Origin of the sequence: Halococcus sp. AFM35 (assembly GCF_051195015.1) — an archaeon.
GTDB lineage: Archaea > Halobacteriota > Halobacteria > Halobacteriales > Halococcaceae > Halococcus.
On the sequence record NZ_JBNTJU010000008.1, the window covers coordinates 1 to 51,378 of the forward strand.

Genomic DNA, 51,378 nt, shown 5'->3' on the forward strand with positions numbered 1-51,378 from the left:
TATCATAATAAAACGAGTACATAACCTTTCTCAGCTTAGACAGAATTGTCTGAATCAAACGATCTTGCCAAGTCGAGATTAATGAAAATCTGTTCAATAACCTGTCACCGGACGAACTCATCCTCACGTGTGGAACCGAAGGAGTGCATCGGCATCGACCGAATCGGCGAACGAGCGCGAGTAGAGGGCTGCGATTGTCTCACGGATGGTTTCGAGTTGGTCGGCTTTGTCCCCGGTGCAGTTCGTGCCGCAGAGAGCATAGACGTCGCCGTTGTCGTACAGTTCGTATTTGAGCCGGCCGTGGCAGTGTGGACAGCGGAGTTCGGCGTGTGCGTGCATCCACTCGACGTCGAACCCCTTCCCATCGAGTCGTCGCTGAAGTGCATACCAGACGTGAACGTCCCAGTTCGCCCGTCCCTCTGCCGCTCGTTTCAGTCGGCGGAGTTCGAGGGCTGCCTTCCGATAGAGCCTATCGTTTGCTTCTGTGTGTCGTTGATGACAGCGACGGAAGTGGTTGAACAGCGCCGCCTTCGAAGAAGTGACTGCCCCATTGGTGAGTTCACCCAGTGGCTCTGACTCCGCGATGAACTCGTCCGGAAGCGCAACGTGTCGAGGATAGCCTTGCCCGTCGTACTCCGTCTGTTCTGAGAGCGGTGCGCCCGTTTTCGGACAGAACGCATCTTCTTCGATCATTGTGTTTCGTCGAATGGCGGCTTCACGTTATACTCACTGTGGGAGTGGGGGTTTCGATGGTCGATGAAAACGGTTCCAACGACATCAACAGCAACCAATACTCACGTGGCTGACGATGTCTGTCACACTTGGCAAGGGTTGGTTCACTCTCTTGCCTTCGTATCTCGATATAGACGAAACCGACCCTCTAAGCGGACAGCCAGCAATCAGCGACCCGAGGTTGACTGCCAGCACTAAACTACTGGTATGATACACCACGGAGTGGAAAAAGCTCAGGATCATTCGCGTTTCCGCAACGCGTTACCCGAGCTGGCGACCACGCATTTTGCATAATCGTCGCAAGGCAAAAAACTCTTTCACAAGTTAGAATAGAACAGTATATATCGAAACAAACCAGAAATGTTCTATAATAGGTGTTTCTGTATAATAGTTGAATTCATTCCTCGTCAAAAGAGAGTTCCATCGAATCGTTGGCTTGTTCAGTGTCGGTACTATCGTGGTTGCTTTCGACGTTCTCCTCGGAAAGCAGGGCTTTCGCGGCTTCGAGTGCTTCGAGACGCTCACCAATCTCCGCGAGAAGGGATGCACGGCGCTCATCGAGTTTGGTCTGCTGGTAGCCATTGGCGGGTGAGTCCTGTTCGAGGAGTTCGACGTATTCGGTGAATAGTTCTCGTTCCGGGAGTTCCTCCGGCGCGGTATCGGGAGACACCATGAATTCATAGAAACAGATACCGGCAGATACTTTATACTATCCGCTGCGCCTCGCGCGAGGCAGGGTTCTCGTGCCGAAAGGATCAAGCAAGAACGCGGCGGTACAGAAGTCTTCCCAGACCCTCTATTGCTTGATCTCGGCTACGCGCATGGTTTAGTTTCCGGTCCCAGCATGCATCGAGGAACATCACAAAATCGCCTCCAGTGTATACGAACCACTCACTCCAATATCGGCCGAATCAGGCTATGAGACTAATTCTGCACCAGCGCCGTTACTATCAGCAACAGTCTTTAGCCTGCTGCTCGGTCGCAGTGATGACGAACAGAATTCAGGAGTTAGTCGGCCCGCTCCGACGACAAGATTTCCCCGCGCTTCTTCGGACGGTTCGTGATGACCTGGGAGTTGTCGTCCGACACCTGCTCAATCGACAGGATCGAGTGCTCCCGGAGCACGCCTTAGAGACAGCACCCACACCAACGCAGATCGAGGAGATTGTCGGTGAGTTGTTTCCCGAAGTCCCCCCCCCCCCTGATGAACGGCTCACCTACTATCTTGCACGGCATTTCTGACAGCCGCCGGGAGCACACAAAACAGAGTGTGAATTCTTGCTATTCATTGTAGCTTCGGCTAAAAATCGGAATCATGGTTTGCGGTTGTGCCGTGCGACCAGCGTTGCGATGGCGAAGATGATGAAGAGGATTCCGCCACCCAGGAGAAACAGATTGGACAGTATCCAGTCGAGGATTCCCGACTCCCCACCGGATGCTTCAGAGTCAGCAGTGGCGTTCGTCGCCTGTCGGGTGGACGGAGACTCAGAGACGGTTGTAGTTGGTGTTGCCGCCTCGGTTGTCGTCGCGGTCTGCGTCGGTGTGGGCGTAGCTGTAGGGTTCGGTGTCTGAGTCCGTGTCGGCGTTGTGGTCGGACTCGGTGTTGACGTAGCAGTCGGGATTGGTGTCGGGGATGCTGTCGCGGTTGGACTCGGCGTCCGTGTGGCTATTGCTGTGGGCGTTGGCCTGTCGCCCGTACCCGGGGACGGACTTGAGGGCTGGTAGTTCGCCGGGTCGATCTTCCGCCCGTTCAGGAAGACGTCGGCGGGTCCGCCGGAAACCTCCAGGACGGTGAGTCGGCCGCTGAAGGTGAAGTTATCCACACCACCCTGTGCGGAGGAACCAACTGCGGTGGCCGTACGGACCTGATCGGGCTGGTCGGCGTTCGTGAGATCCGCCCCAGAACCCGGTTGGATACGCCCACTCACGGTAATGTTGTACCTGACTCGTTGATCGCCGGTACTCCGGATGGTGAGTGTGTTCGGCAGCGGTTGTTGTTGCTGAAGCTGGCCGCTCTCGTTCGAAGCAACGGCCGGAACGGCCGGAACGGCGGCACCCACTGTAGCGCTGCTTACGACCAGGCAGAGAACGAGTACGCTCACATGCGCCACTTTCGACCACGAGCGGCGGCTTCGTCGGTGTTGTCCTTGATTAGTCATACTGTCTCTGGTAACCTTGCGGTAGTCAGGTCTGTGCCCGGCACACCAAATATACTGTTGGTCGAGCGGAGTCCACCGTCAAGTTACGCCACTCGCCGTGTAGCCTCTCAACCCCTTGAAATCCGAGTCACTATTGGAGTGGTTCCGTCTCGTGGATTGAGGGTCGGCGACAGCCGAGGCGTCCGCCTGAGAGAGTTTCTCAGTGACAACGAGGTCAGCAGCGTAGAGCATGGAATGAACGAGCGTCTGACAGCACTGCCGCTCACGAACGGGCGGTCACAAGGGACGGCCGAGCCTCGGTGAGATGGATCGAGTCCGTAGCACTGCTTGGCAACGGTCAGGAACTGGTTCGCATCCACTCGCGGTACGTACGTGTGGTTCTCGCCGTCGATGGTGTAGTCGCGGTACCTGTTCGCAATCTAAATTTCTGATTCGGTCGTGCATGAGAAATTCACCTAGCCGACCTCTGACGCATTGAGGCCGTCGTCTTGGACTGCTCTGCTGGCGCTATCCAAATCCTCAAAGCGACCGGCGTGGAACGGAATCCATGAACGTGAGCGTCGTCGGTAGCGGCTACGTGGGAACGACCGTGGCGGCCTGTCTCGCCGACCTCGGCCACGAGGTAACTGCCATCGACATCGACACGGACATCGTCGACACCGTCAACGCGGGCGAGACGCCGATTCACGAACCCGGGCTCGCCGAACTGGTCGAGGCCCACGCCGGCGACCGCCTCCGCGCGACAACTGACCACGCCGCCCTCCGCGAGACGGACATCACGTTTCTCGCGCTCCAGACACCCGCCCGTGAGGACGGTAGCATCGACCTCGGCGCACTTGAAGCCGGCACGCGCGACGTGGGCGAAGCCCTCGATGAGAAGGAGGACTACCACCTCGTCGTCGTCAAGAGCACGGTGATTCCGGGAACTATCGAAGAGCGGCTCGAACCGCTGCTCGAAGAGGTTGCGGGAAAGACGGCGGGCGAGGGCTTCGACGTCGCGGTCAACCCCGAGTTCCAGAGTCAGGGGTCGGCGGTCGCCGATTTCATGGACCCCGACAAGCTCGTCTTCGGGACGAACGCCGATGCGGACGATGCGAGCGGGCAGCGAGGCGGTGAAACCGCCTCGAACGGGACGGCTTCGCCGTTTCCCAGCCAGCAAGCGGGCGACGATGCGCTCGAACGCCTCCGCGAACTCTACGAACCGTTGGTCGCCGCAAACGACGGGGTTCCCATCGTCGAGACCGGTCGCCGGGAGGCGATGATGGTGAAGTACGCCAACAACGTCTTCCTCGCGGGGAAGATCAGCCTCATCAACGAACTCGGCAACCTCTGCAAGGAGTTCGGCGTGGACTCCTACGAGGTGAGCGAGGCCATCGGTCTCGACGAGCGCATCAGTGGGAAGTTCCTCCGCTCGGGCGTCGGCTGGGGCGGCTCGTGTTTCCCGAAGGACACCGACGCACTGCGGGCAGCGGGCCGTGAAGCGGGCTATACGCCCGAGCTGCTGGATAGTGTGGTCGCAGTCAACGACGGCCAACCCCGGCGGATGCTCGATTTGCTCGAACGGCATATCGACATCGAGGGTCGGCGTATCGCCGTGCTCGGGCTGGCGTTCAAGCCCGGCACCGACGACATCCGCGGGTCGCGCGCGACGCTCGTCATCGAGGAGCTGCTCGAAGGCGGTGCAAATGTGGCTGCCTACGACCCGGTTGCCGCGGCGGCGATGGCCGGGAAATTTCCCGATGTCGAGTACGCCGATTCGGCCGCGGACGCACTCAGAGACGCCCACGGCGCGCTCGTCGTCACCGACTGGGACGAGTTCGCGGCGCTCGACGGGGCGTTCGACGCGATGGATGAGCAGGTCGTGGTCGATGGCCGGCGCATCGTCGAACCGCGCGAGGGGATGACCTACGAGGGGCTGACGTGGTGACCGACGGCGCTATTCCCATCGGACACTGAGTCGGGCCATGCGCCAGTTCGTCGTCCTCGGTCATGAAGTGCCGCTATCGCCCGACTTCTCGTTGGACGACCTCACGGGCGCGGGGCGGGTGGACGTGCTCTGTCGCTGTGTCAACTCCGCGTTCTGTCTCTCGCATGCGATTCGCGAGGACGTGCACGTCTGGCTCGTCCTACAGGACGAGTTCACGGTTCGCTTCGAGGGGAGCGAACTCAAAAACCTCAATCCCGACGAGCGCTCGACGGCCGCGCTGATTCGCGGCGCACTGGAGGAAAAGGAGGGAGCCATCGGCCACATGGCAGCCGAAAGCTCGCCCGGCGTGTCGATTTCGCGGCACGGCTTGGCGGGTGTTCTCGACGAACTGGATGGTACGGTGCTCGCACTCCACGAGGAGGGTGAGCCAATCGGCGAGACTGAGCCGCCCGCCGAACCGGCGTTCGTGCTCTCGGACCACCGGGATTTCACCGCTCACGAGGCGGAGCTGCTCGCCGAACGAGCCGACCGGCGGGTGCGTCTCGGTCCCGAACGACTCCACGCCGACCACGCCATCACGGTCGCGCACAACTGGCTCGACACTGATGGGTTCGCCCGCTACTGACGGTTGCCGTGACTGAAGGATATGTATGGCCCGGGTGAGTCGAAGCGGTATGCACTATCTGGGCTGGGCGCTCATCGCGCTCGTCGGCTACAGCATCTTCACCCCGCTGGCGTCGCTCGCGATGAACAACGCACCGTCGAGCGTGGTCGCAACGGTCGCCAACGGCATTCTCCTGCTGTCAGCGGTCAGCCTCGCTCTCTACGAGAACGAGTCGGTGACGACGTATTTCACCGGCCGAACCGCCCTGTACATGGTCGGTGCGGGCGTGTTCCTCGCGGTCGGCATCCTCGCGTACTACCGCGCGCTCGCGGCCGGTCCGGTGAGCGTCGTCACGCCCGTCTACGCGATGTTCCTCGTCGGAAGTACGGTTTTGAGCGTACTCTTTCTCGACGATTCGCTGACGCTCCAGAAGGGCGCAGGCATCGCGCTCGCGGTCGTCGCGGTCTATCTCACCGTGACCGGGTAGAACGGAAAGGTTAACACGCGCGTGACCGTGGGTCCGAGTGCGGGCCGGTGGGGTAGCTTGGTATCCTTCGGCCTTCGGGTGGCCGTAACCGCGATTCGAATTCGCGCCGGCCCATGCTACCACCTTTTGCTGCACTCACTCGCTTCGCTCGTTCGCTGGCAAAATGTGGATCAAAAGCCTGCGTCACCCCCTCGCTCCGCTCAGAGGTTCCTTGGCCCGCTCGCTCACTGCGTTCGCTCGCGGATGCTACACTTGTGGGTGAGTCGAGGTGCACCATTCATTGTTGTTCGGTGAATCGCCTTTCTCAAGAATGCCGCAGGACTCACAGCAGGCTCTGTTCGCGCAGTTCGCTCGATTCTGTGTGAATCAGTCAATGGATTATGAGGACTGGGAAGCGATAACAGCAGAGTTCGGAGTTCTCAAAACTGCAGAGTCAACAAGTAACTTCATGAGTAGCTGGGCCTTTAGAAACGAGAAACGGCTCAGAACAACGCGAAAGTTCATCCGTAGAGTTTATGAAGAAGACGAGGACCTTGCGTTTGGAATAATGCACCGAGTGTACTCTTCAGTTGGTGGCGCTGATGCAGAGGAACTCCAAGAATATCCAGCACTACGAGCACTAGAACATGATTCGGATAAGATAACCCATCCACAGGTTCCTACTCACTCCGGACCGTTTCTCGACATCGACAACGTTCCGGGAACGTTCTATCCAAGTCTCGTAGAGAACATAAACAATTGCTATCAGTTTGGGATAGACGATGCTATACTTATACTAACAAGAAATCTGATTGAAAATATCTTGATCGATGTGCTACGGAAAAAATATGGCACGGATGGAATTGAGATATACTACGATCTGGATTCGTCACAATTTCGTAGTTTCTATGAACTCATAGAGGAATTCAAGAAGGTGCAATCCGATTTCGAGCACTATTCTAGCGAGATTGACGACAATTTCATTAGAGAACTGAACTCGATTAGAAAACCATCGAACGCAGAAGCACATTCGATTGAAACGGACGTATCCGATGATGAAATGGAGGACTACCAATCAACCTCGATCTACCTTGTAAAAGTGCTCTTCCATATCCGAGATTCACTGTGAGTGGTTCTTCTACCATTCACGAAATTGGAAGCAGCGATTTTTCCGGCTCACAATGTACACAAGAGTTTTGCAAGCCACTTTCCAACTAACACGCACAGATGAGCAGCGACAAGCGCCGCGTCCAGTTCCGCGCCTCCGAAAAGCTCATCGAGCGCGCGGACGCGCTGGCGACGGTCCTCGGGACCGACCGCACCGATGTGCTGACCGACGCGCTGCAGGAGTACCTCCGGGACGCCGCCCACGACGACCGACTCACACAGGAAATCGCGGGTGCGTACTACGACGACGACATCGAATTTGAGGAGTTGAAGGCGCTCGTCGGTCCCGAGGAGGCGGCGAACTTCCGGGTACTGAAGCGCCAACTCGACGAATCACTCACCGACGAACTGGCCGAGTTGTAGATGACGAGCGTCGTTGCCGACACATCAGCGTTGGTCAGTCTCGGTGTCGTTGCCGAGCGCGACCCGTCGCCGCTCGATTGCCTGCTTTCGGAGTACACCATTCTCACCGCGACCGAAGTACGGGACGAGCTTCGGGAGGTCGCATCGTACACCGACGAACACGGGCGCGCAGCAGGGGCAGTGCTCGACAGACTGGAGCGAATCAATGTTCGACAGGTCGACCTCGATGCTGACTTTCCGCTCGACGATGGCGAGAACGCCGCTGTGACGCTCGCAAACGACCGTGATGCCGCGATGTTCCTCTGCGACGAGTTCAATCAAATCGGTCTCGTCCATGCGTCGCTGGTCGATACCCGGCTGGTGACGACACCGAAGCTCCTGGCGGTGTTTGTCCGCAACGGAGCACTGACCAAAGCGGATGCGACAGCGGCGCTGGACGAGATGAGTGACGTTCGGAGCTGGGCCGACAATAGTTACGTCCGGCGCGCACGAGCGGCGTTTCGATAGCTGCAACCCCCTGTGTTTTGTTCATCGCCGCCCAATGGCGATACATGGCAGACGACCTGCTCATCTACGGCTCGTACGGCTACACGGGCGCGCTCATCACCGAAATCGCCGCCGGGGCGGGATTGGACCCGACGCTTGCGGGCCGGCGGGCCGAACCGGTCGAGCGACAGGCGACCGACCGCGGTCTCGACCATCGCGTGTTCAGCCTCGACCATCCGGCAGTCGTCGAGCAACACATCGGCGAGTTCGACGCCATGTTGAACTGTGCCGGACCGTTTTCGGCCACGGCCGACCCGCTGGTGACCGCCTGCATCGAGAGCAGCACGGATTATCTCGACATCACCGGTGAAATCACTGCCTTCGAGAGCACCGCCGAGCGCGACAGGGACGCCGAGAAGGCCGACGTGACGCTGTTGCCGGGCGTGGGCTTCGACGTGGTGCCCACCGACTGCCTTGCGGCGCATCTCCGTACAAAAGTGTCCGATGCCGAGCGACTCAGCCTCGCCATCGATGGGTTGGGGACCTTCTCGCCGGGTACCCTGAAGTCGGTCATCGAGGGACTCTCACAGGGCGGCGCGGCACGCATCGACGGCGCAATCGAGAGCGTGCCGCCGGCGTGGAAAGTCCGCGATATCGACCTCGATGGCGGCGCGAGTACGGCAGTGACGATTCCGTGGGGCGACGTCTCGACCGCCTACTACACGACAGGAATCCCGAACATCGAGACGTACGCGACGGTCCCGAAATACGCCGCCTCGATGATGAAGCAAACGGGTGTATTGCTGCCGTTGCTCGATACCGCGCCAGTCCAGCGGCTGTTGAAGGGAGCGGTCGACGCGACCATCAGCGGGCCGAGCGCCGACGAGCGCGCACGGAGCACCACACGAATCTGGGGCGAGGTCGAAAACGAAACCGAGCGCGCCGCCGCCCGGCTTCGAACGCCCGATACCTACGAGTTCACCGCCCGGACCGCAACCGAAATCGCCCGGCGCGTGCTCGACGGCGCGGTCGGCTCGGGATTCCAGACGCCGGCCGCGGCCTTTGGCCCGGAGTTCGTCCTCGACTTCGATGGCGTCGAGCGCGAGGACGTGAGTACCGAGCAATGAACGCTCGCCCCGTCCATCCGAGCATCCATCGGCACGATGTGTGGATTCGATATTGTCATATGAAGTTTATCGTCCCGGTAGGTGCGTCATGAACGGCCTGACGAGCGAGTCGTGGACCCACGGGTGGGCACAGCTCGACGGCGTCGTGTTGCACTACGTCGAGGCCGGCGACCCGGACGACCCGCTCGTGGTACTGTTACACGGGTTCCCCGAGTTCTGGTACGCGTGGCGCAATCAGATCGAGGCGCTCGCGGCGGAGTTTCACGTCGTCGCGCCCGATTTACGTGGATACAATCGCTCACAAAAGCCCGCTGGCATCCGGCCGTACCGGATGGGTCGACTCGTGGACGACGTGGTCGACCTCATCGAGCGATTTGGGGCCGAGCAGGCGAGTGTCGTCGGCCACGACTGGGGTGGCGTCATCGCGTTGGAGTTCGGTCATCGGTACCCCGAGCGCCTCGGACGTCTTGCCATACTGAACGCACCGCATCCCGCGGCGCTCGAACGCGAGCTGCACTCGCCGGCACAGCTCGTGCGCTCCTGGTACGCGCTGTTCTTCCAACTTCCGCGGGTTCCCGAAGCCATTCTGGAGCGAACCGACGGCTGGCTCGCCACGTTGCTGCGAGACGACCCGACGAATCCGGCGGCGTTCGACGAGTCGGATATCGAACGCTATGAGCGCGCCATCGCCCGCCCCGGCGCGCTCACGGCGGCGCTCAACTACTACCGGGCCGTCGGGCGGACGGAGCTACGCCGCCGCCTTGGGCGTGACGACGAGGGTGAGGAGAGAAATCAAACGATTGATGCACGAACGCTCGTGATTTGGGGCGAGCAGGACCGGGCGCTCGGCGTCGAACTCACAGAGGGACTCGACCGATGGATGCGGGACGTCCAAATCGAGTACCTGCCCGAGGCGAGCCACTGGGTCCAAAACGACGCCCCCGAGCGGGTGAACGAACTGCTGGAGGCGTTCCTCGACGCATGAGCGACGAATCGGACCCGCTGGCGTGGGAGACGGTCGATGGAACCATCGCCTACTCCTGTCCGGGCTTCGAGGTCGTCCGCGAGCGGGTTCGCCTGCCCGACGGCACCGAGACGGACTTCGACTCCGTTGTCGACCCCGCTGCAGTCGTCGTGTTGGGGTTCACACCTCACGGAGAGGTGGTCGTCATTGAGGAGTGGCGACAGGCGGTCAAGCGGGTGAGTCGCGGGCTGCCGGCCGGCACCGTCGAACCGGGCGAGGACATCGAGCAAGCAGCGCGGCGCGAGTTCGAGGAGGAAACGGGCTACGTCGCCGAGGGGATGGAACGTCTCACGACCGTCGAACCGCTCAACGGGCTCGCGGACTCGGTCCATCACCACTTCGTCGCGCACGACTGTCGACCCACGGGAACACGGGAGTTGGACGACAACGAGTCAATCCGGGTGGGGACGGCCGAATACGACGACCTGCTCCGTGCGCTGGCGGACGACGACCTCCGCGATGGACGCAGCGCGTTCTGTCTGCTCTATCATACACGGTTCGGTACCGAAAGCGGAGTGCCTTAGACACGCGGCAGCCGAACCACCCCATGAACGACGTTTTCGAGCTTCGCAGCGCCGACGCCGCCGGCCGTATCGGCGAGCTTCGTGTCCCACGGTCCGATACGATAGTGGAGACGCCAGCGCTCATGCCCGTCATCAACCCGCATCTCCAGACGATTTCGCCCGCACGCCTCGAAACCGAGTTCGGCGCGGAGATATGTATCACTAACGGCTATATCATTTCTCAGAGCGACTACCGCGAGGAGGCGCTCTCGAAGGGGCTTCACGAGTTCCTCGACTTCTCGGGAGCCATCATGACCGACTCCGGTGCGTTCCAACTGGCCGAATACGGCGACATCGACGCCACGAGCGCGGACATCCTCGACTTCCAGTACCGTATCGGCGCGGACATCGCCACGCCAATCGACATCCCGACGCCGCCCGAGGCGAGCCACGAGCGCGCCGCCGACGAACTCGCGACCACTCAGTCACGTCTCGAATCGGTGAGCGACGTCGATACCGGCGCAATGCTCGTCAACGCCCCGGTGCAGGGCGGGGTCTATACTGACCTCCGCGAACGGGCCGCCCGCGACGCCCGCGAAACCGGGCTGGACCTCCATCCGGTCGGCGCGGTCGTGCCCCTGATGAACGACTACCGGTATGGGGAGATGGTCGACGTGGTCGCGGCCGCAAAGCGCGGGCTGGGCGCGGCGTCACCCGTGCATCTGTTCGGTGCGGGCCATCCGATGACCTTCGCGCTCGCGGTCGCGCTCGGCTGTGACCTCTTCGATTCTGCGGCCTACGCGCTCTACGCCCGCGACGACCGCTATCTCACCGTGCGGGGCACCGAACGCCTCCCGGAACTCGACTACCTCCCCTGTGAGTGTCCGGTCTGTGTCGCACACACGCCCGACGACCTCCGCGCGATGCCCGACGACGAGCGCGAAACGCGCCTCGCCGAGCACAATCTGTACGTGAGCTTCGGCGAGCTACGACGCATCAAGCAGGCAATCCGTCGGGGCGACCTGCTCGAACTCGTCGAGACGCGCGCCCGCGGGCATCCGGCGATGGTCGACGGCTATCGAGCATTGTTGGACCACACCGACCGGTTGGAACGGCAGGACCCGGCCTCGAAGGACGCCTTCTTCTACCTCTCGGCCGAGAGCGCCCAGCGACCCGAAGTCCGCCGCCATCACGAGCGCCTCGCACGGCTCTCGGTCGAAGGTGATGTCCTGCTGACCGAGGGCGACATCAATACCGCATACGACGCATCCTGGCGCGTCGTGCCACCCTTTGGTCCGTTCCCGCGCGCGCTCTCTGAGACCTACCCGCTCACCGCCGAGGTGCCCGAGCGACTCGACGATGCGGCCTACGAGCAGGCTGCCGAAGGAATCCGGCGATTGGTCGAGACGAATCCCGACGCCGAGTTCACGCTCGCCCATCGGAGCTGGCCCGAGCGCGCACTCGGTGCGCTACCGGAGCGCGTCACGGTGCGTCCACTCGAATCGATGGACGAATACGAGGAGCGCGGCGAGGGCGAATCATGACCGACTTCTTCGAAGTCCACGACCGCGACGGGCCGGCGCGCATCGGCGAACTCCGACTGACGGAGTCGCTCACGACGCCCGCACTCGTCGGCGACAGGCTCAGCGATGCGGGCAGCCTCTGGCCCGAATCGCGCGAGACGCCCACCGGCGATTCCGACTCGCTCACCGTTCTCCCCCACCGCGCGCTACCGGCCGGCACGCCCGACGAAGTCGAATCGGCGTTCGCGGTCGATTCTCCCAGTATTGACGGGCCGAGCGCCGCGGTGATTTCGTCGGGAACGGCCGCCGAGTGCGGTAGCGACGCTTACGTCCTCTCGGATGCGCAGGGACTCGTCGGCCACGCCCGCGCGTTCGTCGAGGGCATCGTCGACGTGAAGAACGCGATTCCCGACGACACGGCGCTCTACCTCCCCGGTGTGGCGACGCCAGCGAACGTCGGTCTGCTCGCGTATGCGGGTGTCGACCTGTTCGACGCCGACCGCGTGGTCGTGAAGGGCACCCAAGGAAAATATCTCACGAGCGACGGTGAGCAGTTCCTCGCCGACCTCGACGAACTGCCCTGTGCGTGTCCGGCCTGCCAGCAGACGAGGGAGGAGTTCGACCGCGAGGACTGTGCGGCACACAACGAGCACGCGCTCGCCGCTCAGCTCGCGACCGTGCGCGGGCGCATCCGTCGGGGGCGGCTCCGCGATTATCTCGAAGGGCAGGGTCGCCACGAGGCGTGGCTCACCGCCGCCCTTCGGCGCTTCGACCAGCAGTACGCCTACCTCGAAGCGCACGCACCGGTCTTCCGTCGCAACGAGCTGCTCGCCGCCAGCGAGGAGAGCCTTCGGCGAGTCGAGATTCAGCGCTTCGCCGAGCGCGTCACGACCCGGTATCGCAATCGGTTTTCGAACCCGCTCGTGCTCGTTCCCTGCTCGGCGACGAAACCCTACAGCGAGTCCCAGAGCCACGGCCAGTTCCACGACGCGATACAGTTCCGGGCACATACCGTCTCGATGACCTCGCCCATCGGCGTCGTCCCGCAGGAACTCGAATGCACCTACCCCGCCCAACACTACGACTCGGTGGTCACCGGCGAGTGGAGCGCCGGCGAAGTCGAGTTCGTTTCTTCAGTACTGGAGGCCTATCTCGCACGCAACGACTATCCCCGAGTGGTCGCTCACGTCCCCGCCGAGTACCGACAGATCACCGAGCGCGTCGAGGAGTCGATGGGCATCGAGTTCGAGTACACGGTGAGAGACCACCCGACCACGAGCGAGTCGCTGTCGAATCTCGCGGGCGCGCTGGACGGTGAACTCAAATACGCCAAACGCGAGCGCGAACACAACACCGTCCGCGCGCTCGCGGACTATCAGTTCGGGCCGGCTGCCGGCGACGACCTGTTCACGGACATCACAGTAGAAGGTCGCTATCCCAAACTGAGGGTCCACGACGACGAGCATCTCGCCACGATGGTGCCTCAGTACGGCACCCTCGCGTTCACGCTCGCGGGCGCACGCCGCTGGGTCGACAGCGACGCACCGGTCAAAATCGTCGAAATCGACGAGTTCGTCCCTCATGGGAGCGTCCTTGCACCGGGAATCGTCGGAGCCGACGAGAGAATTCGGGTCGGCGACGAGGTCGTGGTTCGCGGTCCGAAAGCGTTCGCGGTCGGGCGCGCGACGATGAACGGGCGCGCGATGGCCGGGAGTTCCCGCGGGGTGGCCGTCGATGTCCGCCACGTCGAGGAGCGATGAGGACGAGGGCGGTGGCGTTTTGGCGCTCGGCGAGGTACCGAACTCAATGAGTCAGCCAAGCCCCGAGGTTTACGAGGCGGGGAAGGGCATGGACGCCCACAACGCCGCGATGCGGGAGATTCGTGCACGCAACGACCGTACCTACGACCCGCACGAACCCACGCGGGTCTGGGTCGACGAGGACAACACGCCCGACGGCGTGCGCGAGAGCCTGACCATCATCCTCAATACCGGGGGGTGTCGCTGGGCGCGCGCCGGCGGCTGTACGATGTGTGGCTACGTCGCCGAGTCGGTCGAGGGTGGCACCGTCGCCCACGACGCCCTGTTGGACCAACTCGATGCCTGTCTCGAACACGAACGCGAACACACTGAGGAACCCTGCCCGCTCGTCAAGATATACACCTCGGGGAGCTTTCTCGACGAGCGCGAGATACCGGCCGAAACCCGGCGGGCCATCGCCGATACCTTCGGCGACCGCGAGCGCATCGTCGTCGAATCGCTGCCGGATTTCGTCGAGGGCGACCGTCTCGCCGACTTCACCGAGCAGGGCCTCGCGGTCGACGTGGCGGTCGGGCTGGAGACCGCTACCGACAGAGTCCGCCACGACTGCGTGAACAAATACTTCGACTTTTCCGATTTCGTCGCGGCGAGCGAGCAAGCGCGGGACGCGGGCGCGGGCATCAAAGCGTATCTCCTGATGAAACCGCCGTTCCTTGCCGAATCGGAGGCGGTCGCGGACATGATTTCCTCGGTCGAGCGCTGTGCGGAGTACGCGCATACCGTGTCGATGAACCCCTGCAACGTCCAGCGCCACACGATGGTCGAGGAGCTGTACCACGACGGCGGTTACCGTCCGCCGTGGCTCTGGTCGGTCGCCGAGGTGCTTCGGGAGACCGCAGATGTCGACGCACTCGTGATTTCGGACCCGGTGGGCCATGGCTCCGACCGCGGCCCGCACAACTGCGGCGAGTGTGACGACCACGTCCAGACGGCCATCAAGGACTTCGACCTCCGACAGGACCCGTCCGTATTCGAGCAGATTTCCTGCGAGTGTGAGCGGACGTGGGAGGCGGTGATGGAACGACAAAAGAGCTACGGAATGCCACTGGCGTGATAGCGATTCAGATGGCGTCGTCCGGCTCGTGTTCGTTTGCCATCCGGCTAGCTTCTCGCGCGTAGCGCTCGCGGGTCTCCGGGTCCGCTACTGCGCCGAGATTACCGGAATCGACGTCGAGCGCGGCGGTCGTCTCGCGGCCCGGTCCTGAAAAGCTCGGCAACGCGCGCTCCTTGCGGAAGTCGCGCTCGCCGTCGGGCGTCGCGTAGGTCAGGATGATGAGGTTCTGTTCGTCGTCGGAGTACGTCCGCTCGACCAGCCAGACGCGAACGGTGTCAATCATACGAGACGATACGGCCGGGTTGGGTTAATGTCGCTCGTTTCGGGGGCTATTCGCCGGCATCGATGTCGGCCCCACATTCGGGACAGGTCTCGTCGGCAATCGAAACCTGGAGGTCGCAGTTCGGACAGACCGCGCGGTAGCATGCGCGTTCACCCATGCAAACCGATAACACGCTCGTGAACAAAAGCGCATCGTCGACCGATTTCAGGCGAACGCGCGCAGAACGCCCTGCCCGTCGGTCCCGCCGAGTTCCGGCAGCGTCGCCCGCTCGGGGTGGGGCATCAACACGGCGACGTGCTCGTCCTCGCCACAGAGACCCGCCACCGCGCCCGTCGAACCGTTCGGGTTCGCCGCCGGCGTCAGGTTCCCATCCTCGTCACAGTAGCGAAAGAGGACCCGGCCCTCGTCGTCGAGTTCCGAGAGTCGTTCCTCGCCGATTTCGAAGCGTCCCTCGCCGTGGGCGATGGGCAGCGAGATGACCTCGCCCGCCTCGAACGCCTGTGTCCACGGCGTTTTCGAGTTTTCGACGCGGAGATGGGCGTGCTCGCACTGAAAGCGCGCGCTCGCGTTCGTGGTGAAGGCTCCCGGCGTCAGCCCCGCCTCGCAGCCGACCTGTGCACCGTTGCAGACCCCGAGCACCGGCACACCCTCGCGGGCGGCGGCGCGGACCTCCTCGACGATGGGTGCGCGCCCGGCCATCGCGCCAGCGCGGAGGTAGTCGCCGTAAGAGAACCCGCCGGGGAGGACGATGCCCGACGAGTCCTCGGGGAGTCCGTCCTCGTGCCACACCCGTTCGGCAGCGACGCCCACCTCGTGGAGTGCGCGAACGGCATCGCGGTCGCAGTTCGAGCCACCGAACTGAATCACTGCAACCGTCATCGGTTCTCGACCGCGACGTCGTGGTCGTGGATGGTCGGGTTGGCGAGCAGCCGTTCGGCCATCGAATCTGCGCGCTCTCTGGCGGCGGCTTCGCTCTCGGCGTCGAGGTCGATCTCGAAGCGGTCGGCCGCGCGGAGTTCGTCGAGTTCGAAGCCCAACCGGGAGAGCGCCTCGCGGGTGGTCTCGGCCTCGGGATCGAGCACGCCCCGCTTCAGCCGTACCGTGACGACGGCGGTGTAGGCGGTCATAGGTACTCACTGGTTCCGGTGGGCGAAAGCGCTTCGGAACTACTCCAAGGTACGTGCTGTTTCGACCGCGCCGTCGAGGTCGGGCGCATCGAACAGTTTCCGACCGATATAGGCGTTCGCGCCGGCGGTGTAGAGGTCGCTCGCGGTCGCGATGACGTCCTCGGCGAGTGGGTCGGGATCGGATTCACAGAGCGCGCGCCAGTCGGTCCCGTCGACGTTCTCGATCTCCTCTTTCGCCGCGGAGACGGCCCCAACCCATGCCGGCTGTGTGCGCTTGTGGTACTGCCTGAGCACTTCCTTCGATATCTCGTGGCCGTCGTACGAAAAGCGGTTCTCGTCGAAGGTTCCCACCACGTCCGCGACGCGGACCTCGCCGTCGTGGTAGAGACACTCGATCTTGCCGTCCTCGTGGGCCAATCCGGCATCGTCCGCGCGCTCGGTCACGACGCGGTTGACCTCGCGGGCGAGCGCTGCGAGTTCGTCGAGGGTTGCCCGGCCGGCTATCGCGTCGGTTTCCTCCCGCGCGAGATACCGGTCCTGTTCTTCGAACTTCGTCGAGAACTCGACGACCGGCTCCGGCAGTCGCACCGGCTCGTCGGGCCACTCGACGACATCGAGGCCCACCTCGTCTGGGTCGCGGCGCGAGCGCAGACTCGACCCTCTGGGCACCGCGTTCCGGAAGACGATTTCGAGCGGAATCAGGTAGTTGTCGCCCGCTTCGGCGTGGAAAGCCCCGTAGTCGTAGGTCCCATTTTCGACCGGGAGGTCGGGGACCTGTGCGAGGTCGATGGCCATCTCGCGCGGTGGCTCGTCCGTCTCGGCGAGGTCGACCACCGACCCGTCATCGACGACGCCGCGGTAGTGCGTCGAAATTCCTTCCGATTCGAGCAGCGAGAAGTTGTGTGCGCCCATCGCACAGAGGCTCCGTCCCTTCTCGGGGATGGTATCGGGCATACGGCCCCAGTCGAAGATCGAGTAGGCGTCGGTGAAGACGAACCGCCCGCGACCGAGGGCGTCGGCCGTGGCCGCTCGCTCGACGCTGAAGTCCTTGACGCTGGTCATGGGGTGGGGTCGGCGGCGGTGAACTAAGCGGTTGTCATCCCGCGAGCAAACATATAGGTCGCTCCGCCGCCAACCATGCAGCCACGACCGCTCCAGAACATGACCGAAACCACCTGTTCGAAATGTGAGTCCCGTGGCGAATCCCAGTGGCGCATCCGGCTCGAAAACGAATCCGCGGACGGCGACGACCGGGCGTCCTATCGGCTCTGTCGTGGCTGCTGGAACGAGCTGACCGCTCGGTTGGAGGGGACCAACCGATGAGCGAAGACCCCGACCCGCCGGGCGAGACGCCCGGCCCGACCCCGGCCGGAACGGACTGCGCGCTCTGTGGGACCGACCTCAGCCCGAGCGAGTACCCGAACTGTCGGGCCGTCCTCATCGACGAGAGCGGCCCCGGCGACGAGACCGAGACGATTCGGATGGTCTGTCCGGACTGCTTTGCCGACCTCGACGGCAAACTCTCGGACCCATCGCCGTCGGGACAATCGGTCTGACGACCACCGTGAGGTTTTAACGGGTTCGGCGAGGCGTCCATCCATGCAGCGCTCGCGTGGGGAGTTCGACTTCGAGTGCGTTCCCGAGACCGACCAGCCCTTCGAGAACGCCCTCCGGAAGACACGGGACGGAGAGCGGCTCGCGGTCGCCGACGGCATCGAACTCATCACCACCGGTACCGAGAGAGCGGGTATCGACCCCGAGCGCAAGGAGCGGGTGCTCGAAGTCGCCGACCGCCGCCGGGCGGAGATGGTCGGCGAGCGCGTCACCTTCGTTGCAAACCTCAACAACAACGTCACGACCGCCTGCAACACCGGCTGTCTGTTCTGTAATTTCAAGGACAGCTCACATCGGTTCCGGTCGGACGCCGAGGAGGCACATGGCGGATTCACCAAAACGCCCGCCGACTCGCGCGAAATCGTCAGCAAAGCCGCCGCACGCGGCATCTACGAGGTCACGTCGGTGTCGGGACTCCATCCCGCGTTCGCGCTCGACGACGAGCACCACGAGATGCTGTCGGGTTACGACGACGCCGCGAAGACGGTGAACTACCGTCCGCCGGCGGCCTACGACACCGACCCCGGCACGTATCTCGAACAGATGGACGCGATGAGCGTCAGGGATATTCACCTCCACTCGATGACGCCCGAGGAGACTTATCACGCCCGCCGCGGCACCGACTGGAGCTACGAGGACGTATATCGACGGCTCGCGGATGCGGGACTGGATTCGGTGCCCGGCACGGCGGCCGAAATCCTCGTCGACGAGGTCAGAGATGTGATCTGTCCCGGCAAGATCGACACCGACGGGTGGCTGACGGCGATGGAGGCCGCCGCCGCGGTGGGTTTGGACATGACCGCGACCATCATGTACGGCCACGTCGAGAACGCGGCCCACAGGATAAAGCACCTCCAGCGCGTACGCGAGTTACAGGACCGAACCGGGGCGATTACCGAGTTCGTGCCGCTCTCGTTCATCCATCCGAACACGCCGCTTGCCGAGCGCGGCATCGTCGAGGCGGGCGCGAGCGACGACGAGGACGAACTCATGATCGCCGTTTCCAGACTGTTTCTCGACAATATTTCGAATATTCAGTCGAGCTGGGTGAAATACGGTGACCAGCAGGGTCTGAAGATGCTCTCGTGTGGCGCAAACGACTTCATGGGCACCATCCTCTCGGAGGAAATCACGAAACGCGCGGGCGGGGAGTTCGGCGAGTACCGGAGCTTTGCGGAGTACGTCGAGATGATAGCGGCCATCGGGCGCACCCCCGCCGAGCGCTCGACCGACTACCGACAGATTCGGGACATCGATGCCGAGAACCCCGATGGACCGCGACTCGGGCCGCAGGCCGACGGCACGCCGCTGTTCGACGGGGCATCGAGAAATCGCGCGCACGCGGACGACTGAACGGCGAGGTTCGGGAGAGATTTTAATTGCACGGGCGGAGAACCGTTGTCGATGGCCGATTCCGCTCGCACTACTGTTCGAAATCGGTTGCGGCCCCGCTCCATCCTCATTTGGTTCGTCCTCGCCGCGTTCCTGTTTTGGTTTTACGACGAATCGATGGTGCAACTCGGTATGGCCATTGCGACCAGCACGATTCTCGGTCTCTCGGATGTTATTGCTGAGGTGTGCGACCTCCGTTCGGAAGTCCGAACGCTCGGTCTGGCGCTCGTGACGTTTCTCGGCGGTATCTCGCTGTTCGTGTTCGGCGGCAGTACCAGCGACTCGGGAGCGGCCGTCGCGTTCGTGCTGGCCGGCGGCTGGCTGGCGCTCGATGCCGGACAGGTTCTCCGTCACGAAGGACTCGAAGCAGCTGAGGACCACGACGACCGCGATGGCCACGACGTTTATCACGAATACCTCGTCAGACAGGTCGACAGCGAACTCCGCGAGCGCGGGCTGACTCGTCGGGAACTCGGGACCGAACTCGATGCCGACGACGCGGCCATCGACCACGCGCTCGACGTGCTCACAGAGCGCGGCTTGCTCTCGCGCAACGGGAGCGAACTCCGGGTGTCCTCGCCGCCACGACCGGGAGCACTCGAACGCGTCCACTCGGGCATCACTGCCCCGCTCGCGCGACTCGCCCGCCCGCTCACCATCGAATTCGAGGACGAGGCGAGCAGTGATGACGCCCGCTCTCAGTTGGACGAGACGACCGTTTCCGGCAGCTGCCGTGAGCACGAGCGCGAATCCGCCTGAGCCGGCGGCGATTGATTCAGGTCCGGCCGAGCACCGTCCGGTAGCGCTCGCCGGCCTCATCATCGTGGTCGATGGCACGCTCGATTGTGGACGATAGCCAACCGTCCTCGACGTAGTGGTCGTGGGTCGGCAAGCGCTCTTCGAGCGGAACGCCCGCATCGTCGGCAATCGACTCAAGTTCGCGCAGGGCTGGCCATGCGTAATCGGGATTGATGTGGTCGTCGGTGATGGGCGATACTCCCCCGAGGTCGTCCACACCACAGTCGAGCACCTCCCGAACGGGCGCGAGGTTCGGTGGGACCTGCACCGAGATTTCCTCGGGAAGCGCGTGACGGGCCATCGCCACCGCACGGCGCAGCGTCTCGATTTCGGGAACCGGGCCGCTCCAGCGCTCGTTTTCGGCCACCGGCTGGACGATGACCTCCTGGATGTGACCGTACTCCTCGTGCAGCGCACGGATGGCGAGCAGCGACTCGGCGCGGTCGTCCCAGTCCTCGCCGATGCCGACCAGAATTCCAGTCGTGAACGGAATCCCGACCTCGCCGGCCGCGCGGATGGTGTCGAGGCGCTGTTCGGGCCTCTTCTTCCGGGGACCGGCGTGGGCATCGACGTCGGCGGTGGTTTCGAGCATGACACCCATCGAGGCGTTCACATCGGCGAGGCGGTCCATCTCCCGATGCCGGAGGTCGCCGGGGTTGCTGTGAGGGAGTATTCCAACATCGAGGGCGAGTTCGCACATCGCATGGAGGTAGTCGTGAATCGAGTCGTGGCCCCAGTCGTCGAGCTGGTCATGGATTTCCGTATAGCGCGCATCCGGCGTGTCGCCAAAAGTAAAGAGTGCCTCCGTACAGCCGGCGTCCGCGCCGGTTTCGAGCACCGCCCGAACTGCCTCCCGACTCATCAGCGAGGCCTCGCCGGGCGGGTCGAAGTAGGTACAGTACGAACAGGTGTACCGACAGGCCGTCGTCAGCGGGACGAACACGTTGCGCGCGAAGGTCAGCGCCGGGGCAGGGTCGACGTCGTCGGGACCCACAGTGCAGAGTCGGTCGCGCTCGTCCGCGGCGACGTCGAGGGCGGCGATACCGGCCATGCAGAGAACTCGTGGCGGGCGGGCAAAAGACTGTCCTGAAAGCGGGTGTCGGGAGGGTGTGGAGGGGACGACACCACGACTGTGCGCGAGTCGGCTCGCGCGGATTGAAGTGGGATGTCACGCGACAAAACGGTTGCCCCAACTTCGACCCGATTCAGCCGTTCTCGTCGTGTTCGGTGCGCGTGACGCCGACACGACCGCCCTCGTGAGAAAGCCGAACCCCGGCTCGGTCGAGCCACGCACGCGCCCGTCCGTCGCCGTGGACGAGCACCTCGGCGAGGTCCGCGCGCTCGTCGATATCGGTCCCGAGCCGGAACGAATCGACAGTTTCGACGCTCGCGCCGATGCGGTGGGCGCGTTCGCGGTGGTCGCAATACGACGTGCCGTGATAGTCGACCCGAAAACCGGGATGGCGGGCGACGAACGCGTTCGTCCCGCCGCCGCGGCCGGGTGCGAGCACCACCTCACCCTCGGCGGCGAACAGTCCCGCAAGCGCGGCGGGCGTCGCGAGCGGGAGGTCGGCCATCACGACCGCGATGGGCGAGGTGGTTTCGACGATTGCGTTCACGGCCGCGGTCAGCGGGCGCTCGTTGACGGTGGTGGGGGCGTCGATATCGACCGGCGCGGTCGTGAGGAGTTCGGGGTCGTTGCCGGTCTCGCGGATGGCAGCGAGCACGTCGAGGAGCATCGCGCGAGCGAACGCGCGGCGCTCCGAGGGCGTCAGAAAGCCGTCGAGGCGCGTTTTCGGCTGCTCGGCCGCGAACGGGACGACGACGCGCATACGGACACTACGAGGCGAGCGCCAAATCCCCGGTGGTCGCCGTGCGCGCCCTACCGGACGCCGAGATACGACGCGAACGTCCTCAGGTCCGACTCGCTGCGCCCGAACGCGGTGATGTCGTTGTCCGCCACTGTGTTGTCGATTTCGAGCGAACGCGCTTGGTCCGGGCCGAAGGGGACGAACGGCACGGGACCGATGAGCGTCCCGCCGACTTTCGCCAGCGACGTCGGGACGTGAACGACCGAGACGGACTTCCCCTCGGCGCGATAGACCAGTTTCGTCACGTCTCCGAGCGTCAAAACGGCGGGTCCACCGATCTCGTAGATTTGGTCGACGTGTTCGTCGTCCTCGATGCTATCGACGAGCATCGGCGCGAAGTCGCCGACCCAGATGGGCTGAAATCGTACCGTGTTCGCGCCCGGCAGCCCCGTCACGTACGGCGTCGTGAGCATCTTGGTGAAGGAGGCGAACTCGTCGCCGTCGCCGAACACCACTGACGGTCGAAAGACCGTCCAATCGAGGTCGGAGTCCCTGACGACACCCTCGGCCTCGCCCTTCGCCCGGATGTACGCCGTCGGTCCCCGCGGGTCGGCCCCGAGCGCGCTCATCTGGACGAACCGCTCGACGTCGTGTTCTTCGGCCGCCCGGACGGCGTTTTCGGTGCCGCCGAGGTGGACCGCGAAGTGACGTTCCTCGCCACCGGAGGGCTGATAGAGCGCCGAGAGCGCGACGAGGTTCACCACAGCGTCCTGGCCCTCGAAGCTGTCCACGATGGAGTCGTAGGCCGTCACGTCGCCGACGGCGGTGGCGACGCTCTCCTCGAACACCGACGGGTCGGGGTCACGGGAGAGCGCCGTCACGTCGTGGCCGCGTCCGGCCAGTTCGTCACAGAGGTGTCGCCCGACGAAGCCGTCGCCACCGGTCACGAGGACATCCATATCTCGACTATCCGCGCTGGCGACCTAAAACTACCGTCACCGGAAGGCGAGACTTACCCGTCGGCGGGCGAACGACACGCATGCTCGTCACGATAGAGGGTATCGACGGCAGCGGCAAGACCACCGTCTGGGAGGCGCTCCGCGAGTCCCACGACGGCGTGTTCACCCGCGAGCCGACGGACTCGTGGTACGGCGAGGCGGTCGCGCGCTCGATCGAGGACCCGGAGGCCGACCCGCTCGCCGAGCTCTTCTTGTATACCGCAGACCACGCCGCCCACCTCGCTTCGACTGTGCGCCCCGCACTCGACGACGGCGAACTGGTCGTCTCCGACCGATATTCCGATTCACGCTACGCCTATCAGGGCGCGGCGCTCGACGGCGAAATAAAGCGACCGATGGAGTACGTTCGAGGAGTCCATCAGCCGTGGACGCGTCCACCGGACATGACTGTGTACCTCGACATCGACCCCGAGACCGGTGCGGCACGGAGCGGCGCGACCAACAAGTTCGAGCAGGCGGGCTATCTCGCCGCCGTCCAGTCGAACTACGAACAGCTCATCGAGTACGAACCCGAGCGGTTCGTCAGGGTCGACGCGAGCCAGTCGCCCGAGGACGTGCTCGCTACGGTCGAGTCAGCGCTCGACCGGCTGCTCGACTAGGACTGTTCGAGGCGCTCGGGCAGTTCGACCTCGGCGGGCGCGGGCATCCAGAAGTAATCGAAGGTAACCCCGAGCGCGAACGGCAGCGCGACCGCGACGGCGAGGACGGTGAGTGAACTCCCGAGGTCCGGACCGAGACCGAGCGGTCCGGTGAAAAACAAAGTCATGAGCAGCTGCACGGCGGGGACGAGCACGACCACGTAGAGCGCAATCCCCCAGCGGGTGGCGAGCCGAACGCGCAGGAAGCGCGTGGCGAGCGCGGCGACGGCGGCGTTGACGCCGACGACGACGAGCAGTCCCACGATGTCGGCGACCGAGACCATGCCCCACCTCCCATCCGCATGCCCTTCGGGATATCGAAAGCACGGCGAACGGAGCCAATCCCCCACCGCACTCGGTCGGGGTAACGTTATTGTGACCGCCGCTATAGGTTGACGTATGCGATTCGTTATCGTGGGTGCTGGTCGGGTGGGACTCAGGACGGCGCGGGTGCTCGCCGAGGAGGGCCACGAGGCGACCGTCATCGACAACGACCCCGCGCAGTTGGAGCGGCTCTGGAGCGAACGGCTCGAAATCGTCGAGGTCATCGAGGGCGACGGCAGCCGCGAAGAGGACCTGCTGGAGGCCGGCGTCGCCGAGGCCGATGCACTCGGCGCGCTCACCGGTGACCTCACGACGAACTTCGTCGCCTGCATGGTCGCAAAGGCACAGGGCTGTCGGACCGTGATGCGCGCCGACGACGACTACTATCAGGAGATATATCGGAAGTACGCCACCGAGGTCGACGAGGTGGTCTATCCCGAGCGCCTCGGCGCAATCGGCGCGAAGAACGCCCTCGTCGGCGGCTCGACCCGTGCCATCGCCGACATCGCCCAGCACCTCCAGCTCGTCGAGTTCACCGTCACCGAGTCCTCGCCGATGCGCGGCTACACCCTGAGCGAACTCGAACTCCCCAGTGGAGCCGAGCTGCTCGCCTTCGGCAAGGAAGGCGAGGCGGTCGACCTGCCGCGCGCCGACGACTCGCTCGAACGCGGCGACCGGCTGGTCGCACTCGCCGATTTCGACGTGCTCGCGGATGTGCGCCAGCTCGTCGTCGGAACAGTTTAGAGCGGCATCGGGCCGCGCTCGTCCTCGCCGTCGCCCTCGGTCCGGGCGTTCGCGATGAGGTCGGCGACGGGCGAGCGATAGGCATAGCCGGGAACGATGCCCTCGACGTACGTTCCCTCGGCGTACTCGATGAGCGCCTTGGCTGCCTCGGCCGCCCGCGTCGCGTCACCGAGTGTGGCCGTCCATTCGACGACCACCTTCCCGCCCCGGCGCTCGACGGTCGGGTCGGGAACCTCGATGTCCGCGCGCGTCGCTCCTTCGGCGTCCGCAAGGCGGAGCGAGAGCGTTTCGAACCAGCCGTCCTCGACCACTTCGTCGACCGGTTCCTCGACGGCGGCGTCGAGCGTCGGCATCGTCACTGACACTCGATACTCGTCGCCATCGACGACGACCCGGCCGTCGAACGGGGTGGTCGTGAGCGCGTACTCGCCGTCGTCCGTTTCGTAGGCATCGTGGGTTGCGAACGCGTCGGTCATGGCTGCGTTCGGGTGCTCGCGGGCAAAAGCGCATCGTCAGCGGTCGTCGAGGATCGAAAGAACGGCGCTCGCCACGGCCTCGAAGTCGCTCATCGTCAATCCATCAGTCGTGACGAAGACACCGTCGCGGTCGGTGGTGATGCGCAGGAGATAGCCGTTCTCGAAGACGCGAATGGTGTGGCGATAGCCGCCGAGTTCCGAACTTCGATAGGCGTTTCTGGTGTTCTTGAAGTCGTGCCACTCGTGGCCGATGAAGCTCATCACGTCCGCATCCCGTTCTAAATCCTCGCGGAGATAGAGCTGGTCGTAGTCGGTGCGTGTGAAATAGGTCACCGAGCGGAGGCGGTCGCCGGTCGCGGTGCGGGCGGCCGTGACGAGCTGGTCGGCGACGTCGCCGGCGAGGAGGTCCGAGTCCATCGTGTGAGCGGTCATGGGGAATCGTGATAAATACGTCGTTCGGCGGCTCGCCACGGCGAGTGCGAGGGATGCGATTTGAACGCACGAACTCCTGAGAGAGCGGGTCTTAAGCCCGCCGCCTTTGGCCAGACTCGGCCACCCTCGCGCAGTTCACCGTTCGCCCGCGCGCGAAAACCCGTTTCGATTCACCAATCGACCGAGAGCGTCCCGTCGCCTGTCGGGTCGGGGGCGAGTTCCTCGTTCGTTCGGCGGTCGACGACGTGAATCACGCCCCGGTCCTTTTTCGCCGGGCAGACCTCGGCGGCTTCGAGGTTGGAATCGAGTTCGTCCTCGGTGATGAAGTACGATTCGGGTTCGGCGATGCCGCTCAAAATGTTCATCGACCAGTTGTCCGAAACCTCGGCGCATTTGCCCGCCGCGATGCACTTGTTCGCCTCGAAGATGATCTTGTAGGGCTTTTCCGAGACTGGTGGTGCGTCGCGCTCGCCGATAGCACTCGGGTCGACGGGTTCGTCGGGCATGGGGGGAGAAGGAACTCCGCGAGGTTTCGTCTGTCGGTTCTACTCGTGGACCTCGACCGACTCCAGAACGACGTCTTCCTGTGGCTGGTCGTTCGCGTCGGTCGGCACGGAGCCGATTTCCTCGACGACGTCCATGCCCTCGACCACCTGTCCGAAGACCGCGTGGCGGTCGTCGAGGTGGGGCTGGGCGTCGAGCGTGATGAAGAACTGCGAGCCGTTCGTGTCGGGACCGGAGTTGGCCATCGAGAGCGTCCCCGCCGAGTCGTGACGGAGCTCGTCGTGGAACTCGTCGTCGAACTGGTAGCCCGGTCCGCCCCGCCCGGATTCGTCGGGGTCGCCGCCCTGAATCATGAACCCCTCGATGACGCGATGGAAGGCCACGTCGTCGTACAGCGGTTCTTCCACCGTGTCACCGTCGTCCTCCCATTCCTGTTCGCCGGTCGCCAGCCCGACGAAGTTGTCAACTGTGCGTGGCGCGCGCTCGTCGTACAGTTCGACCTCGATATCGCCGCGATTGGTGTGCAGCGTCGCGTCTGTCATACTCACGCGACGACGGCCCGATGGAAAACCCTGCCGGCTCAGAAGTTTCGGAGGTCATCGAGCACCGTTTCGGCGCTGCCGTCGACGATGACCTCGCGGGCCATCGAAAGTCCCTCGTCGAGCGTCTCGCAGTCCTCGCGGGCGTAGATTCTGAGTGCGCCGTTGAGTGCGATGGCATCGGCGAACCGGCCCTCGCGCTCGCCCGCGAGCACGTCCTCGGTGATCGCCGCTGAATCCGTAGCGACGGTGTCGACGGCGAGGTCCTCTTCCGCGAAATCCATGCCGTATTCGGCAGTTTTGATCTCGAAGTCGTCGAGGTCACCGTTCTCACCCACCGCGACCGTCGTCGAACCCGGTCGAATATCGTCGTAGCCCTCCATTCCTTGAAACATCACCACTCGTGGCACGTCGTAGCGCTCGCTGGCGTCGAACGTGTCGATGATGCGCTTGGCGTAGGGCAGGTGGTAGAAACTTCCCAGATGCACGTCGGCATCGGCGGGGTTGGCGAGCGTCTCAATGGTGTTGACGAACGTTCGCACGCCCATCATGTCTCGGCGGTCTTCGAGGGCCGTGACGCCGGGATTGAACCGGGGCTGGTAGTAGAAACCGAAACCGGTCTCGTCGGTCATGGCGGCACTTTCGGGGGAGCTGAGGTCAGTGCGTACGCCCAGTTCGTCGAGGACGTGCTTGTAGGCGTCCTGTTTCTGGGTGGGCACGCGGTCGCCGGAGTGCGCCACGACGGGAGTTCCGGCCGCGGCGGCGACGATGCCCGCGCCGACCCCCAACAGGGCGGAGCGGCCTTTCCCGTCGTAGTTCGCCCCGCAGTCGACGGGGTCGCAGTCCGGTGGGGCGAATTCGACTGATTGGTCGGCCATCAGGTCGATATAGGCGGCCAGTTCGTCGGGCGTGTTGCGCTTCCAGCGGTTGGCGAGCCAGAACGCGCCCAGCGTCGTGGGGTCCGGCTCGTCGTCGAGGATGCGCTCGAAGGCGTCGGTAGCCTGCGTGCGCGTCATGTCGTCGGCGGATTTGTGTCCCGAGCCGACGACCTCGGTCATGAGCCGCTTGAGCGGCCACTCGCCGTATTTCTCAGTGGATTGGGCCATAGCGTCGGATTGGGCCGGCCGGCGCAAAAGACTCTCGTTCACGCCCGTGGAGATTCGAGCGTTACGGCCAGTCGGGGTCGATGCCGACGAGCGCGGCGCTGACGTTCCAGAGGTGCTCGCGCAGCCGTGCGTCGTGGACGCGTGGGTCGGGGTGGGCCGGTTCGCGGCCCTCGAAGTACGTGCCGGTCGTATCGGACGCGACGGCGAGGCGAACGAGACCGTCGGCGGCCTCGGCGACCGACGTGCCGACGACCGGCAGGCGTGCGGCGAGAGCGGTAAAGAGCCGAACGGGTAGCGAGCCGTCCCGGTAGAGACCGCTGCCGGGCACGAACCCCGGATGGACGGCGTTCACAGGGATATCGTCGAGGCGTGCGGCGAGTTCGGTAGTGAAAAGCAGGTTCGCCAGTTTCGAGCGCGCGTAGGCCGCGAGCGCGTCGTAGTTCGATTCGAGCCGCAGGTCCGCGAGATCGACCCCGCCACGCCGGTGAACGGTCGAAGAGGTGTTCACGATGCGGGCGTCGGGAGTCTCCACGAGCACGTCGAGCAGGTCGTGGGTGAGCAGGTACGGCGCGAGGTGGTTGACCGCGAGGGTCAGTTCGTGACCGTCGGCGGTGAGTCGGCGGGCGTCCGCCGAACAGGCGGCGTTGTTCACGAGCACGTCGAGGCGGTCGTAGCGGTCCCGAAACTCGTCGGCGAGTGCGCGGACGGTCGCCATCGCCGCGAAATCGGCGCGGAAGAACTGTGCGCTGCCGCCCGCCCGTTCGATGTCGCGGACGGTTTCTTCGCCGCGCTCGCGCGAGCGCCCGGTCACGACGACGTGTGCACCGAACTCCCCGAGCCGGCGGGCCGTTGCGCGCCCGATGCCGCCCGTCGCGCCGGTGACGAGCGCGACCTGTCCATCCATGTCCGCGGCGTCGTTCATGTCGACCGAGCGCGTCCAGCGGGCATAACGGCGGTGGAATCGACAGACCGTAGTTCGCCCACACCGAAGGACGGGCAATGAGTTCGCTGGCCGAGGACTGGCGGGCCGACTTCGATGCGGTCGATGCGCGATTGATAGACGACTACCAGAGCGGATTTCCGGTCGAGAAGCGACCGTTCCGCGCGGTCGGCGCGGAGCTTGGCATCGATGAGGACGAGGCACTCGCCCGCGTCGAGGCACTGTGCGAGCGCGGTATCTTCCGCCGGTTCGGTGCGGTGCTCAACCCGCCCGTCATCGGCTCGTCGACGCTCGCGGCAGTGCAGGCTCCCGAGGAGCGCTTCGGGGAGGTCGCCGACATCGTCAACGACCACCGTCAAGTGAACCACAACTACCGGCGCGACCACGACTGGAACATGTGGTTCGTCATCACCGCCGGCTCGCGCGAGACGCGGGACGCCATCCTCGCCGACATCGAGGAGCGCACCGGGTGTCCTGTCCTGAATCTCCCGATGCTGACCGATTTCTACATCGACCTCGAATTCCCGGTCGTGAACGCCGACCGCTTCGCCCGCGAGTCGAGCGGTGGGGGCGAGGACGTGGACGCGACCGCCATCAGCGAATCGGCGACTGGCGACCTCTCGGCGCTCGACGCGCGGCTCCTGCTGGCCATTCAGGACGGGTTTCCGCTGACGGCGACCCCCTACCGCGACATCGCCGCGGACCTCGACGAGCCGGTCGAGGGCGTGCTCGACGGGGTTCGCCGGTTGCGCGAGGCGGGCTGTATCAAGCGCATCGGCTGTATCGTCAACCACGTCGTCACGGGCTTCGACGCCAACTGCATGGTCGTCTGGGACGTTCCCGACGAGGACCTCGACGCCCGCGGGACCGAAGTCGGGGCGCTGCCGTACGTGACGCTTTGCTACCATCGCCCGCGCCGGCCCGCACAGGGGTGGCCGTACGACCTCTTCACGATGATTCACGGCCGCGACGCCGAAACGGTCGATGAGAAAATCGACGAACTCACCGCCGAACACCTCCCCTACGACCACGAGCGGCTCTACTCGACTGAGACGCTGAAACAGACCGGTGCGCGCTACGACGAACTGCTCGGCAGTTGAAGCGAACCCAGCCGGAGACGACGCCGAACCGTCGCCACCAGCGGACGTTCGTTGCTAGCGGTCGGCGGTCGTGAACAGCAGCGGTGCGACCAGCAACAGCCCCATCCCCAGATAGAGGTAGTGACCGGGACCGCCGAGACCCGGCACAATCGCGAACAGCAGGCCGAAGGTCATCGTCTGGAGGGCAAGTACCTTCCCGGAGCGCTGGGTGAGCGCGGCGAGCATCGCGAGCACGAACACGACCAACAGCACCTGCCCGACGTTGTATTGAAGCAGGAACCGATCAAGTACCTGCAGCGGGAGCGGAAACATTCTCGTCGTGGCATGGGTCGGTCCCAGCTTTCAAGGTTACGACCCGTCGCTGCGCGCGCCGAAATCCAGCGGACGAATCCAACGATACCAGATGAACAGCGCCATCCCCAGATAGCCGACCCCCCAGACGACCATCCCGACCGTCTCGAAACCCAGCGCCGAGAGGGCGTAGTCCGCGCCGCCGGGGAGCACGACGCCGCCGGCGAGCACGACGGCGAACAGCAGCCGCTCGTCGACGTTCACGGGCAGCCCACCCGACGGTTTCGCCGTCGCAAACGGTTCATGCCCTCGTTCGGGTCTCGAAACGCCTCAATCGCACGGTTCCGGTGTGTCGGACGAGCGGTGCAGTTGCGGCCGGTTCGCGCCGGAACGATGGGAAACGACCGGCAACGGTGGTCGTGATTCAATAGCCGGTCGCCGTGGGGATACGTACGGGCAGTCCGCGCGGGCCGCCCGCCGACAGCCACCATGATAGCCACCGACACTCCGACCGACCGTGCCAACCCCGATGTCGGGGACGTCATCTACGAGACCCGAACCCACGAACGCTACGCCGTCGTCGTGGCCACCGACCCGGCGGGCGTGACCCTGCGCCGAAACGGCGGCGAGCAGTTCGTCCCGCACGCGATGTTCGCGCCGTGGAACGACTCGTCACTACGGGTGGAGCCGGCACGCACCGAGACCGAGTCGACGACGCGCCGGACGGAATCGGCGAGCCACGAACGGCGGTTCGTGCCCGCCGGAGCGGTTCGCTGTCGTCACCCCTGAGCGGTCGTGGCACTCGCCCGCAATTCACACAAAGCTTATGCTCTCCAAGCGTGAATTAGTTACTGGAGCGCGGCGCGCTCCACGTGACAGCGGGGTCCGTTGCGTGGCATCACCTGTAACATTCCCTGCTGTCTTTTTCAATGATTTACTGACGAGCAACAGCGGTGATGATGGGACAAAAAGCAGCCGAAAAACGAGTGGGCCAACGCGGATTTGAACCGCGGACCTCCCGGTTATCAGCCGAGCGCTCAACCTAACTGAGCTATTGGCCCGACACTCGCCGTTGCTCCCTTCGGTTTGTAAGCGTTTCTCTTCGCGGCCTCACTCCCGACTCGTGTCGCCATCGGGGTCGTGGACCTCGTAGCTGCCGGCGTCCACGTCATAGGTCTCGCTGTCGGGGAAGCCACCGCTGTAGGCGACGCCGCTGGCGATACCGCCCATCTTCCGGTCGAGATAGGGAACGACGAGCCAGCGCTTGAGCGCCTTCCGGACGGGCCAGCGCGTCACCGGCACGACGAGCACCAGCCCGACGAGGTCGGTCACGAACCCCGGCGTGAGCAGGAACGCGCCCGCAGCGATGAGCAGTCCGCCGTCGAGCAGTTCGTCGCCCGGAAGCGAACCGCGCTCGATCTGCTCTTTGATCTTCCAGGCGGTATGGCGGCCCTCGGCGCGCACGAGCAGCATTCCGATGAGCGCCGTGAGGACGACCAGCGCCACGGCCCCGACAAAACCGAGCGGCGTCTGCGTCGCCACGGCGACGAGTACCACCATGTCGAACAGCGGAATCAGAAGGAGTAATCCGAGTATCCGGAGCAGCATGGCTCGTCTACCGGCCGCGCACGCAAAACCCTTTCCGACACACCACGCGACCGCGCCACCCGACGATTGCTAGCGGTCGTGACACCGTGCGATGAACTGCCGATGAGTTTATTGTGGTGGAATGGGACAGGGAGACAATGGCTGACCTCAGCGACCTCGGTCTCTCCGAATACGAGGCGCGCGTCTATCGGGCACTGCTCGACACCGGCCCGACGACCGCGAAGGAACTATCGCGCGCCAGCGGCGTGCCGATGGGTCGCATCTACGACGTGCTCGCGAGTATCGAGACCCATAGTTTGATACGGTCACAGGACGCCTCCCGTCCGAAGAAATACGTCGCGGTCGAGCCGGAGACGGCGCTGTCGCGACTGCTCGCGGACCGGCGGCGCGAACTCGAAGCCAGAGCCGACCAGTACGAAGAGGTCGTCGAGGAGTTGGTGAGCGAACTCGACGCCACCCAGCAGACCGACGAGCGGTTCTGGACGGCGGCGGTCGGTCCCGAGGAGACCATCGACCTGCTCGAAGAGCGCATCGCGGCCGCCGACGAGAGCGTGGTGATGGTCGCGGCGGCGCTATCGGCCCAGTTCGACACGGATGCGGTCGGCAACCGCGTCGCCGAGCGGCTGAACGCGGCCATCGAGCGCGGCGTCGACGTGTCGCTGTTGATGCGGCCCGAGCTCGTTTCGGCACTCCCCGAAACCGTCGGCGAGCGCTACGTGAGTACGCTCTCGCCGCACGAACACTTCAGCACGCGGACGAGCGATGCCGTCGAGCAGACCTTCACCGTCATCGACGGCGTCGAGACCTGCATCGAGGTTCCCCACCCGCTCGACGATACCCAGCTGTTCGCGATGATAGACGTCAAGGACCGCGCGTTCGCCGGCGAAATCACTCGCGAGTTCGAACCGCGTTGGGAAGGGGCGAAGCCGCTCGAACTGGGTTAGTCGTCGGCCGGAGCCTGACCGTCGAGTTCGGCCCGAAGCTGGCCCACGGTCGCGACTCGCTCGGCGTGGGCGTTGTGTTGGTGTATCGACCCGTCAGTTGCATCTTTTTGCGTCGCTCGCGGTGCTCGCTCGCAAAAATCTGCACCAAAAATTCAGCGGTCGAGTTCGGCGCGAACCTGACCGACCGTTGCGACCCGCTCGGCGTGGGCGTTGTGTTGGTGTATCGACTCGTCGTTCGATTGTTTCATCGTCACCACCGCGTCGTCCGCGAGATCGGGGAACTCCCGCACGACGCCTTCGGCCATGTCGCGCACGCAGTCCTCGACGAACTTCGCGTTCGCGTGGGCGTGTTCGGTCATGTAGTCCTCGTCGGGGCGTTTGGCGAGATTGTAGATACGGGCACTCATCGCGTCGCGCGCCACGCCGATGAGGTCATTGAGGTCGACCTCGGGCGCGCCGTCGCTCTTCACCCGGAGGGTGGCGTGTCCGCGCTGTGAGTGGCCGGCCTGTGGCACCTCTTCGAGGAATCTCTCGGTGGTGTCCTCGTCGACGCCCAACTCCGAGAGCGTCTCGCGGGCGCGGGAGTTCGACATGCCCTGCGAGCACGGACAGACCGTCATCCCCGTGACACGGGTGCCGATCTCCTCGGTCGTCCCCTCCTCGGTCGCGCAGGCGCTGGCGATGATGGTCGCCGTCCCTTGGGTTTCCTTCTCGCTCGCCGGTGTCTGCTCGCGCATGACGTACTCGGCCTCCATCTCGACGGTGGCCTCGGAGGTGTACTCGTGTTTGTCGAGCAGGCGCTCGGCGGCGTCGCCACAGACGTCCTCCACACGATACGCGGGTTCGGCGACGGCCGTTTCGAGGGTCTCGTCGATGACCTCCATGTTCCGGCTCATGTCCGCGCCCTTGCGCCACGATGGCAGGTCGACGAACACCTCGAAGTCGGCCATCAGGACGATGGGGCGTTTTTCCTCCCGACCGAGTTTGACGAGTTTCTCGACGCCGGTGACGCCGACGTGATTGAGTCCCACGGTCACGTCAGGCTTGGCGGCCTGTACGTCCGGCAGCTGCTGGCTCATTCGATTGTTCGTTGCTGCTGCTACCCGTTACACCTTGCGAAAGTCCACAGTATTGCGCCCCTCCGTCCCCCCCGGTTCAATCGAGTTTGTCGAGCGCGCTGAAAAACTCCAATGGGGGGCCGGCGACGTGCGTCGGTTCGTCGGCCACGCTCACCGTGACCGTCGCGGACGCGGCGAGCGAAGCGCGATTGCGGCCGTCGGCGACCACCGCCGCATCGTCGGCGACCGTGACCGAGACCTCGCTGTCCCGGCCGACGACCAGCGGCGGCATCGGGTCGCTCGCGGCCATGTCCGTCACCACGAGGGCTGGCACGTCGGGATGGACCAGCGGGCCGCCCTCGCTTAGATTGTACGCCGTGCTCCCGGTCTGGGTGGCGACGAGCACGCCGTCGGCGTGGCTGTCGAGATACTCGCTGCCGTCGATTTCGACCGTGAAGTCGGCCCCGCGACCGGGACCGCGTTTTCCCATCACGACCATCTCGTTGAGCGCGGGCGGCAGCGAGACGTCCTCGCCGGTGACGCGGAGTCGGGGCACGGTGCGGGTCCGTGGTTCGCCCTCGCGCTCGATGTGGTCGAGTTCGCGCGTGAGTTCGGCGAGTGCGTCGTCGGGCGAGGTCGCGTTCAGGAAGCCGACCTCGCCGAGATTCACCCCCATGATGGGCGTCGTGCCGACCTCGCGGGCGGTGAACAGGAAGGTACCGTCGCCGCCGATGGAGACGACGAGCGTGCAGTCGCTCATTGCCTCGACGGGGTTGCCATCGACCGCGAGCGCGTCGGCGGTCGCCTCGTCGAGCAACACCTCGATACCGGACTCGTGGAGATGCTCGCGGACGTCGCCGGCGAGCGCGGCCGCCTGTTCGCTGCCTCGCCGAGCGACGATACCGACCCTCATCGCCCGGCGTTCGACCCCCGCGAGCAAAAGGCGCGTGGTCCGCCCGCGCCGCGGGCGGCGGGTGCGGTGCGGCGGTGGTGCGGTTCCTGGCGGATGAAGGGCGAGGCGCGCTGGTGTGAGCGTAGCGAACACCGCGAACGGAGTGAGTGCGCCGAGGGCTTCGGCGGTGCTGTGCGGAGTGTCAGCATCCGCACGAGCGAAGCGAGTGCGGTTCGCCGTGAACGAGGCCGAAGGCCGAGTGAGCGGGACGTTTTTAGCGTAGCTTTTTGCAAGTGGGGGTCGCCTGCGGCGACCCTCCGCAGTAAAAAGGTACAGGTGCACGGGCACGGTGGGATTCGAACCACGGTCGTTCCGCTCGCTGCGCTCGCTTCACTCCCTGATTCGAACCCCCTGCGTGCCGGTTCGCTCCCTGCGGTCGCTGTACGGGCACGGTGGGATTCGAACCCACGGCCGTCGGATTAGAAGTCCGACGCTCTATCCGGGCTGAGCTACGTGCCCTCAAGAGGGGCTGAGAGCGAGCGGTTCAAAAGCGATTGGGTCCGGTGCGGAGCGTTTAACAGCGATTCCGTCTTTGACTCATCAATGAGCGTCATCGGTATCGTCGGCCTGCCCGGCAGCGGCAAGAGCGAGGCCGCCGCCGTCGCCCGCGAAGCAGGGATTCCGGTCGTGACGATGGGCGACGTCATCAGGGAGGCCTGCCACGAGCGCGGTCTCGACCCCGCCGAACATCACGGTCGCGTGGCGCAGGCACTCCGCGAGGAGAGTGGCCCCGGAGCCATCGCCGAGCGCTCGCTGCCGGTCATCGAGCGCGAACTCGACGACTCGCCCACGGTGCTCGTCGATGGCATCCGCTCGGGCGTCGAGGCCGAACGCTTCGCGGAGGCCTTCGGCGAGGCGTTCACGCTCGTCGCCATCGAGGCTCCCTTCGAGGTGCGCGCCGAGCGCGTCGATGCGCGGGGCCGGGACGCCGCGAGCGCCGACGGCGGCGAGAGCCTCGAAGCCCGCGACGAGCGCGAACTCGGCTTCGGGATGGATGCGGCCATCGAGCGCGCCGACAGGCGCATCGAGAACACCGACTCGCTCGCGGACTTTCACGAGCGCATCCGAACGCTGCTCGCGGAGGCAGGGGCATGATGTACCGCATCGACGTCGAAGTCACTGCACCGGTCAACGACACCGAGGTCACCGAACGGGTCGTGACTGCTGTCGAAAACCTGGTTCCGGGAGCGGACATCGAGCGCGCGCCCGGCGAGGTGCGTGCCGAAACCCACAGTCTGGACCACTTCTCCGAGTTACTCCATCGACAGGAAATCCTCGACAGCGCCCGCAGCGAGTTCTTCGACGGCCGCCGGGGCGATGTCGTGAGCGTCGCACTGAAAAAACAGGCCGCCTTCGAGGGCGTCGTCAACTTCGCGGTGGGCGAGCCGGACGAACTCGGCGACATCAGTTTGCGAATTCGTGTCCACGAACCGAGCGTCGAAGAGTACATCGACCACGTCGCGCCACCGACCGAGGACGGAACACCCGTTACTGACCGCCCGTAGATGTCTCGTCGAACCCGCTGACGAAGATCGCCAGCCACTCGCTCGTGTCGCGCTGGCGGCTCACTTCGATTTTATCTATCCACTTCACCCACTGGAACCCGCGCCGGCCGGGCGCGACCAGCCTGAGTGGGAAGCCATGCCCATGCGAGAGCCGCTCGCCGTCGATGCGGGTCGCTAGCAGCGCGTCGCGGGCCTCCTCGATGGGCAGGCTCCAGCGATAGCCCGTCACCGACCGGAAGGACACCCACTGGGCGTCGGGAGCGGGTTCGACCGTATCGAGGAGGTCGCCCACCCGCAGGCCGCGCCAGTCGTGGGTCGAATACCAGCCGCTCGTGCAGTCGAGGGTGGTGCGTCCCTCGCTGTCGGGGTCGAGGTCCTCAGTGGAAAGCGTGCGCTCGCGTTCGACCGCGCCGCCCACCCGGAGTTGCCAGTCGTCGGGGTCGATGGGGTCTGGGTCGTCGGCCACCCAACTCGTCACCGGAAAGGCGTTTCCCGCGTCCGTTCCTTCCTCCGTCGAACCGGTGAATCGCTGGTCGCTGGCGAGTCCGAACACTCGATTGGCCTCGCGCTGGAAGCGCCACACGAGCGCACCGAAGCCGACGACGGCGAGCGACGAGAGCGCCGTCCGCCGGCCCGCGAAGTCGTTCGTGGTCGGGAGGCGAACGCGGCCGCGCAGGTGGACAACGAGCACAGGAATAACGAGCACGCCGAGGGCCATGTGGACGAACAGCAGCAACCACGGGCCGACCACGAACGTGCCGCCCGAAGTCCAGACGAGACCGGTGGCGAGCGCCGCGAGCGCGAGGGTGGTCAACAGAATCGAGACCAGCGTTCCCCGATTCCACGCCGCCCGATTGGTCACTCGCGGGCGCACGCGCCGGAGCTTCCAGAAGAGGAGGACGACGAGCGCCAGCCCGCCCATCCCGTGGAGGACGAACACGACCGCATCGCCGGGCTGGCCCGAGACGAGGGTCAGCATGCCGGTGGCGACTGCGAACCCCACAGTAATGAGGATCGACCAGTCGACCAGCCGCGGCGGGAGTTCGAGACGCGAGTGCGCCATTCGCGCTGTATACGTTCTCGATGAGGTTAAGCCGCGTGGGGACCGCCGAGTCGGGCCGGCACCCGCTCTTCGGGATAGTCCCACAGGCCGACATCCCGCTCGCGGGCGCGCTGCTCGATGCGTTGGAACGCGTCGGCCCTCGTGAGCGGCGCGTCGTAGTAGCGCGCGTAGCCCCGAGCGAGGAGTCGACGGTTGAACAGTTCGCCGTCGTGCTCGATGTAGACCAGCAACCGGCCGTAGCTGCCGCGGCGGTCGGCCGCCGGGTCGAGCGATATCGTGACGGTCTCGCCAGCGAGTTCCGTGCGGGCGAACTCGCTCGCGTTCTCGCCCCATCCGGCCAGCCACGCCGCGCCCGCCTCGGTGTCGGGAATCCCCTCGAACTCCGCCGGGTCATTCTCGACGTGGACCTCCGGGGTGTCCACGCCCAACAGCCGGACCTCCTCCGTGGTGCCGTTCTCGAAGCGCACGTCCATCGTGTCGCCATCGACCACCTCGGTCACGGTGACGGTCCACTGTCGTGTCGACGGCGGGGTCCGCGTCGGGGCTGCCGTCGATTGGCTGTCCGTCGGCGAGACTGTCGGTATGGAGTCGGCGTCCGTGGTCGTCACCGGGGGCTGGCCAGTCGAAACGACGTCCCCCGTGGGCGTCTGGGTCGTCCCAGTGGGTCCGCTACAGCCGGCAAGCACGACGAGCAGACACACCACCGCAGCGACCGGTTTCACGACCGTTGCTCTCCCGGGCGAAGCCTGAAACCGACGGAAGCGGCAGTTCGCGCCGGAAAGTCCGACCGTTGACGGTTCCTGCTCAGACCACGACCTGTACGACGGCGAACAGCACGACCACGCCCAGCACGTCCGAGACGTTCGTCACGACGGGTATCACCACGTCGTCGGGGTCGAGACCGAACCGGTAGGCGGCGTACGTCGCCACGACGGTGACGATGACGGCGAGGACGGCCAGTATCGCGCCGCTGGCGGTCGCAACCAGCAGGACGGTCGCCAGCGCGAGTCGTGTCTCGGCGACCAGCGCCGACAGCGCCCACGCACCGGCCCCCACGACCGGAAAGACGGTCAGCGAGAGGGCGACGGTGGCGACGGCGTTGCCCGCGAGCACTTCGTCGGCCGGGTCGAAGGCGAGTCGCCCCAGATGGAAGGCCGTCGAGAGCCGCGCGGCGAGCACGCTCCCGAGGTTGCCCGCGGTGCCGATGGTGACGGGCACGAGCACGAGCAGCGAGGGGAACCGAAGCAAGGTCCCCTCGAACGATTCGAGCACGAGACCGCTGCCGAGTTCGACGAGCATCAGCGCGACCAGCACCGGCAACATCGCGCGCGTGATCGCCCGAACCGTCCAGTCGGTCGTCACTCAACCGCCACCTCCGAGAAGCGCGAGGACGAGCCGCACCGAGAGCAACAAGAAGAGCAGGCCGAAGACGTCGCCGGTGGTCGTCACGACCGGTCCCACAATCGTATCGGGGTTGTAACCGCGGCGATAACCGGCGAAGACCACCACCACGACCGCCGTCGCCAGCACGATTCCGGTGAGCACGCCCGCGACGGCAGCGATGGCGACGAGGGTGAGCAGCGAAGCGTGCGGCAGACCAAGCAGCGTCAGTACGGTGTAGGCGGCGACGGCGGCGAGTGTGCTCACGAGCAGCCCGTCGACGAGCGCCGCCGCGACCGCCGCCCGGAGGCGCTCGTCGCCGCCGCGCACCCGCGGTTCGATAAGCCCCTGATGGAGCGCGGTCGCCAGCCGTGCACCGAGGGAGCCATAGACGTTGCCCCGCGTGGCGAGCAGCGCCGGCACGAGCACGAGCAGCCCCTCGACCGCGCGAAGCTCGCTGCGCATCCCGCCGAGGACGACCCCCGCGAGCAGGCCGCCGACGAGGCTCGCCGACAGCGCCGGCAGCGCCTCGCGGTAGGCCTCGCGTGCGATCTCGACGACGGTCATTGGCGTGTCGAGCACCGCCAGCGATAAAAATACGTCCGCTTCGCGCTATCCGAACGGGCCGCCACCGCCACCCATTCCGCCCATGCCACCGCCACCCTCGCCCTCCATGCGCTTCATCATCCGCTGCATGTCCGCATCGCCCATCCCCTGGAACTGTTTCAACGTTCGTTCCATCATCCGGTGCTGTTCTAAGAGTTCCTGGACGCGCTCTTCGGGCTGGCCGCTGCCGCGGGCGACGCGGCGAACTTGATTCGCGCCGACAGACCGAGGATTTTCGAGTTCGTTCTCGGTCATCGAGTCCATGATGACCTCGAAACTTCGCATGCGGTCCTGCGTGACGTCCATCGCGTCGTCGGGGAGTTGGTCCTTCAAACCGCCGCCGAGACCGGGAATCATGTCGAGCACTTGGTCGAGCGGTCCCATCTTGTTCATCGCGTTCATCTGATGGCGCATGTCCTTCAGCGTGAACTGCCCGGACATGATGTCCTCGGGGTCCCAGTCCTCTTCCTCGTCGCCGGTCTCCATCGCGCGCTCGACCCGCTCGGCGAGCTGTTTGAGGTCGCCCATCCCCAACAGCCGGGAGATGAAGCCGTCAGGTTCGAAGCGCTCGACGTCTTGGACCGTCTCGCCGGTCCCCAGAAAGGCAATCGACGAATCGGTCTCGTTCACGGCAGTGAGCGCTCCGCCACCTTTGGCTGTGCCGTCGAGTTTCGTGATAACGACGCCATCGACGCCGATGGCCTCCTCGAAGCGCTGGGCTTGGTCCTTCGCGCCCTGTCCGATGGCCGCATCCATCACGAGCAGGCTGCGGTCCGGGTTCACTGTTTCATCGATGGCTTCGATTTCGTCGATGAGGCCCTCTTCTAAGGCGTGGCGACCAGCCGTATCCACGATGTGGACGTCGGCTTCCTCGGTGGCTTCGAGTCCCTCGCGGGCGATTTCGACGGGGTCATCGCTGTCGGGGTCGCCGTAGAAGGTGACTTCGGCGCGCTCGGCCATCTCCTTCGCTTGGTCGTACGCACCCGGTCGGAACGTGTCGGTCTGTATGACCGCCGGTCGAAGTCCTTTCTTCGAGAACCACCACGCCATCTTCGCGGCCGTGGTCGTCTTCCCCGACCCCTGAAGACCAGCTAGCAAGATGGTCTGGGATTCGAGCGGGAGGTCCGTGCTGTCGCCCACGAGGTCAACCATCTCCTCGTAGACGATGCGGAGGACGAAATCCCGCGCCGTCGTCCCCCCTGGAGGTTCCTCTTCGAGCGCGCGTCGCTCGATGTTGTCCGAGAGGTCCATCACGAGGTCGATTTCGACGTCGGCCTGAATCAGCGAGCGCTGAATCTCCCTGACTACCTCCTCAACGTCCTCCTCGTCGAGGCGCGTCTTGCCCTGCAGTCGGTCGAGGGTTCCGCGGAGAGAACTCCCGAGGTCGTCGAGTACCATTTGCCGGCGCTATGCCGCGTAGCTGGTAAAGGCTTGTCCGTCCCACCTTTTTACTTCGGGGAATCGCTCGCTACGCTCGCTCAACCCCTCGCAAAAATCTGGACCAAAAACACCCGCTCACTCGCTACGCTCGTTCGCGGTTCAGTCGCTAGCTTCCGCCTCCACACCCTCCCCAGCCGATTCGCTCGTCGCTTCGCTCCTCGCTCATCCCTCACGCGAGTCACGCGCTTCGCGCGTTCCCACGCGCCACCGCACCACTCAAAAATTCGTCCTACTCCTCGTCACCGAGCAGCCGCTCGACGAGCACGTCGGGGTCGAACCGTTCGAGGTCGTCGTAGCCCTGCCCAGTCCCCAAAAATAGGATTGGTTTGCCGGTGACGTGGGCAATCGAGATGGCCGCGCCACCCTGCGAGTCGGCGTCGGCCTTGGCCAAAATTGCGCCGTCGATGGTCGCGGCGTCGTCGAACTCGCGGGCGCGGTTCGTGGCGTCCTGACCGGCGACGGCCTCATCCACAAAGAGGGTCATGTCGGGGTCCACGACTCTATCGATCTTCTCCAGTTGGGCCATCAAGTCATTGGAAGTGTGGAGTCGGCCCGCCGTATCGCCCAGCACCACGTCGATGTCGTGGGCTTCGGCGTATTCGACCCCATCGTAGAGCACGGCCGCGGGGTCCGACCCCTGCTCGTGGGCGATGTACTCCTTGCCGAGGTTTTCGGCATGTTCGCCCAACTGCTGGTTCGCGCCCGCCCGATAGGTGTCGCCGTTTGCGAGTACGGCCGAGAGACCGCGCTCCTCGAAATAGCGGGCGAGTTTCGCAATCGTGGTGGTCTTGCCGACGCCGTTTACTCCTGTGAAGACGATGGTCACGGGCTTGTCGGCCTCTGCCACCCGCTCTTCGAAGTCGAACTGCCCCACCGAGATGACCTCCCGAAGGGCTTCGGCGAGCGCTTCCTCGACGACGAGACCTGTGCCCTTGACCTGTGCACGCGTCGCACCCGTGAGTTCATCGCGCAGGCGGTCGAGAATCGCCTCGGTCACGCTCATCTCGACGTCGCTTTCGAGCAGCGCCATCTCCAGTTCGAATAACGGCCCCTCAAGCTCGGCAGCCTCGATGAGCGACTGCCCGGTGGCGAACAGCTTCGCGCGCGTCCCGAGTCCGAGGTTTTCCTCGCCCTCACCATTGTCGGTCTCGTCGGCCGACGATGGCCGACTCAATCGCGTTCTGGTGGGTTCATCGTCAACAGCCTCGGGTTCCGCTTCCATCTCGCTCTCCGCATCCCCCACAGCCGCCTCGTCCGGGGTGGGTTCGGTCGTCGCCGGCTCGACCGCAGCCTCGGTCCCCGTCGGTTCGGTGTCGTCCGGCGTGTCGGGTGCCGCCGGCGTGGCGTCGTCGGCATCCTCGCTGGCTTCAGGCGCTGTCGCGGCTGATTCGTCGGTTTCCGTGACGGATGCAGCTTCGGCTGCGGGGTCGTTTTCGGTCTCGACGTCCTCGGCGTCGGCGGCCGCCTCGTCGATTTCCTCCTCGGCGTCGCGCTGGAAGCTGCTGAGTCGGTCTTTGAGTCCGTCGAACATCGCCTACTCGTCGTCGTCCTGTCCCATCCCACCCATCTGCCCCTGAAGCTGCTGCATCTGCTGCTGTTGGAGCTGTTGGGCCTGCTGTTCGAGTTCCTCGCGCTCGCTCTCGATTTCGGTGATGTCCCCCTGGACCTCCTCGATGCGGTCGTCGAGCGCGTCGCGTTTTCGTTCGAGGGTTTCGATTGCACCCTCCTCGTCGCGTTCGGCCGCGTAGCCGCCGCCGAGACTCACGACCGTCTCGTCGACGTTCTGGACCTCCGCACGGACGTAGGCATCGCCACCGAGCGGAACCTGTACCGTGGAGCCGCTGTCGAGGTTTTCGAGCGCCTCGGTGGCCTCGTCGATCTCGCGCTGTTCTTCGCGGAACTCCTCGATTTCGTCCTCCATCGCCTCCTTCTGGCGTTCGAGCACGTCGAGTTCCTGTGAGAGCTGTTCGAGCTGGCCGCCACCGCCGCCACCCATGCTCATCGGCCTGCCTCCACGGTCTGCTCTCGACTGTGACTCTCGCTGTCGGTGACGAACGTATCCATACCCGTGCTGGGTGAGCACGCCGGAAGTATGTTGTCCTCTGCTGGCGCGTCGACCGGCGCTACGTGCTGTCGATATAGCCGAGCGCGTCCTCGATGCGGCCGAGCTCCGGTCCCGTACACTCCTCGCCGGCAACGTATCCCTGTGCGTTGGCGAGCAGCCCCGACCCGACCAGCGGCGCGCCGTAGTTCACGGTCCCGATGTCCGCGGGCACGTCCAGTAGTTCTTCGAGGAAGTCGAGTTCCTCGTCGGTCGATTGGGGATGACAGAGCACGCCCCGGCCCGTGGCGACTGCCGCCGTCCCAACAGTTCTGACGCCCGCGAGTTCGCCGCGCTCGGTCGGGACGTCGAGGTGCTCGCTCACGGTCTCGACGGTCTCGTCAGGGAGGTCCGGATGGACGTAGGCCCCGCTGTCGTTTGCGAGCACGACGTTGCCGGCGGCGTTGATGCGACCGGGCAGCGTCGCGACCGGGAGGTCGGTGGCGTCGGCGATGCGCTCGCGCTCGGTATCGCTCACGCGACTGCTCGCGAGCAACCCGTTCGAGTTGCCGGCGACGAGCGCGCCAACAGTCCCAGAACCGGCGATGGTCGTCTTTACGGCGGGGACGCCGAGTTCCTCGGCGAGGTCGTCGAGAAACCCGTCGTCGATGTCGGGCCTGACGAGCAGACACCGGTCGGTCGCGCGGGCGAAGACACCGACGTACGAGGAACCGGAAAAGGCCGCGCGGAGCACGTTATTCGGCGTGCTCGGCTTCGACGACGCGCTCGCCCTCCTCCTCGAAGCGGGCCGCGCGCACGCGAAGCTTGCTCGGCGGGTTCGAGCGCCCGTGTTCCCAGACCGCCTCGTTGATGGAGGGGTCGAGGCGCACGGTGTCGAGGTCGGCCTTGAAGTGCTGGGCGAGATGCTCGCGGATGAGCGTCATGGCTCTGTCGGCAGCCTCGTGGTTCGCGCCCGCCTTCACCTTGCGGAGCGGGACCGTCACGACGCGCTCCTCGAAGTCGTCAGCGCTCATTCGTCCGTATCCGACCGCCGCCAGTTGCGCCGTTTGGGATTGCGCATCGTGTCACGGTCGGTCTTCATGATGACCCACGCCGGCACGCGGGAGTTCTGGCGTTCGAGTTTCCCGAGGCGCTTCTTCTTCGCCTTCGAGTTCTTGCTCATGGTGGATTCCTTTCCACGGCGGCGCTTAAATCCTTGTCCTTCCACGCCCACCTTTTGCTGCGGTCGTTCGCTCCCGATGGTCGCTCACTCCCTCGCAAAATGTGGATCAAAAGCCGTCGTCACCTCCACCGGAAGAGCTTCGCTCTTCCGTGCTCTCGTTCGCTCCTTTCAGTCATTCACGAGAACTTCGGAGGTTCCTCGGCCCGCTCACTCGTCTTCGACTCGTTCGCGGTTCAGCCACTAACGTTCCACCACCACACCGCGACGACCACACCCTCCCCAGCCGATTCCCTCACTCCGTTCACTCATCCGCCGTCAGAACTACGTTCTGCGAGTCTGCACTCGCCATTGCTCGCACGGACCACGCACGAGTCGCACGTTACTGGCGTGCTCCCGTGCGCCGCCGTCCCCGACCACGGACGGCTATTTCCGAGAACACGACCTGTTCAGAACTCGAACCGCTCGACGGTGGTGTATTCTGGTCCGTCGTCCCGAAGAACGCTTTTGGTCAGTTCTACCGCCTCGATATCACGGGTTCCCACCGTCGGGTCGCTCTCGTTGAGCGCGCGCTGGACCTGCTCTTTCCCGCCAGCGTGGTCCATCCGCGCAATCGTCGCGTGCGGGGTGAACTCGTGGTCTTCGGGGTCGAAGCCCATTGCGACCGTTCGCTCCTCGATTACCTCGTGGAGTCGAGCGAGTTCGGTACTCCCCTCGCGGACGCCGACCCAGAGCACGCGGATGTACTCCGCGCTCGGGAACGCGCCGAGACCGCCGAACTCGGCAGTAAACGGGTCGACACCCGCGTCATCGACCGCGGTTTCGAGTGCGTCGGTGAGGTCCGCGACTCGCTCGTCGTCCACATCGCCGAGAAACTTCAGCGTGACGTGGACGGTTGCGGGGTCGGTGAGTCTGACGCCGCTCGCGTCGGCGACGCGCTCTTGAACGCTGGCGATGTCGTCTTCGAGACCCGCGAGGTCGACGCTGACGAACAGGCGCATGCGGGAACCACGAGGCCACAGGCCTTAATCACGGTCGTCACATAGGAGAGCTATGACCGATGACAGCCGGCGCGACCCCGACGAGGGCCGCAAACGGGACGACCATCCCTTCTCCGAGGGCGAAGGCTTCGACGACCCCGAGGGCTTCGACCTCGACCCGCCGGAACTCGCCGTCGACCCGAGCGAAGTCGACCCAATCGACTCCCGGGTACTGACCGACCTGCTCGACGAGCGCCAGCTCGGCACCGAGGACGTCGACGTCGAGGAACTCATCGAGGTTGGCCTGAGCTACATCGAAATCAACCGGTACGAACAGGCGACCGAGACGTTCGAGCGCGCCGCCCAGTTCGCCGACGAGGAGCGCGTCGAACAGGAAGCGTGGGTGAACAAGGGCGCGGCCCACGCCGAACTCGAAGAGTACGACGCCGCCATCGGGGCCTACCGCGAGGCGCTCGATATCGACGCCGACTCAGAGCACGCCGCAAGCGCCGAGACCAACCTCGCCTACGCACTCTTCGAGAGCGGACGCAGCGAGCAGGCCTTAGAGCACGCCGAACGCGCCGTCGAGCGCGACAACCGCTTCGCGCAGGGCTGGTACAACCGTGGGTTCTTCCTGCTCGAACGCGGTCTGGCCGAGGAGGCGCTCGAAAACTTCGACAACGCCCTTCGATTGGGCTTCCGCAACGCCGAGGTCCTCGAAGAGAAAGCCCGCGCGCTCGAAGAGGTCGGCGAGGACGAACAGGCCGAGGAAGTCGCCGAGGAGGCCAGAGAACTCCGCGAGGAGGCCGAGGAGGAACTCGTCCGTGATCGTCAACGAACGCGAAACGCCTGAGGGACGGCTCGTCGCGGTCTGCGATGACGATGTGCTCGGCGAGACCTTCGACAACGATGGCGTCGCCTTCGAGGTCACCGAGGAGTTCTACGACGGCGAGCGCGCCGACGAGGAGCGCGTGGTGGCGAGTCTCGCCCGCGCCCGCGTGGCGAACATCGTCGGGTCGGAGTCGGTGAATCTCGCGGTCGAACACGGCTTCGTCGAGGAGACGAACGTGCTCGATGTGGGCGGGACGACCCACGCCCAGTTGGTGCGTCTCGGCTGATGCTATCGACGGTACGGCTACTCCTTGACGAGGCTGCCGAAATGTTCGATGGGCACGCCCTCCATCGTCGTCATGTCGAGACCGTGGCGCTCGGCGGCCAGCGAGAGTTCGAAGACCGAATCGCGGTCGGGTGCTTCGAAGACCAACAGGAAGTCGAACCGGCCGAGCAGCGCGTACGTGTCCTTGATTTCGGCGTCGATTTCCTCCAGTTCGAGGCTGACATCACCCCACAGCGAGGCGAGCTCCTGGAGGTCCTGAAACTCCGCGCCATCGACTTCGACGAGCGATAGCCACGTCTGCATGGGGTATGCTCCGCAGGCCCGCGGTAAAGAAATTCCGGCCAGCCGGACGTGGCGGCTGCCGACCCGCTTGCCGCTGCCGGGAAAAACCGTATCCGCGACGCGCCGCTCGGTGCCGTATGAGCTACTCGACGACCATCGGCTGGTCGCTGTTCACCTCCGGCGTCGTCACGTTGCTGTTGAAGGTCGCCCCCTACGACTCGCTGTACTGGGGTATCGGACTGTTGGTCGTCGGGTTGTTCGTGATGTCGCGGCGCGTGCTCTGAGCGCCGAACACCGCCCCTCAGACGACCCGGTCGTCCTCCCAGCCACAGCTACATTTGGTTCTGGCGACGAGCACGCGGCGACCGTCGGCGCAGTCGGTATCGGTCGCCGTCGAGAGGTCATGGCGCTCTCCGTCGCCGGCCTCCGGACACCGCCGCACGAGCGGGTCGGTCGACGGCGTCTGCTCGAAGCGAAACTCCCCAGCCCCGTATGGCTCCCTGGCATCACGCACCATACAGCTGTCATGAGGGCCCGCGACTACAACATTCTTTCCGTTCGCCCGTGACACGACCGCCGCGGATAACCGGGCCGAGACCTATCTCCATGGGGAGTGGCCGACCACCATGCAGATAACCGGCCTCGCCCAGTATCACCTCACACATGACCTCGAACCGCTCGACGTCGCGTGACTCGGAGAGCCGCTGGCGCGCCACGACTATCGAGGGTTTCGCCGCGAGCTGCCACGTGATGACCGCCGTACGCTCGCCGTGGTGTGAGTTTCCCATCGAGCCGCCGTGGACGCCGGCCGCGCGCGATTTCCTCCGTACCCCCCAGACCACGACGACGGCTCCGTGCGCGCTCCCACCGGACCGGGACTCGGCATCGACTGGGACGTCGTCGGAGATGCCGAGTGACCGAAGGAGTGTTGGCCGTTCGGTTCCTACGAACCGGCAATGAGCACCCAATCCGAAGAACCGCTCGATGTCGAACGCATCAGAGGCGAGTTCCCGATCCTCGAACGCGATGTCGGCGACGGACAGCGGGTCGTCTATCTCGACAACGCTGCCACGAGTCAGACGCCTGACCGTGTGGTCGACGCGATGGACGACTACTACCGGGAGACGAATTCGAACGTTCATCGGGGCATCCACCACCTGAGCCAGGAGGCCTCGCTGGCCTACGAGGAAGCTCACGACCGCCTCGCGGAGTTCGTCGGGGCATCGGGCGGGCGCGAGGAGATGGTCTTCACGAAGAACACGACTGAAGGACTCAATCTCGTCGCCCATGGCTGGGGACTGCGGGAACTCGACGAGGGCGACGAGGTCGTGCTCACCGAGATGGAACACCACTCCTCGCTGGTCACGTGGCAACAGATCGCCAAGCGCACGGGTGCGGACCTGAAGTTCATTGCAGTCGATGACGAGGGCCGCCTCGACATGGACCACGCACAAGAAATCATCGGTCCCGACACCGAGATGGTCTCGGTGACGCACGTCTCGAACACCCTCGGGACGGTGAATCCCATTTCCGACCTCGCCGACCTCGCCCACGAGCACGGTAGTTACGTGTTCGCCGACGGCGCACAGGCCGTCCCCCATCAATCCGTGGATGTCGAGGACCTCGGTGTGGATTTCTACGCCTTCTCGGGCCACAAGATGTGCGGCCCGACGGGCATCGGCGGTCTTTATGGGAAGAGCCATCTCCTCGACGCGATGGAGCCGTTCATGTACGGCGGCGGAATGGTGCGGAAAGTGGAGTTCGAGGAGACCACGTGGGCGGACGTCCCGGAAAAATTCGAGGCCGGCACGCCGCCAATCGCCGAGGGTATCGCGCTCGCCGAGGCCGCCGACTACCTCGACGACATCGGACGTGAGCGCATCGACCGTCACGAGCGCGACCTCGTGGAGTACGCGATGAACAGGTTAGGGGAGTTCGACGACATCGAGGTCTACGGTCCGCCGGCGGGCGAGCGCGCGGGACTGGTCTCGTTCAATCTCGAAGGAGTCCACGCCCACGACCTCGCGTCCATCATGAACGACCACGCGGTGGCCATCCGGCCGGGCGACCACTGCACCCAACCGCTGCACGACGTCTTGGGGACGGCTGCCTCGGCGCGTGCGTCCTTTTACCTCTACAACACGAAAGCCGAAGTCGATGCGCTCGTCGAGGCCATCGACGACGCGCGGCAGTTGTTCGCTTGAGTTCTCGGCGCGGTTGCCAAGGCCTATGTGAGCGCCGCCCGGAGGGACGGATGTGCTATCGACAATCGATTTCGAAGACGGATTCGACGGACAGCCATCGGCGGTGAGCCGCTGATGGGGCGAGTTTCGACCATCGGGCGCGTCCTCTTCGGCGGCGTGCTCGCGTTCAATGCCATCGACAACCTGCGCGACATCGAGGGGATGGCCGCCTACGCCGATTCGAAGGGCGTGCCGAAGGCCGACCGCCTCGTGCCGCTGTCGAGCGCGATGCTCCTGTTCGGCGGCGTCGCCACCGCACTCGGGCGCGTTCCCCGCCTCGCAGGCGGCGCGATTGCGGCGTTTCTCGTCGGCGTCACGCCGGCGATGCACGACTTCTGGAACCAAGAGGACGACCAGCGCGAGGCGGAGGTCATCCAGTTCCTGAAAAACACCGCGCTGCTCGGCGGTGCGCTCTTCTTCCTCGCGCGCGGTCCCGAAGAGAACTGAGTCGTCTTTATTCAGGATATTTCGGCTCACGACGTTCGGCGCGTTCGAGCGCACGCTCGATGACCGCGCGCACGTCGCCGTGAAATGCCTCGCCGTGGCCAGCGTACATGTGTTCAACGCCCTCGGGCAGGCGTTCGAGGATGCGCTCGATGCTCTCGATGAGCACCTCCCGGGATTGGCCGGCCATGTCCGTGCGGCCGAAACTGCCGTCGTCGAACGCGCCGTCGTCGTGGACCACGACGTCGCCGGAAAATATCGTCGTCTCGGAGACCAGCGAGACGTGGTCGTCGGCGTGGCCCGGCGTGTGAATCACGTCGAAGCGCTCGTCGCCGATGTCGATGGTGTCGCCGTCGTCGATTTCCTCCGTGCGCCGCGGGTGGTCGCCGTAGGCCAGCAGGTCGACGTCGAAGCGGTCGAGGACGGCATCGAGTTCGCCGACGTGGTCGCCGTGTTGATGCGTGAGAACGACCGCGTCGAGGTCGGCGGTGTGCTCGGCAATCACGTCCTCGACGCCGGCCATCGTCCCGGCATCGACGAGTACTGTGTGCTCGCCCGTGACGAGATAGACGTTCGCCGTGAACGTCTCCGCGCCCTCCGTGACGGTGTGTACGTCCATAGTAGTCATGGAGTAGCGAACGTTTTGAGCCTGCCGGAAGTGAATTGAAATCTGACAAACGTTTTTTCCGTTATCCGCCCATAGCATACGTATGGGCTTCGGTAGCTACGACGAATCAGAGCAGGGGAATCAGGAGTACGACACCGACTTCGAGGACGACGAGGACGGGCTTAAAACCGAAGAGGAGGCACACGCCGGCGAGGTAAGCTTCGAGTTCGATACCTCGAACGACGAACTGCTCGATAGGCTCGAAGACATCAAAGAGGAGTGAAAGCCGGGACGCGCGCGCTCGGAGTCGCCGAATCCTACCGGGGCGGGCGGAGCACGCTCGCTGGCGCGGTCGTCCGAGCCAGCCGCATCGTCGATGGCTTCGTCTTCGGTTCCTGCACGGTCGGCGGCACCGACGCCACGGCTGCTGTCCTCAATCTTCACGCCCGCCTCGACCGCGCCGACGTCAACTACCTTCTCGTCGCCGGCATCGCGCCCGCGTGGTACAACGTCCTCGACCTCCACGCGCTCCACACAGCCACCGATATGCCCGTGCTCTCGGTTTCCTTCGAAGAGAGCACAGGGTTGGAGTCGGCGCTCCGCGAGGAATTTGCCGGCGATGCGCTCGATACGCGCCTCGACGACTATCGTGCACAGCCGCCGCGTCGCCGGTGTTCGGTCAACGGCGAGACGCTGTTCGTCAGAAGCGTCGGCATCGCCGACGACGAAGCCTCGGCGGTCGTCGGCGGGTTCACGCCAGAAGGTGGACGGCCCGAACCGCTGCGCATTGCGCGGCTGGCCGCTCGCGCTGCCGATTCGTGGATGGCCGGTGGTCCAGGAGCCGGTAGCGGTGGCTGATTCAAGCGAAAGAAATCCGTTTCAGTTTTTACTGTCATAGTATGAATAAAATATAGAATTTGAAGATGTGTTCGGTTGCATCTCAGATAATTCACTTCTGTGTGTCAGGACAAAGGTAGTGGAGTCGTACACTACCCTTAGGTGGGCCTACAGCAGATGGCTAAGCATCTCGATGATGCAGAGGAGCAGAGCTAACCACTCCAAGAGATCTTTGTAGGGCAGTTCGTCGTCATCCTCGGTCTCGCTTGGGTGTTTTTGGCACATGATTGTCGCATTGTTGCCGAGGGACGCGAGACCTGTTGCTAAGAGGGCCTACGCACGATGCGCAGACCCGTGATTAGCTCAGGTGCGCGAGTTTCAATCCCATGAGGGTTCGTCTGGAACAATCGAAGACCGCTGTGGAGTTATTACGATGTGAATAGATAATAAACGCTCCGCTCATATTCATTTTCGGCTTGATAATATTTTATACATTTCTTATGAATTATCCATCAGCCCGTCAGAATCGGTCTCAAAGCAGCAAGGAACCCCCTGTTTAAGACCGACCCTGCCCCACGCCACGCATGAGCGATACGGGCCACATGGACGGGTTGGAAGTGACTGCCTGCGAGCGCTGTCCCGAACTCTGTGAATCGCGGAGCCAAATCGTCAACGGCGACGGTCCTGCTGATGCCGAGCTGCTGTTCGTCGGCGAGGGACCGGGCGAGCGCGAGGACAGCGAGGGCGAGCCGTTCGTCGGCCGGAGCGGGACCGTCCTCGACGACGCGCTCCGCGACTCGGGACTCGGACGAGAGGACATCCGCATCACCAACTGCGTGCGCTGTCGCCCGCCGGACAACCGCGACCCCCACACGGACGAACTCGCCAACTGCCGGGAGTATCTCGAACGCGAAATCACCACTGTGAATCCGGAACTCGTCGTCACGCTCGGAAAGGTCCCGACCGAACACCTCCTCGGGCGCGACGCGCGCGTGACC

General features: G+C 64.6%; 67 protein-coding genes and 4 tRNA genes (1 of these 71 only partly in view). 32 read left to right on the forward strand and 39 right to left on the reverse strand.

All coding sequences use genetic code 11. The features are described 5' to 3' along the window. Positions 1–123: 123 nt before the first annotated feature. Complete coding sequence (locus tag ACQUQO_RS08060; protein WP_435077469.1) at positions 124–693, reverse strand: hypothetical protein; 570 nt, start codon at positions 691–693, stop codon at positions 124–126. Between the two features lie 436 nt (positions 694–1,129). Beyond that, positions 1,130–1,405: a hypothetical protein gene (locus ACQUQO_RS08065; RefSeq protein WP_435077470.1), complete on the reverse strand. Its 276-nt coding sequence runs from the start codon at positions 1,403–1,405 to the stop codon at positions 1,130–1,132. 2,033 nt (positions 1,406–3,438) lie between these two features. Here ACQUQO_RS08065 and ACQUQO_RS08070 point away from each other — a divergent pair. From ACQUQO_RS08070 to ACQUQO_RS08130, 13 genes are all read left to right on the forward strand, one after another. Further along, positions 3,439–4,818: a nucleotide sugar dehydrogenase gene (locus tag ACQUQO_RS08070; RefSeq protein WP_435077471.1), complete on the forward strand. Its 1,380-nt coding sequence runs from the start codon at positions 3,439–3,441 to the stop codon at positions 4,816–4,818. Between the two features lie 37 nt (positions 4,819–4,855). Continuing rightward, positions 4,856–5,443 carry a tRNA (pseudouridine(54)-N(1))-methyltransferase TrmY gene (gene trmY, locus ACQUQO_RS08075; RefSeq protein ID WP_435077472.1) on the forward strand — a complete coding sequence of 196 codons (588 nt, stop codon included), beginning with the start codon at positions 4,856–4,858 and terminating at the stop codon, positions 5,441–5,443. A gap of 49 nt (positions 5,444–5,492) precedes the next feature. Beyond that, positions 5,493–5,909 (forward strand): EamA family transporter, encoded by a 417-nt coding sequence (locus ACQUQO_RS08080; protein WP_435077473.1) that lies wholly within the window; start codon positions 5,493–5,495, stop codon positions 5,907–5,909. Between the two features lie 41 nt (positions 5,910–5,950). After that, a tRNA-Pro gene (locus ACQUQO_RS08085) sits at positions 5,951–6,023 on the forward strand. 196 nt (positions 6,024–6,219) lie between these two features. Continuing rightward, positions 6,220–7,017, forward strand: coding sequence for a hypothetical protein (locus ACQUQO_RS08090; RefSeq protein ID WP_435077474.1), 798 nt, complete (start codon positions 6,220–6,222; stop codon positions 7,015–7,017). A 98-nt stretch (positions 7,018–7,115) separates the two neighbouring features. Continuing rightward, complete coding sequence (locus ACQUQO_RS08095; protein ID WP_435077475.1) at positions 7,116–7,418, forward strand: hypothetical protein; 303 nt, start codon at positions 7,116–7,118, stop codon at positions 7,416–7,418. Beyond that, positions 7,419–7,925 (forward strand): hypothetical protein, encoded by a 507-nt coding sequence (locus ACQUQO_RS08100; RefSeq protein ID WP_435077476.1) that lies wholly within the window; start codon positions 7,419–7,421, stop codon positions 7,923–7,925. It begins immediately after the preceding gene. A 44-nt stretch (positions 7,926–7,969) separates the two neighbouring features. Continuing rightward, entirely contained in the window at positions 7,970–9,031 is a 1,062-nt protein-coding gene (locus ACQUQO_RS08105; RefSeq protein ID WP_435077477.1) for a saccharopine dehydrogenase family protein, read from the forward strand. An 88-nt stretch (positions 9,032–9,119) separates the two neighbouring features. Then, positions 9,120–10,016, forward strand: a complete 897-nt coding sequence (locus ACQUQO_RS08110; RefSeq protein WP_435077479.1) for an alpha/beta fold hydrolase — start codon at positions 9,120–9,122, stop codon at positions 10,014–10,016. Further along, a complete protein-coding gene (locus ACQUQO_RS08115) occupies positions 10,013–10,579 on the forward strand; it encodes an NUDIX hydrolase (protein ID WP_435077480.1) in 567 nt (188 codons plus the stop codon). Before ACQUQO_RS08110 ends, ACQUQO_RS08115 begins: the two co-directional genes overlap by 4 nt. A gap of 23 nt (positions 10,580–10,602) precedes the next feature. After that, positions 10,603–12,102 carry a tRNA guanosine(15) transglycosylase TgtA gene (gene tgtA / locus ACQUQO_RS08120; RefSeq protein WP_435077481.1) on the forward strand — a complete coding sequence of 500 codons (1,500 nt, stop codon included), beginning with the start codon at positions 10,603–10,605 and terminating at the stop codon, positions 12,100–12,102. Then, positions 12,099–13,841: an archaeosine synthase subunit alpha gene (gene arcS, locus ACQUQO_RS08125; protein ID WP_435077482.1), complete on the forward strand. Its 1,743-nt coding sequence runs from the start codon at positions 12,099–12,101 to the stop codon at positions 13,839–13,841. Before tgtA ends, arcS begins: the two co-directional genes overlap by 4 nt. Before the next feature lie 46 nt (positions 13,842–13,887). Next, positions 13,888–14,955, forward strand: coding sequence for an archaeosine biosynthesis radical SAM protein RaSEA (locus ACQUQO_RS08130; protein ID WP_435077616.1), 1,068 nt, complete (start codon positions 13,888–13,890; stop codon positions 14,953–14,955). Between the two features lie 7 nt (positions 14,956–14,962). On the opposite strand, the gene ACQUQO_RS08135 is transcribed toward ACQUQO_RS08130, so the two are convergent. The 4 genes from ACQUQO_RS08135 to ACQUQO_RS08150 all read right to left on the reverse strand — a co-directional run bounded on the left by ACQUQO_RS08135 (position 14,963) and on the right by ACQUQO_RS08150 (position 17,427). Continuing rightward, the gene (locus tag ACQUQO_RS08135) at positions 14,963–15,238 is read right to left on the reverse strand and encodes a hypothetical protein (RefSeq protein ID WP_435077483.1); all 276 of its coding nucleotides are present in this window, start codon (positions 15,236–15,238) and stop codon (positions 14,963–14,965) included. Positions 15,239–15,442: 204 nt separating this feature from the next. Further along, entirely contained in the window at positions 15,443–16,117 is a 675-nt protein-coding gene (purQ, locus tag ACQUQO_RS08140) for a phosphoribosylformylglycinamidine synthase I (protein WP_435077484.1), read from the reverse strand. Further along, positions 16,114–16,365 carry a phosphoribosylformylglycinamidine synthase subunit PurS gene (purS, locus tag ACQUQO_RS08145; protein WP_435077485.1) on the reverse strand — a complete coding sequence of 84 codons (252 nt, stop codon included), beginning with the start codon at positions 16,363–16,365 and terminating at the stop codon, positions 16,114–16,116. The genes purQ and purS overlap by 4 nt, the downstream gene beginning before the upstream one ends. Positions 16,366–16,404: 39 nt before the next feature. Next, positions 16,405–17,427 carry a phosphoribosylaminoimidazolesuccinocarboxamide synthase gene (locus ACQUQO_RS08150; RefSeq protein WP_435077486.1) on the reverse strand — a complete coding sequence of 341 codons (1,023 nt, stop codon included), beginning with the start codon at positions 17,425–17,427 and terminating at the stop codon, positions 16,405–16,407. 75 nt (positions 17,428–17,502) lie between these two features. Between ACQUQO_RS08150 and ACQUQO_RS08155 the strand changes: the two genes are divergently transcribed. The 4 genes from ACQUQO_RS08155 to ACQUQO_RS08170 are packed head-to-tail and all read left to right on the forward strand — an operon-like array spanning position 17,503 to position 20,130. Further along, complete coding sequence (locus ACQUQO_RS08155) at positions 17,503–17,688, forward strand: hypothetical protein (protein ID WP_435077487.1); 186 nt, start codon at positions 17,503–17,505, stop codon at positions 17,686–17,688. Continuing rightward, entirely contained in the window at positions 17,685–17,921 is a 237-nt protein-coding gene (locus ACQUQO_RS08160) for a hypothetical protein (RefSeq protein ID WP_435077488.1), read from the forward strand. The genes ACQUQO_RS08155 and ACQUQO_RS08160 overlap by 4 nt, the downstream gene beginning before the upstream one ends. A gap of 43 nt (positions 17,922–17,964) precedes the next feature. Continuing rightward, on the forward strand, positions 17,965–19,332 hold the full coding sequence (gene cofH / locus ACQUQO_RS08165) for a 7,8-didemethyl-8-hydroxy-5-deazariboflavin synthase subunit CofH (protein WP_435077489.1): 1,368 nt from the start codon (positions 17,965–17,967) through the stop codon (positions 19,330–19,332). A gap of 51 nt (positions 19,333–19,383) precedes the next feature. Continuing rightward, positions 19,384–20,130 carry an MFS transporter gene (locus ACQUQO_RS08170; protein ID WP_435077490.1) on the forward strand — a complete coding sequence of 249 codons (747 nt, stop codon included), beginning with the start codon at positions 19,384–19,386 and terminating at the stop codon, positions 20,128–20,130. A gap of 16 nt (positions 20,131–20,146) precedes the next feature. Here the strand turns inward: ACQUQO_RS08170 and cofG are convergent, their stop codons facing one another. From cofG to ACQUQO_RS08185, 3 genes are all read right to left on the reverse strand, one after another. Then, complete coding sequence (cofG, locus tag ACQUQO_RS08175; RefSeq protein WP_435077491.1) at positions 20,147–21,220, reverse strand: 7,8-didemethyl-8-hydroxy-5-deazariboflavin synthase subunit CofG; 1,074 nt, start codon at positions 21,218–21,220, stop codon at positions 20,147–20,149. 154 nt (positions 21,221–21,374) lie between these two features. Then, positions 21,375–22,001 (reverse strand): 2-phospho-L-lactate guanylyltransferase, encoded by a 627-nt coding sequence (cofC, locus tag ACQUQO_RS08180; protein WP_435077492.1) that lies wholly within the window; start codon positions 21,999–22,001, stop codon positions 21,375–21,377. Positions 22,002–22,051: 50 nt separating this feature from the next. Further along, a complete protein-coding gene (locus ACQUQO_RS08185) occupies positions 22,052–22,939 on the reverse strand; it encodes a complex I NDUFA9 subunit family protein (protein WP_435077493.1) in 888 nt (295 codons plus the stop codon). 80 nt (positions 22,940–23,019) lie between these two features. Here ACQUQO_RS08185 and tmk point away from each other — a divergent pair, with 80 nt between their 5' ends. Then, the gene (tmk, locus tag ACQUQO_RS08190) at positions 23,020–23,598 is read left to right on the forward strand and encodes a dTMP kinase (protein WP_435077494.1); all 579 of its coding nucleotides are present in this window, start codon (positions 23,020–23,022) and stop codon (positions 23,596–23,598) included. Here the strand turns inward: tmk and ACQUQO_RS08195 are convergent. Next, complete coding sequence (locus tag ACQUQO_RS08195) at positions 23,595–23,921, reverse strand: hypothetical protein (protein WP_435077495.1); 327 nt, start codon at positions 23,919–23,921, stop codon at positions 23,595–23,597. The genes tmk and ACQUQO_RS08195 overlap by 4 nt on opposite strands. Before the next feature lie 115 nt (positions 23,922–24,036). Here ACQUQO_RS08195 and ACQUQO_RS08200 point away from each other — a divergent pair, with 115 nt between their 5' ends. Continuing rightward, positions 24,037–24,705 (forward strand): potassium channel family protein, encoded by a 669-nt coding sequence (locus ACQUQO_RS08200; protein ID WP_435077496.1) that lies wholly within the window; start codon positions 24,037–24,039, stop codon positions 24,703–24,705. Here the strand turns inward: ACQUQO_RS08200 and ACQUQO_RS08205 are convergent. From ACQUQO_RS08205 to ACQUQO_RS08235, 7 genes are all read right to left on the reverse strand, one after another. Continuing rightward, complete coding sequence (locus tag ACQUQO_RS08205; protein ID WP_435077497.1) at positions 24,702–25,181, reverse strand: DUF5813 family protein; 480 nt, start codon at positions 25,179–25,181, stop codon at positions 24,702–24,704. The genes ACQUQO_RS08200 and ACQUQO_RS08205 overlap by 4 nt on opposite strands. 36 nt (positions 25,182–25,217) lie before the next feature. Then, positions 25,218–25,598 carry a DUF7522 family protein gene (locus ACQUQO_RS08210; protein ID WP_435077498.1) on the reverse strand — a complete coding sequence of 127 codons (381 nt, stop codon included), beginning with the start codon at positions 25,596–25,598 and terminating at the stop codon, positions 25,218–25,220. A gap of 60 nt (positions 25,599–25,658) precedes the next feature. Further along, a tRNA-Leu gene (locus ACQUQO_RS08215) sits at positions 25,659–25,743 on the reverse strand. A 40-nt stretch (positions 25,744–25,783) separates the two neighbouring features. Then, positions 25,784–26,119, reverse strand: coding sequence for a ferredoxin (locus tag ACQUQO_RS08220; protein ID WP_435077499.1), 336 nt, complete (start codon positions 26,117–26,119; stop codon positions 25,784–25,786). A 39-nt stretch (positions 26,120–26,158) separates the two neighbouring features. Further along, positions 26,159–26,659 carry a peptidylprolyl isomerase gene (locus ACQUQO_RS08225; RefSeq protein ID WP_435077500.1) on the reverse strand — a complete coding sequence of 167 codons (501 nt, stop codon included), beginning with the start codon at positions 26,657–26,659 and terminating at the stop codon, positions 26,159–26,161. Positions 26,660–26,697: 38 nt separating this feature from the next. Next, positions 26,698–27,762, reverse strand: a complete 1,065-nt coding sequence (locus tag ACQUQO_RS08230; RefSeq protein ID WP_435077501.1) for an anthranilate phosphoribosyltransferase — start codon at positions 27,760–27,762, stop codon at positions 26,698–26,700. A gap of 61 nt (positions 27,763–27,823) precedes the next feature. Continuing rightward, positions 27,824–28,684, reverse strand: a complete 861-nt coding sequence (locus tag ACQUQO_RS08235) for an SDR family NAD(P)-dependent oxidoreductase (RefSeq protein WP_435077502.1) — start codon at positions 28,682–28,684, stop codon at positions 27,824–27,826. A 77-nt stretch (positions 28,685–28,761) separates the two neighbouring features. On the opposite strand from ACQUQO_RS08235, the gene ahbB reads away from it, so the two are divergent. Further along, positions 28,762–29,802 (forward strand): siroheme decarboxylase subunit beta, encoded by a 1,041-nt coding sequence (ahbB, locus tag ACQUQO_RS08240; protein WP_435077503.1) that lies wholly within the window; start codon positions 28,762–28,764, stop codon positions 29,800–29,802. 54 nt (positions 29,803–29,856) lie between these two features. Here ahbB and ACQUQO_RS08245 read toward each other — a convergent pair whose 3' ends face one another. Next, a complete protein-coding gene (locus ACQUQO_RS08245; protein ID WP_435077504.1) occupies positions 29,857–30,114 on the reverse strand; it encodes a hypothetical protein in 258 nt (85 codons plus the stop codon). A 36-nt stretch (positions 30,115–30,150) separates the two neighbouring features. Beyond that, a complete protein-coding gene (locus tag ACQUQO_RS08250; RefSeq protein WP_435077505.1) occupies positions 30,151–30,357 on the reverse strand; it encodes a hypothetical protein in 207 nt (68 codons plus the stop codon). A 225-nt stretch (positions 30,358–30,582) separates the two neighbouring features. Here ACQUQO_RS08250 and ACQUQO_RS08255 point away from each other — a divergent pair, with 225 nt between their 5' ends. Next, on the forward strand, positions 30,583–30,882 hold the full coding sequence (locus tag ACQUQO_RS08255; protein ID WP_435077506.1) for a hypothetical protein: 300 nt from the start codon (positions 30,583–30,585) through the stop codon (positions 30,880–30,882). A 198-nt stretch (positions 30,883–31,080) separates the two neighbouring features. Here the strand turns inward: ACQUQO_RS08255 and ACQUQO_RS08260 are convergent. Then, a tRNA-Ile gene (locus tag ACQUQO_RS08260) sits at positions 31,081–31,154 on the reverse strand. A 49-nt stretch (positions 31,155–31,203) separates the two neighbouring features. After that, a complete protein-coding gene (locus tag ACQUQO_RS08265) occupies positions 31,204–31,701 on the reverse strand; it encodes an FxsA family protein (protein WP_435077507.1) in 498 nt (165 codons plus the stop codon). A gap of 137 nt (positions 31,702–31,838) precedes the next feature. On the opposite strand from ACQUQO_RS08265, the gene ACQUQO_RS08270 reads away from it, so the two are divergent. Next, complete coding sequence (locus ACQUQO_RS08270) at positions 31,839–32,645, forward strand: TrmB family transcriptional regulator (RefSeq protein WP_435077508.1); 807 nt, start codon at positions 31,839–31,841, stop codon at positions 32,643–32,645. 152 nt (positions 32,646–32,797) lie between these two features. Here ACQUQO_RS08270 and mptA read toward each other — a convergent pair whose 3' ends face one another. From mptA to ACQUQO_RS08285, 3 genes are all read right to left on the reverse strand, one after another. Continuing rightward, positions 32,798–33,724 carry a GTP cyclohydrolase MptA gene (gene mptA, locus ACQUQO_RS08275; RefSeq protein WP_435077509.1) on the reverse strand — a complete coding sequence of 309 codons (927 nt, stop codon included), beginning with the start codon at positions 33,722–33,724 and terminating at the stop codon, positions 32,798–32,800. 76 nt (positions 33,725–33,800) lie between these two features. Further along, on the reverse strand, positions 33,801–34,616 hold the full coding sequence (locus tag ACQUQO_RS08280) for an NAD(+)/NADH kinase (RefSeq protein ID WP_435077510.1): 816 nt from the start codon (positions 34,614–34,616) through the stop codon (positions 33,801–33,803). Between the two features lie 423 nt (positions 34,617–35,039). Beyond that, a tRNA-Arg gene (locus tag ACQUQO_RS08285) sits at positions 35,040–35,114 on the reverse strand. An 84-nt stretch (positions 35,115–35,198) separates the two neighbouring features. On the opposite strand from ACQUQO_RS08285, the gene ACQUQO_RS08290 reads away from it, so the two are divergent. Together ACQUQO_RS08290 and ACQUQO_RS08295 are read left to right on the forward strand one after the other, a co-directional pair. After that, positions 35,199–35,750, forward strand: a complete 552-nt coding sequence (locus ACQUQO_RS08290) for an AAA family ATPase (RefSeq protein ID WP_435077511.1) — start codon at positions 35,199–35,201, stop codon at positions 35,748–35,750. Beyond that, entirely contained in the window at positions 35,750–36,160 is a 411-nt protein-coding gene (locus tag ACQUQO_RS08295) for an RNA-binding domain-containing protein (RefSeq protein ID WP_435077512.1), read from the forward strand. Before ACQUQO_RS08290 ends, ACQUQO_RS08295 begins: the two co-directional genes overlap by 1 nt. On the opposite strand, the gene ACQUQO_RS08300 is transcribed toward ACQUQO_RS08295, so the two are convergent. The 11 genes from ACQUQO_RS08300 to thpR form a co-directional block, all read right to left on the reverse strand. Next, on the reverse strand, positions 36,144–37,223 hold the full coding sequence (locus tag ACQUQO_RS08300) for a molybdopterin-dependent oxidoreductase (RefSeq protein WP_435077513.1): 1,080 nt from the start codon (positions 37,221–37,223) through the stop codon (positions 36,144–36,146). The two genes, ACQUQO_RS08295 and ACQUQO_RS08300, sit on opposite strands and share 17 nt — an antisense overlap. Positions 37,224–37,249: 26 nt before the next feature. Continuing rightward, positions 37,250–37,945, reverse strand: a complete 696-nt coding sequence (locus tag ACQUQO_RS08305) for a thermonuclease family protein (protein ID WP_435077514.1) — start codon at positions 37,943–37,945, stop codon at positions 37,250–37,252. 82 nt (positions 37,946–38,027) lie between these two features. Then, positions 38,028–38,585 carry a magnesium transporter gene (locus ACQUQO_RS08310; RefSeq protein WP_435077515.1) on the reverse strand — a complete coding sequence of 186 codons (558 nt, stop codon included), beginning with the start codon at positions 38,583–38,585 and terminating at the stop codon, positions 38,028–38,030. Further along, the gene (locus tag ACQUQO_RS08315; protein WP_435077516.1) at positions 38,586–39,170 is read right to left on the reverse strand and encodes a magnesium transporter; all 585 of its coding nucleotides are present in this window, start codon (positions 39,168–39,170) and stop codon (positions 38,586–38,588) included. A gap of 45 nt (positions 39,171–39,215) precedes the next feature. Beyond that, on the reverse strand, positions 39,216–40,607 hold the full coding sequence (locus ACQUQO_RS08320) for a signal recognition particle protein Srp54 (protein ID WP_435077517.1): 1,392 nt from the start codon (positions 40,605–40,607) through the stop codon (positions 39,216–39,218). A gap of 271 nt (positions 40,608–40,878) precedes the next feature. Next, positions 40,879–42,180: a signal recognition particle-docking protein FtsY gene (gene ftsY, locus ACQUQO_RS08325; RefSeq protein ID WP_435077518.1), complete on the reverse strand. Its 1,302-nt coding sequence runs from the start codon at positions 42,178–42,180 to the stop codon at positions 40,879–40,881. Positions 42,181–42,183: 3 nt separating this feature from the next. After that, a complete protein-coding gene (gene pfdA, locus ACQUQO_RS08330; protein ID WP_435077519.1) occupies positions 42,184–42,651 on the reverse strand; it encodes a prefoldin subunit alpha in 468 nt (155 codons plus the stop codon). 121 nt (positions 42,652–42,772) lie between these two features. Next, positions 42,773–43,444 (reverse strand): translation initiation factor IF-6, encoded by a 672-nt coding sequence (locus ACQUQO_RS08335; RefSeq protein WP_435077520.1) that lies wholly within the window; start codon positions 43,442–43,444, stop codon positions 42,773–42,775. A 1-nt stretch (position 43,445) separates the two neighbouring features. Then, the gene (locus ACQUQO_RS08340) at positions 43,446–43,724 is read right to left on the reverse strand and encodes a 50S ribosomal protein L31e (RefSeq protein ID WP_435077521.1); all 279 of its coding nucleotides are present in this window, start codon (positions 43,722–43,724) and stop codon (positions 43,446–43,448) included. Next, positions 43,721–43,873, reverse strand: coding sequence for a 50S ribosomal protein L39e (locus ACQUQO_RS08345; protein WP_004051839.1), 153 nt, complete (start codon positions 43,871–43,873; stop codon positions 43,721–43,723). The genes ACQUQO_RS08340 and ACQUQO_RS08345 overlap by 4 nt, the downstream gene beginning before the upstream one ends. 446 nt (positions 43,874–44,319) lie before the next feature. Further along, on the reverse strand, positions 44,320–44,871 hold the full coding sequence (thpR, locus tag ACQUQO_RS08350) for an RNA 2',3'-cyclic phosphodiesterase (protein WP_435077522.1): 552 nt from the start codon (positions 44,869–44,871) through the stop codon (positions 44,320–44,322). 52 nt (positions 44,872–44,923) lie between these two features. Between thpR and ACQUQO_RS08355 the strand changes: the two genes are divergently transcribed. Continuing rightward, positions 44,924–45,703, forward strand: coding sequence for a tetratricopeptide repeat protein (locus tag ACQUQO_RS08355; RefSeq protein ID WP_435077523.1), 780 nt, complete (start codon positions 44,924–44,926; stop codon positions 45,701–45,703). Continuing rightward, positions 45,675–45,968 (forward strand): DUF424 domain-containing protein, encoded by a 294-nt coding sequence (locus tag ACQUQO_RS08360; RefSeq protein WP_435077524.1) that lies wholly within the window; start codon positions 45,675–45,677, stop codon positions 45,966–45,968. The genes ACQUQO_RS08355 and ACQUQO_RS08360 overlap by 29 nt, the downstream gene beginning before the upstream one ends. 17 nt (positions 45,969–45,985) lie before the next feature. Here the strand turns inward: ACQUQO_RS08360 and ACQUQO_RS08365 are convergent, their stop codons facing one another. Continuing rightward, complete coding sequence (locus ACQUQO_RS08365) at positions 45,986–46,270, reverse strand: GYD domain-containing protein (RefSeq protein ID WP_435077525.1); 285 nt, start codon at positions 46,268–46,270, stop codon at positions 45,986–45,988. Between the two features lie 116 nt (positions 46,271–46,386). On the opposite strand from ACQUQO_RS08365, the gene ACQUQO_RS08370 reads away from it, so the two are divergent. Next, the gene (locus ACQUQO_RS08370; protein WP_435077526.1) at positions 46,387–46,533 is read left to right on the forward strand and encodes a hypothetical protein; all 147 of its coding nucleotides are present in this window, start codon (positions 46,387–46,389) and stop codon (positions 46,531–46,533) included. Positions 46,534–46,550: 17 nt separating this feature from the next. Here the strand turns inward: ACQUQO_RS08370 and ACQUQO_RS08375 are convergent, their stop codons facing one another. Both ACQUQO_RS08375 and ACQUQO_RS08380 read right to left on the reverse strand, forming a co-directional pair. Then, complete coding sequence (locus ACQUQO_RS08375; RefSeq protein WP_435077527.1) at positions 46,551–46,766, reverse strand: hypothetical protein; 216 nt, start codon at positions 46,764–46,766, stop codon at positions 46,551–46,553. 7 nt (positions 46,767–46,773) lie between these two features. Then, complete coding sequence (locus ACQUQO_RS08380) at positions 46,774–47,037, reverse strand: hypothetical protein (RefSeq protein ID WP_435077528.1); 264 nt, start codon at positions 47,035–47,037, stop codon at positions 46,774–46,776. 168 nt (positions 47,038–47,205) lie between these two features. Here ACQUQO_RS08380 and ACQUQO_RS08385 point away from each other — a divergent pair, with 168 nt between their 5' ends. Together ACQUQO_RS08385 and ACQUQO_RS08390 are read left to right on the forward strand one after the other, a co-directional pair. Continuing rightward, entirely contained in the window at positions 47,206–48,453 is a 1,248-nt protein-coding gene (locus ACQUQO_RS08385; protein WP_435077529.1) for an aminotransferase class V-fold PLP-dependent enzyme, read from the forward strand. 114 nt (positions 48,454–48,567) lie between these two features. Next, positions 48,568–48,939 (forward strand): DoxX family protein, encoded by a 372-nt coding sequence (locus tag ACQUQO_RS08390; RefSeq protein WP_435077530.1) that lies wholly within the window; start codon positions 48,568–48,570, stop codon positions 48,937–48,939. Positions 48,940–48,946: 7 nt separating this feature from the next. Here the strand turns inward: ACQUQO_RS08390 and ACQUQO_RS08395 are convergent, their stop codons facing one another. Then, on the reverse strand, positions 48,947–49,555 hold the full coding sequence (locus ACQUQO_RS08395) for an MBL fold metallo-hydrolase (protein WP_435077531.1): 609 nt from the start codon (positions 49,553–49,555) through the stop codon (positions 48,947–48,949). Between the two features lie 91 nt (positions 49,556–49,646). Here ACQUQO_RS08395 and ACQUQO_RS08400 point away from each other — a divergent pair, with 91 nt between their 5' ends. The 3 genes from ACQUQO_RS08400 to ACQUQO_RS08410 all read left to right on the forward strand — a co-directional run. Beyond that, positions 49,647–49,826 (forward strand): DUF5786 family protein, encoded by a 180-nt coding sequence (locus ACQUQO_RS08400; RefSeq protein WP_435077532.1) that lies wholly within the window; start codon positions 49,647–49,649, stop codon positions 49,824–49,826. After that, positions 49,823–50,401, forward strand: coding sequence for a DUF99 family protein (locus ACQUQO_RS08405; RefSeq protein ID WP_435077533.1), 579 nt, complete (start codon positions 49,823–49,825; stop codon positions 50,399–50,401). The genes ACQUQO_RS08400 and ACQUQO_RS08405 overlap by 4 nt, the downstream gene beginning before the upstream one ends. 581 nt (positions 50,402–50,982) lie before the next feature. Beyond that, positions 50,983–51,378, forward strand: the 5' portion of a protein-coding gene (locus ACQUQO_RS08410; protein ID WP_435077617.1) for a uracil-DNA glycosylase. It continues 189 nt past the right edge of the window; only the first 396 of its 585 coding nucleotides appear in the window; the start codon lies at positions 50,983–50,985; the stop codon falls past the right edge of the window.

What these genes read in the sequence shown, in the direction of transcription:
- ACQUQO_RS08060 (WP_435077469.1), bottom strand. Translation starts at nt 693, where the DNA reads ATGATCGAAGAAGATGCGTTCTGTCCGAAAACGGGCGCACCGCTCTCA.
- ACQUQO_RS08065 (WP_435077470.1), bottom strand. Translation starts at nt 1,405, where the DNA reads ATGGTGTCTCCCGATACCGCGCCGGAGGAACTCCCGGAACGAGAACTA.
- ACQUQO_RS08070 (WP_435077471.1), top strand. Translation starts at nt 3,439, where the DNA reads ATGAACGTGAGCGTCGTCGGTAGCGGCTACGTGGGAACGACCGTGGCG.
- trmY (WP_435077472.1), top strand. Translation starts at nt 4,856, where the DNA reads ATGCGCCAGTTCGTCGTCCTCGGTCATGAAGTGCCGCTATCGCCCGAC.
- ACQUQO_RS08080 (WP_435077473.1), top strand. Translation starts at nt 5,493, where the DNA reads ATGCACTATCTGGGCTGGGCGCTCATCGCGCTCGTCGGCTACAGCATC.
- ACQUQO_RS08090 (WP_435077474.1), top strand. Translation starts at nt 6,220, where the DNA reads ATGCCGCAGGACTCACAGCAGGCTCTGTTCGCGCAGTTCGCTCGATTC.
- ACQUQO_RS08095 (WP_435077475.1), top strand. Translation starts at nt 7,116, where the DNA reads ATGAGCAGCGACAAGCGCCGCGTCCAGTTCCGCGCCTCCGAAAAGCTC.
- ACQUQO_RS08100 (WP_435077476.1), top strand. Translation starts at nt 7,419, where the DNA reads ATGACGAGCGTCGTTGCCGACACATCAGCGTTGGTCAGTCTCGGTGTC.
- ACQUQO_RS08105 (WP_435077477.1), top strand. Translation starts at nt 7,970, where the DNA reads ATGGCAGACGACCTGCTCATCTACGGCTCGTACGGCTACACGGGCGCG.
- ACQUQO_RS08110 (WP_435077479.1), top strand. Translation starts at nt 9,120, where the DNA reads ATGAACGGCCTGACGAGCGAGTCGTGGACCCACGGGTGGGCACAGCTC.
- ACQUQO_RS08115 (WP_435077480.1), top strand. Translation starts at nt 10,013, where the DNA reads ATGAGCGACGAATCGGACCCGCTGGCGTGGGAGACGGTCGATGGAACC.
- tgtA (WP_435077481.1), top strand. Translation starts at nt 10,603, where the DNA reads ATGAACGACGTTTTCGAGCTTCGCAGCGCCGACGCCGCCGGCCGTATC.
- arcS (WP_435077482.1), top strand. Translation starts at nt 12,099, where the DNA reads ATGACCGACTTCTTCGAAGTCCACGACCGCGACGGGCCGGCGCGCATC.
- ACQUQO_RS08130 (WP_435077616.1), top strand. Translation starts at nt 13,888, where the DNA reads ATGAGTCAGCCAAGCCCCGAGGTTTACGAGGCGGGGAAGGGCATGGAC.
- ACQUQO_RS08135 (WP_435077483.1), bottom strand. Translation starts at nt 15,238, where the DNA reads ATGATTGACACCGTTCGCGTCTGGCTGGTCGAGCGGACGTACTCCGAC.
- purQ (WP_435077484.1), bottom strand. Translation starts at nt 16,117, where the DNA reads ATGACGGTTGCAGTGATTCAGTTCGGTGGCTCGAACTGCGACCGCGAT.
- purS (WP_435077485.1), bottom strand. Translation starts at nt 16,365, where the DNA reads ATGACCGCCTACACCGCCGTCGTCACGGTACGGCTGAAGCGGGGCGTG.
- ACQUQO_RS08150 (WP_435077486.1), bottom strand. Translation starts at nt 17,427, where the DNA reads ATGACCAGCGTCAAGGACTTCAGCGTCGAGCGAGCGGCCACGGCCGAC.
- ACQUQO_RS08155 (WP_435077487.1), top strand. Translation starts at nt 17,503, where the DNA reads ATGCAGCCACGACCGCTCCAGAACATGACCGAAACCACCTGTTCGAAA.
- ACQUQO_RS08160 (WP_435077488.1), top strand. Translation starts at nt 17,685, where the DNA reads ATGAGCGAAGACCCCGACCCGCCGGGCGAGACGCCCGGCCCGACCCCG.
- cofH (WP_435077489.1), top strand. Translation starts at nt 17,965, where the DNA reads ATGCAGCGCTCGCGTGGGGAGTTCGACTTCGAGTGCGTTCCCGAGACC.
- ACQUQO_RS08170 (WP_435077490.1), top strand. Translation starts at nt 19,384, where the DNA reads ATGGCCGATTCCGCTCGCACTACTGTTCGAAATCGGTTGCGGCCCCGC.
- cofG (WP_435077491.1), bottom strand. Translation starts at nt 21,220, where the DNA reads ATGGCCGGTATCGCCGCCCTCGACGTCGCCGCGGACGAGCGCGACCGA.
- cofC (WP_435077492.1), bottom strand. Translation starts at nt 22,001, where the DNA reads ATGCGCGTCGTCGTCCCGTTCGCGGCCGAGCAGCCGAAAACGCGCCTC.
- ACQUQO_RS08185 (WP_435077493.1), bottom strand. Translation starts at nt 22,939, where the DNA reads ATGGATGTCCTCGTGACCGGTGGCGACGGCTTCGTCGGGCGACACCTC.
- tmk (WP_435077494.1), top strand. Translation starts at nt 23,020, where the DNA reads ATGCTCGTCACGATAGAGGGTATCGACGGCAGCGGCAAGACCACCGTC.
- ACQUQO_RS08195 (WP_435077495.1), bottom strand. Translation starts at nt 23,921, where the DNA reads ATGGTCTCGGTCGCCGACATCGTGGGACTGCTCGTCGTCGTCGGCGTC.
- ACQUQO_RS08200 (WP_435077496.1), top strand. Translation starts at nt 24,037, where the DNA reads ATGCGATTCGTTATCGTGGGTGCTGGTCGGGTGGGACTCAGGACGGCG.
- ACQUQO_RS08205 (WP_435077497.1), bottom strand. Translation starts at nt 25,181, where the DNA reads ATGACCGACGCGTTCGCAACCCACGATGCCTACGAAACGGACGACGGC.
- ACQUQO_RS08210 (WP_435077498.1), bottom strand. Translation starts at nt 25,598, where the DNA reads ATGGACTCGGACCTCCTCGCCGGCGACGTCGCCGACCAGCTCGTCACG.
- ACQUQO_RS08220 (WP_435077499.1), bottom strand. Translation starts at nt 26,119, where the DNA reads ATGCCCGACGAACCCGTCGACCCGAGTGCTATCGGCGAGCGCGACGCA.
- ACQUQO_RS08225 (WP_435077500.1), bottom strand. Translation starts at nt 26,659, where the DNA reads ATGACAGACGCGACGCTGCACACCAATCGCGGCGATATCGAGGTCGAA.
- ACQUQO_RS08230 (WP_435077501.1), bottom strand. Translation starts at nt 27,762, where the DNA reads ATGGCCCAATCCACTGAGAAATACGGCGAGTGGCCGCTCAAGCGGCTC.
- ACQUQO_RS08235 (WP_435077502.1), bottom strand. Translation starts at nt 28,684, where the DNA reads ATGAACGACGCCGCGGACATGGATGGACAGGTCGCGCTCGTCACCGGC.
- ahbB (WP_435077503.1), top strand. Translation starts at nt 28,762, where the DNA reads ATGAGTTCGCTGGCCGAGGACTGGCGGGCCGACTTCGATGCGGTCGAT.
- ACQUQO_RS08245 (WP_435077504.1), bottom strand. Translation starts at nt 30,114, where the DNA reads ATGTTTCCGCTCCCGCTGCAGGTACTTGATCGGTTCCTGCTTCAATAC.
- ACQUQO_RS08255 (WP_435077506.1), top strand. Translation starts at nt 30,583, where the DNA reads ATGATAGCCACCGACACTCCGACCGACCGTGCCAACCCCGATGTCGGG.
- ACQUQO_RS08265 (WP_435077507.1), bottom strand. Translation starts at nt 31,701, where the DNA reads ATGCTGCTCCGGATACTCGGATTACTCCTTCTGATTCCGCTGTTCGAC.
- ACQUQO_RS08270 (WP_435077508.1), top strand. Translation starts at nt 31,839, where the DNA reads ATGGCTGACCTCAGCGACCTCGGTCTCTCCGAATACGAGGCGCGCGTC.
- mptA (WP_435077509.1), bottom strand. Translation starts at nt 33,724, where the DNA reads ATGAGCCAGCAGCTGCCGGACGTACAGGCCGCCAAGCCTGACGTGACC.
- ACQUQO_RS08280 (WP_435077510.1), bottom strand. Translation starts at nt 34,616, where the DNA reads ATGAGGGTCGGTATCGTCGCTCGGCGAGGCAGCGAACAGGCGGCCGCG.
- ACQUQO_RS08290 (WP_435077511.1), top strand. Translation starts at nt 35,199, where the DNA reads ATGAGCGTCATCGGTATCGTCGGCCTGCCCGGCAGCGGCAAGAGCGAG.
- ACQUQO_RS08295 (WP_435077512.1), top strand. Translation starts at nt 35,750, where the DNA reads ATGTACCGCATCGACGTCGAAGTCACTGCACCGGTCAACGACACCGAG.
- ACQUQO_RS08300 (WP_435077513.1), bottom strand. Translation starts at nt 37,223, where the DNA reads ATGGCGCACTCGCGTCTCGAACTCCCGCCGCGGCTGGTCGACTGGTCG.
- ACQUQO_RS08315 (WP_435077516.1), bottom strand. Translation starts at nt 39,170, where the DNA reads ATGACCGTCGTCGAGATCGCACGCGAGGCCTACCGCGAGGCGCTGCCG.
- ACQUQO_RS08320 (WP_435077517.1), bottom strand. Translation starts at nt 40,607, where the DNA reads ATGGTACTCGACGACCTCGGGAGTTCTCTCCGCGGAACCCTCGACCGA.
- ftsY (WP_435077518.1), bottom strand. Translation starts at nt 42,180, where the DNA reads ATGTTCGACGGACTCAAAGACCGACTCAGCAGCTTCCAGCGCGACGCC.
- pfdA (WP_435077519.1), bottom strand. Translation starts at nt 42,651, where the DNA reads ATGAGCATGGGTGGCGGCGGTGGCGGCCAGCTCGAACAGCTCTCACAG.
- ACQUQO_RS08340 (WP_435077521.1), bottom strand. Translation starts at nt 43,724, where the DNA reads ATGAGCGCTGACGACTTCGAGGAGCGCGTCGTGACGGTCCCGCTCCGC.
- ACQUQO_RS08345 (WP_004051839.1), bottom strand. Translation starts at nt 43,873, where the DNA reads ATGAGCAAGAACTCGAAGGCGAAGAAGAAGCGCCTCGGGAAACTCGAA.
- thpR (WP_435077522.1), bottom strand. Translation starts at nt 44,871, where the DNA reads ATGCGCCTGTTCGTCAGCGTCGACCTCGCGGGTCTCGAAGACGACATC.
- ACQUQO_RS08355 (WP_435077523.1), top strand. Translation starts at nt 44,924, where the DNA reads ATGACCGATGACAGCCGGCGCGACCCCGACGAGGGCCGCAAACGGGAC.
- ACQUQO_RS08365 (WP_435077525.1), bottom strand. Translation starts at nt 46,270, where the DNA reads ATGCAGACGTGGCTATCGCTCGTCGAAGTCGATGGCGCGGAGTTTCAG.
- ACQUQO_RS08370 (WP_435077526.1), top strand. Translation starts at nt 46,387, where the DNA reads ATGAGCTACTCGACGACCATCGGCTGGTCGCTGTTCACCTCCGGCGTC.
- ACQUQO_RS08375 (WP_435077527.1), bottom strand. Translation starts at nt 46,766, where the DNA reads ATGGTGCGTGATGCCAGGGAGCCATACGGGGCTGGGGAGTTTCGCTTC.
- ACQUQO_RS08380 (WP_435077528.1), bottom strand. Translation starts at nt 47,037, where the DNA reads ATGGGAAACTCACACCACGGCGAGCGTACGGCGGTCATCACGTGGCAG.
- ACQUQO_RS08385 (WP_435077529.1), top strand. Translation starts at nt 47,206, where the DNA reads ATGAGCACCCAATCCGAAGAACCGCTCGATGTCGAACGCATCAGAGGC.
- ACQUQO_RS08390 (WP_435077530.1), top strand. Translation starts at nt 48,568, where the DNA reads ATGGGGCGAGTTTCGACCATCGGGCGCGTCCTCTTCGGCGGCGTGCTC.
- ACQUQO_RS08395 (WP_435077531.1), bottom strand. Translation starts at nt 49,555, where the DNA reads ATGGACGTACACACCGTCACGGAGGGCGCGGAGACGTTCACGGCGAAC.
- ACQUQO_RS08400 (WP_435077532.1), top strand. Translation starts at nt 49,647, where the DNA reads ATGGGCTTCGGTAGCTACGACGAATCAGAGCAGGGGAATCAGGAGTAC.